Genomic DNA, 43,323 nt, shown 5'->3' with positions numbered 1-43,323 from the left:
GGCCGTCCTCGACGAGGTGGACGTCGAAGGGCTTGTCCGCGGTGCTGTAGGAGGCTCCGAGTTCCTTGAGCCGGTCCTCCAGGCTGTAGGGGACGGCGTCCGCCCGCTGGGCGAGTTCCTCCTCCCGCCATGAGAAGCCGGTGACGTTTCTGCCCTTCACCAGGGGCTCGCCGCTGCTCAGTGTGACGTCGAGCAGACCGCATGGCCCGTGGCAGACGGCCGAGACGATCCGGCCGGTCTCGTAGAACCGTGCGATGAGGGTCTCCAGCGCCTGGCTCTGGTGGAAGTCGAACATCACGCCGTGACCGCCGGTGAGGTAGATGGCGTCGTAGTCGTCGACGTCGACCTGGGTCACGGCCACGGTGTCCTTGAGCCTGTCCATGAACTGGCGGTCGGTGTACCGCTTGTCGGTGCCGAGGTCGCCGAGGACGGTGTGGGCGAGACTCTCCGGGTCGAGTGGCACGGGTCCGCCCTGGATGCTGGCGATGGTGACGTCGAATCCGGCCTGTTCGGCGACGTCGTTGAAGTGGGTGAGTTCACCCAGCCAGAGACCGGTGCGGTATCCGACCTTCTCGTACTCGCCGGTGCTGGTGACGATGACGAGGACGCGGTTCGTGCGGGGCATGGGGTTCCTTTCGGCGGGCGAAAATGCGCGGCTGGGCCGTGCCGTCAGGCAGAAGGCGCACCGGTCAGGACTTCCACCCGGCCGGTGTCGAGAGAGTAGTAGGCGCTAACGACGGCCAGGTCGCCCTTCTTCACGAGGGGGGCGAGGTCGGCGTTGGACCTCAGGGCGGCGGAGGTCTGCTTGGTGTGGATGCGGATCATGGCGTCGACCGGGTCGGCGTGCTTGGCCTTCGCCGTCTCCTCGTACGCGGGCCGCAGCGCCTCGGCGATGGCCTGCAGGTTGCCGGGCAGCGGCTTGTTGTCCTTCAGCGCCTTGTACGCGGCCTTGACGGCACCGCAGCGCTGGTGCCCGAGGACGACGATCAGCGGCGTCCCCGACGTCATGGGGCCGTACTCGACGGAGCCGATGACCACCGGTTCCACCACCTGCCCGCCGGTGCGCATCACGAACAGGTCGCCGAGCCCGGTGTCGAACAGCAGCTCCGGCGGCACCCGGGAGTCGATGCAGGACAGGATCACGCCGTAGGGATCCTGCTCCTCGGCGACGAACTGGCGCCGACCGGGGTCCCGGTCGGGGTGCGTCAGCTTGCCGTCCACCCAGCGCTCGTTGCCGTCCATCAGTCGGGCGAAGGCCGCCCACGGCGAGTCCGGCCGATCGTCCGAGGACCCTTCGTGGGCACTTGGGGACGGCGAGGAGGCCTTCGCCGCGTTCTCCGTTGTTGTGCTGTCCGTATCCGACGAGCAGCCGGAAAGCGCGGCCACGGTGGCCACGAGTCCTCCGGTGAGTATGGATCTGCGCAACGGCTGTACAACCCTGCCCATTGGTTTTTCCTTCGGAGTCAGTTCTGGGGTGAGCCCAAATGTAGGAGTGGTTTTCCCGGTGCCCCCGGTACCCGGGAAGTGAATCGGGGTGCGGCGATTGCTACTTGAGTACTGCCTACAAGGCGGTCTTCGCCGCGTCCGACGGCTTGGCCGACGCGTTCCGAGGGCGCAGCACAGCGCGGCGGCGCCGGCGCCGATGGCCAGGACGGTTTTGAAGCCGTTCTCCGACGGAAGGGCGTGGCCCGCGAAGTCGGTGGTCACCTGTGCCAGATGGCTGGACGCGAACCTCCAGCGCAGAATTCGCTACGGAGCCGGCACACGCAGGTGCCGGCTCCGTACACGAGCGTCCGCGTGACGACCCGCGCCCAGGGCTGCTTCCCCGCCGATGGTCCGGGTTGCTCATTCTGAAAGGATGCGGCCGGTGCCGGACAGAGCAGGGTGTGGAATCCATGACGGAGAGAGCGCCCCGGGCCGCAGAGGCCCGCTTCGAGGCGCTGGCGCACGTGGCGGTGGAGCCGCTGCACCGCTATCTGGTGCGGCGGGCGGATGCCGACGTGGTCGAGGACGTCCTCTCGGAGACGCTGCTTGTGCTCTGGCGTCGCATCGACGAGGTGCCGGGGCTCAAAGCAGGCCCCGCGGTCGGTCCCGATGAGGTTCTGCCCTGGTGCTACGGGGTGGCCCGCGGCTGTCTGGCCAACGCCCACCGGGCGGAAAGACGCCGGCTCCGGCTGGTGGAGCGGCTGGCCCGGACGCGCGGGACCCTCCCGGCCGCACCACCGGCCGACCACACCGACCTGCACGCCGCACTCGACAAGCTCGGCGCGCTGGACCGTGAGGTGGTGCTCCTGTGGGCGTGGGAGGAACTGGAGCCGCGCCAGATCGCGGAGGTGACCGGCATGACCTCCAACGCCGTGAGCATCCGGCTGCACCGGGCGAAGAAGAAACTCGCCGGACTCCTCGGTGAGCGAAAGAACAGCGCACCGGCCGGACATGAGACGAGTGAAGGAAGGAGCAGTCGGTGAACGACGACGAGCTGCGGGCCCACCTGAGGACCGTGGACCCGGCACTGACCTCGAACGCTCCGCTGCCGGACATCAGCTGTCTTGTGGAGGCCGCGATCACCCATGACAGTACGACCCAGTCGGCGCCCGGCGCCGCCACCGTCACACCTCTGTCGCCGAAGCGCACCCCGGGCGCAGGCCGCCGTAGCCTCCTCGGGCTGGCAGCGGCCGCCGCACTGCTCGTGGGAGGCGGCATCACCTGGGGAATCGCGATGAACCAAGGCCAGCCGCCCTCGGCAGGCCCGCTGGCACTGACCGTCGAGCGCGTCGACAGCGGGACACCCTCAGCCGCGTGTACGGAGCCCACCATCGACACCCTGCGCGGCAGTTCGACCGCTTTCGAGGGCACGGTGATCTCCGAAGAGGGCGACCGGGTCGAGTTCCGTATCGACCACTGGTACCGCGGTGGCGACACCACCACGGCCCGCCTCGGCAACGACGAGGACTGGCCGGAGGGACCGGCGTTCGAGGTCGGTCAGCACTACCTCGTGACCGCCGAGAACGGCGTCGTCCCGGTATGCGGCGGCACCATCCGGGCCACGGACCAGGACAGGAACCTGTTCCGCCAAGCCTTCGAGAAGTGAGCGAACCCCGGTAGGCGCGGCTCGGCTCGCGGGGCGCGGCGGCGGCCCTACCGCATCTCACCCTCGTACGTCGGCAATGCACATCCGACACAACCGACGCGCGGCAGAAACATCCGGCCGCCGTGCGGCGGCACCCACTCGTGGCCCGCACCACGAAGGCCGCATCTCTCGGCACGGGAAAGGTTCCCGGTCCGCCGAACATCCATCAAGGAGACATAACAATGACCACTGCGATCAACTCTGCCCCAAATGTGAAGAAGATCCTGCTGGTGGCGACTGCTTTCGCCGCTCTCGCAGTCGGATGCTCGCCGACTGCGTCGGACGACGCGAGCTCGAAGTCCCAGTCGGACAAGGCGGTCTCGAAGGCGAAGTCGCAGAACTCGGCACCTCTGGCCCCCGCCGCCTGCGCGGAGCCGCTCGACGTGGAGTTCGACGGCCGCGTCTACAGGGCCGTCGAGAACGTCGATTTCAGGATCGGGAACAAGGTGGGCAAGGCCGCCTCGGTCACGTGCGACGACACGGACCAGAAGAGCGACGCTCTGCTCCCTCAGCCGGAATCGCCCGCCCATGAGATCGACGGTGTCGACCCCCGCGCCGCCATTGCGGTCAACGACATGTTCTTCGTGGTCAACTCCGACAAGAAGCTGCCCGCGAAGGTCCAAAAGCTTATCGACGAGGCGGCCGCGGAGACCGGGACGGAAACGCCGGTGGTCGAAAGCGCATGAGCGGCGGAGGCGGAATACGCCGGCAAGGTCTACACGGGCATCACCGTCCACCCCGACGTCAAGGTCGGGCACAAGGTGGGCAAGGCCGTCCACGTCGCCTGCAACGACACACCCGACAACAACAACGACGGCCTCGTCCCACAGCCGGAATCGCCCGCGTACAAGATCCCCGGTGTCAACCCCGGCATCGCCATCGCGGTCGACGACGCCCTGGACACGATGCAGATCTACGTGGCCGACCTCGACAAGCCCCTGCCCGCCGAGCTCCAGAAGCTCACCAAGGCCTCGTAACTGCACCCCACATACTGCCGCCGCACCGCCCTCTCCCCCCTGCGCGCCGTCGACCTCGCCGTCGCCGTCACCCAGGGGGAGCTCCCAACGCGCCATCGCCCAGGCCTACGCGCGTACACCGAGCTCAGCGGTAATGCGGCCACACGACCGAAATCCCGCATGCGCACCCGCGACGGCACACCCAAGCCGACCCGCGATACGAAGGAGCCCAGGCACGAGCAGGGGCGGAGAGCGGTGTCCGCGAGTGTCACCCGGCCGTGCTCGTCGAGGAGACGGGAGGCAAAATGTTGGGCTCGGTCCCGTACCGGATCCAGAAGCTCCTCGGCGGGACATCATTGGACGTGGGAGCGTTGTCGGCCGATGTGCAGGCTTATGTGGTCCGAGAGTCGGGGGATCGTGAGGCGACGCCAGTGCCGGACGACACCCAGGTGATCAAGAAGGGCGACAAGTCCGTCGGGGGCGCCCGCCAGCACTGCGGAGTGACGCCGCGAGCCGGCGCTACGAGGCGGTCTTCGCCGGCTCCGACGGCTTGCCGGACGCGTGCGGCTCGACCGCCCCGGGCTCGAGGGCGCAGCACAGCGCGGCGGCGCCGGCGCCGATGGCCAGGACGGTTTTGAAGCCGTTCTCCGACGGAAGGGCGTGGCCCGCGAAGTCGGTGGTCATCTGTGCCAGGACCACGGCGATGACGGCGCTGGAGAAGGAGGTGCCGAGGGAGCGCATCAGGGTGTTGAGGCTGTTGGCGGCGGCGGTCTCGGATACCGGTACGGCGCCCATGATCAGCGCGGGCATGGCGCCGTACGCCAGCCCCATGCCCGCGCCGACGATGCAGCCGACCACGACCAGCTGCCAGATCTCGGCCATCAGCACGATGCCGGTCCCGTAGCCGACGGCCACGACCAGCGCGCCGATCATCAGGGTGACCTTGGGGCCGCGCGCCTTGGTGATGCGCGCGGAGAACGGGGCCGTGGCCATCATCACCAGGCCCATCGGCGCCATGGCCAGACCGACGGTCAGCAGGTCCCGGCCCATGCCGTAGCCGGTCTGCTCGGGCAGTTGCAGCAGCTGCGGCATGACCAGGGACAGTGCGAACATCGAGAAGCCGATGGCGACGGACGCGAGGTTGGTGAACAGCACCTGGCGACGGGCGGTGGTGCGCAGGTCGACCAGCGGCGCACTGGTGCGCAGTTCGAAGCGTCCCCACAGGAGCAGCACGATTGCCGCGGCGGCGAACAGGCCGAGGGTGGTCGTGCTGCCCCAGCCCCAGTCGGCTCCCTTGGACACGGCCAGCAGCAGACAGACCAGTGCGGCCGAGAGGCCGACCGCTCCCACCAGGTCGAAGCGGCCGCCTGTGCGCACCTCGGATTCGGGGACGATCGTCACGACAAGGACCACGGCCAGGACGCCGAGGACCGCGGAGGCCCAGAAGAGCACGTGCCAGTCGAAGTGATCGGCGATCAGGGCGGCCGCGGGCAGCCCCAGCGCACCGCCGATGCCGAGGGACGCGCTCATCAGGGCGGTCGCGCCGGGCAGCCGCTCGGCGGGCAGTTCGTCACGCATGATGCTGATGCCGAGTGAGATGGCGCCGGCGGACAGACCCTGCAACACCCGGCCGATGATCATCGGGGTGAGGGAGTCGCTGAGGCCGCAGACCACCGAGCCGGCCACGAGGAGGGCGAGGCTGAACAGCAGCATGCGCCGCTTGCCGTACATGTCACCGAGCCGTCCCATGACGGGGGTGGCGACGGCGCCGGCGAGCAGCGTGGCGGTGATGGCCCAGGCTGTGTCCGCCGGGGAGGCGCCGAGGAGTTCCGGAAGCTCGGGGATCAGGGGGATGACGAGGGACTGCATCAGCGAGACCACGATCCCGCCGAAGGCCAGGGCCGCCACGACGGCGTTCGCTCGCGGAGCGGCGGACGCCTCCTCGGCGGCCGGCCGGGATGATGCTGCGGACATGGAAGGGCCTCTCGGGTGGGGCGCGGGACAGGGGCGTGCGAACTCGGGGAAGTGGCATGGCGCATGGGGGTGGCGGCGCTCCCCGGGGAAGTGGGGGAGCGCCGCCCGGGGAGCGCCGCCGGCGGCCCGGCTGCGGGGTGCGGGGCGCCGATCGCGCGGCTACTCCTTCAGGCGGATGGCTGCCGCCGGACAGATCGCCGCGGCCTCCCGCACGCCCTCGTGCAGATCGGCGGCGGGGTTCTCGGTGAGCAGGATGGCGATCCCGTCCTCGTCACGCTGGTCGAAGACCTCGGGTGCGGCGACGACGCACTGTCCCGCGGCGACGCACTTGGGCTCGTCGAATTCGATGTGCATGGTTTTCTCCTCTGGTGTGGGGGTCTGTGCTGCGACGGGTGGGGTCTTGGGTCGGGGAGGGCAGGTCAGTCGTGGTCCCAGGCGAGCGGCAGGCGCTCCGGACCGCGGGTGAGCACCCCGGACTTCCAGACGACGTCCGCCTCGGACTCGTGGAACCGCAGGCCCGGGAAACGGGTCAGCAGGGTGCGCAGGGCCACCTGCAGTTCCACCCGGGCGAGCGGGGAGCCCAGGCAGTGGTGTGCGCCGTGCCCAAAGGCGAGGTGGGGGGCCTCACGGCGCTCCAGGTCGAGTTGGTGGGGGCAGGTGAACACGGACTCGTCCCGGTTGGCCGAGTGCAGGGCGACCACCACCGGCTCGCCGGCCCGTACTGTCACCCCGCCGACCTCGACGTCCTCAAGGGCGTAGCGGGCGAAGGCGGTGCCGGTCGTCAGCGGGACGAAGCGCAGGAGTTCCTCCACCGCCTGCGGGATCCGGTCCAGGTCGGCGCGCAGGGCCGCGTGCTGCTCGGGGTGGGTGAGCAGCAGGTACACGAAGTCGCTGATCTGGGTGGCGGTCGTCTCGAAGCCGCCGACGAGGAGGCCGGAGAGCATGGTCAGCAGCTCTTCCTCGGAGAGCCGGTCGTCCTCGTCCCGCGCGGCGACGAGGTCGCCGATCAGGTCGTCGCGGGGATGCTCTCGGTGCTCGGCGATCAAGCCGGTCATATGGGCGGTCAGGCTTGCCCGGTGCTCGGCCGCTTCCTCCGCCGTGTACTTGGTGGTGGAGATGAACGCCTCGGCCCAGACCTGGAACTTCTCCCGGTCCTCGAAGGGCACTCCGAGCAGGGCGCTGATCACGCTGATCGGCAACGGCAGCGCGAAGTCGGTGACCAGATCGGCGGGGGCACCCTTGGCGAGCATCCGGTCGGCCAGATCGGCGGCGATCCGCTCGATCCGGGGCCGCCAGTCCTCGACCCGCTTGACGGTGAACGCCTTGGCCGCGAGCCGGCGCAGGCGGCTGTGCTCCGGCGGGTCCATGATCATGAGGGCGTCCGGCGGGGTCGGGAAGGGCCGCATGCGCGGCTCGTCGCGCCGGAGGCTTTCGTTCCGGCTGAAGCGGGGGTCACTGAGGACGAACCGCGCGTCCGCGTAGCGGGTGGCCAGCCAGGCGGGCTCGCCGTAGGGGAGTTGGACCCGGCTCAGTGGCTGCTCCTTCCTCAGGGCGGAGTACAGAGGGCTGAGATCGAGCTTCTCGGCCGTGAACGGGTATGTGACGGGCTGGGTGACCGGCATGGACGACTCCTTGGTGGGGCAAGGGCTTCTAACTGAGATGACGCTATCGGTTCTATCCCTCGATTGAGAAACTCAAAGGGGTGTCTAATAGGTAGTTAACTATTGGTTGATAAGGTGGAGCGGTGACTGCCGAGACTCCGCGTCGACTGCGCGCCGACGCCGCCCGCAACTCCGAGAAGATCCTCCGGGCCGCGCGCGCGATCTACGCCGAGAGCGGCCCTGACGCCTCGCTGGAGGAGATCGCCCGTCGCGCCGGTGTCGGCATCGCGACGTTGTACCGGCGGTTCCCGAACAAGGAGGAACTCGTCCGGGCGGCGCTGGAACAAAAGATCACCGAGGAGATGTCGCCCGCGATCAGCGGAGCGCTCGCTGACAGCGACCCCCTGCGCGCGCTCGCGACCCTGTGGGAGGCCTCGGTCTCCTTCGCGGCGCGGGAACGAGGCCTCCTCGGTGCCGTGCGCGACTCGGGCTCCCTGGCCTCCGAACTCTCCGAACCGTTCTACGAGGCCCTGATGGTGGTCACCCGACGGGCACAGATCGCCGGACGGGTCCGCGCCGACCTCGTGCCCGACGACCTCCACCGGATCACGGTGATGCTGCTCAGCGTGCTGCACACGGTGCAGCCCGGCAGTGCCGGCTGGAAGCGCTACATCACCCTGCTGCTCGACGGCCTCGCGCCCGCGCAGCCCACCGTGCTTCCGTCGCCCGAGCCGCTCAGGCAGTGGCCGACGCGAGGTTCCCGGCCTGCCTGACAGAGGGCGGCAGCCGAGTTCGGCCGGCCTGTCCACTGGAGGGGCCGTGGGACCGGCGGCGGGGGGTGGCTGGGGCCGCCGGTCCCACGGTGCGCCGCCTGACCTGTCCCCGGTGTGGCGGCGCTGGGGGCGCCTCCGTAGTGGAGGCCGCCCGTCCGTGGGTTCCCTCCGTTACCAGGTGACCGGCAGTTCGTGGATGCCGAAGGCGGCCATCGTGCCCCGGAACGGGACCTCTTCCAGGGGCACGGCCAGGCGGAGACCGGGCAGCCTGCGCAGCAGCCGGGGCAGCGCCTCCGTCAGTTCCACCCGGGCCAGGTTCTGCCCGAGGCACTGGTGGATGCCGTAGCCGAAGGCGATGTGGCCGCGGGTGCTGCGCGTGATGTCGAGGGACCCGGCGTCGTCCATGAAGGACGGGTCGTGGTTGGCGGCCGGCAGGTTGACGGCGAGGATGTCGCCGGCCTTGACCTCCTGGCCGCCGATGACGAGGTCCTCGTGGGCGGCGCGCCAGATCATGTCCTGGGCGATGGAGAGGTAACGCAGCAGTTCCTCGATGGCGTTCGCGACCACCTTGGGGTCGTCGCTGTCCCGGACCAGGGCTGCCTGCTCCGGGTGCTCCAGCAGGGTCAGCGTGCCCAGGCCGATCATGTTGGCGGTGGTCTCGTGGCCGGCGATGAGTAGGACGAGGCCGTTCATGGCCACTTCCTCCGGCTTGAGCTCACCCGTCTCGACGCGCTCGGCGATCAGCCGGCTGATCAGGTCGTCGCCGGGCTCGCGCTGCTTGCGCTGCACGAGCTCCATCAGGAAACCGAACAGCTCGGCGCTCGCATGGCTCTTCTCCTGCGGGGTGACGTCCGGCTGGTTGATCGTGATGCTGTGCTTCTGGAAGAACTCGTGATCCTCGTAGGGCACCCCGAGCAGCAGGGAGATGACCAGGGACGGCATCGGAAGCGCGAAGGACGCGACGAGATCGGCCGAGTCGCCCTTGGCGGTCATCTCGTCGATGAACCGGTCGACCATCGCCCGCACCTGGGGGCGCATCGCCTCCATGCGCTTGACCGTGAAGTCCTTGGTCAGCATCAGGCGGATCCGGGCGTGCTCGGGGTCGTCCATGCGCGGGAACGCGGGCACCTGCTGCTGTTCCCCGCCCGGGTGCATCCGGGGGTAGCGGATGGTGTCGGCGCTGATCCGCTGGTCGGACAGGACGAGTTTGACGTCCTCGTGGCGGGTGACGACCCAGGCGGTCTCACCGTTCCACAGCCGCACCTTCTGCAGCCCGTCGCCCAGGCGCCACTGCTCGTACTCGGTGGGCAGATCGAGCGGACAGCGCGCGGAGCGGGCGGCGGGGTAGGCCGGCAGATCGAGGTTGCCGGTCGGATCGGTGGCCGTGCTCATGGGTCCTCCAGTGGGGGTTGTGGGGGTTGGTGGGTAGAGGGGAGCTGCGGATGTGGGGCTATGCGACGGCGGCGCCGATGACGGCTTCCGTCCAGGCGGTGCCGGCCGCGACGAGCGAGCGCCAGGCGCGTACGGCCTTGGGCGGCAGCCCCGCGGCGAGTACGCCGGTCAGCCGTTCGCCCCGGCGGTAGACGACGAGCAGCCGCCGCGCGTCCTCGGCCTGCAGGACGAGCGCCTCGTCGTGACCGCGCAGGTAGCCGTACGCGTGGATCTTGACGTCGTACTGGTCGGACCAGAAGTACGGCACCGGCGCGAACGGTCGTCGCTGGTCGGGGGTGAGGTGGTTGCGGGCGACGGCCATGGCCTGCTCGGCGGCGTTCGTGCGGTGCTCGATGCGCATCGGTGTGCCGAAGAGCGGGTTGTGCCAGCGGGCCACGTCGCCGACTCCGTACACGCCGGGCGCCGCGGCGCAGTACTCGTCGCACAGCAGCCCGTCCTGGACGACCAGGCCGCTGCCGTCCAGCCATTCGGTGTTGGGCAGGGAGCCGATGGCCACGAGGACGTCGTCGGCGGGCAGGACGCCGCCGTCGGACAGCAGGACACCGGTGACCCGGCCGGCCGAGCTCTGGATCTCGTGGACCGAGGTGTTGGTGCGCACGTCCACGCCATGGGCCAGCTGTAGCCGGGTCAGGAACCGTCCGGCTTCGTCGCCGACGGCCTGGCCCATGGGGACCGTGCCCGCCTCCAGGAGCGTCACCGCGACGCCCAGCGCGCGGGCCGTGGCCGCCACCTCCGCCCCGATGAAGCCGCCTCCGACGATCACCAGTCGGCGGTCCGGCCGCAGGCGTTCCTTGAGTGCCAGCGCGTCCCCGACGGTCCGCAGCACATGCACACCGGACACACCGTCGCAGCCCGGCAGGCGGCGCGGACGGACACCGGTGGCGACGACCAGCGCGTCGTACGGCACCCGGCTTCCGTCCGCCAGGTGCACCTGGCGGGAGCCGCGGTCCAGCCCGACGGCGGTCGCTCCCAGGCGCAGATCGAGGCCGAGGGCGTCGATGTCCGCCGCCGGGCGCAGCGCCAGACGGTCCGGCTGCCAGTCGCCCTTGAGTAGTTGCTTCGACAGGGGTGGGCGGTCGTAGGGGGCGTGGGGTTCGTCGCCGACGAGGGTGATCGCACCGTCGTAGCGCGCCCGGCGCAGTGCCTCCGCCGTGGCCAGTCCGCCCGCCGAGGCGCCGACCACCACGATCCGGTTCACGAGGCCGCCCCGCGGCCTGGTGCGCCGATGTCGGCTGTCAGTTGCATCAGATGTCTCCTTTGCTGAGCCGTTGCGAGGAACCGCTCGGCTCTCCGTACTGATAGCCACTCTCACCTGGTGGGGGTCGCGGAACAACCTACCTGAGAAGTAAGTGGCGTTGGATCCGTCATCCGCGGGTCGCATCCGTAAGAACGAACGAGAAAAAGCCACGTGGAGTGCGGTTTCTGCTCGTTGACGCCTCCTTCCAAAAAACGATAGCTTCCAATCGTTTTAGCGGCTTCAGGCCCTGGACGTCATGGCGTGCGCCCCCTGCGCCACATGGCGTTCCGCCCCGCCCCTCTCGTGGGCGGAGGCCAGTTCACTCCCGGAAAGAGGCGAAGCATGACTGAGGCGTATCGGAACCTGATCGGCGGCACGCTGCGACCACCGGAGTCGGGGCGATGGCTCGACGCGGAGAACCCGGCGACCGGTGAGGTCTGGGCCCGGATCCCCGCTGGCGGCCAGGCGGACGTGGACGCCGCGGTCGCCGCCGCGAAGGAGGCCTTCCCCGGCTGGTCGGCGCTGCCGGCGGCGGTCCGCGGCTTCTACCTGCAGCAGGTGGCGAAGGCCTTCGCCGAACACGGTGAGGAACTGGCCCGTCTGGAGACCCGCGACAACGGCCGTCTCCTCGGCGAGAACATCCAACGCGCCGGAATCGGCATGGCGTTCGTGTGGAACCAGGCCGCGGGCCGGACGCTGGAGGCGGTCACCGGCGACAGCGTCGTGCTCGACCCGACCAGCTTCGGCTTCACCCGGCGCGAGCCCTACGGAGTCGTCGCGGCGATCGTTCCGTGGAACGCGCCGCTGGCGATGCTGTGCAACAAGGCCGCCATGGCGCTCGCGGCGGGCAACACGGTGGTCGTCAAACCCCCGGAGCAGGCGAGCGTGTCATCGCTGCGCTTCGCCGAGCTCGTCGCCGAGGTGCTGCCGCCTGGGGTCCTGAACATTGTCTCCGGAACCGGCGAGGAGGTGGGCGATCCCCTCGTCCGGCACCGGGACGTTCGCAAGGTCACCATGACCGGGTCGACGCAGACCGGCCGGGCCATCCAGCGGGCGGCGGCCGACACCCTCACCCCGAGCATCTTCGAACTCGGGGGGAAGTCCCCCAACATCGTCTTCGCCGATGCCGACGTCGACGCGGCGGCGCAGGGCGTGACGGTCGAGTCCATCTTCACCGGCAACGCGGGACAGGTGTGCGTGGCCGGATCCCGGATCCTCGTCCAGCGGCCGGTCCTCGACGAGATGCTGAAGCGCATCCGCGCGATCGTCGAGGACATCGTCCTGGGCAACCCGGCCGACGACGCCACCACCATGGGCCCCCTCATCTCCCGGGAGCAGTACGACCGTGTCGTCGGCTACCTCAAGTCCGGTGCGCAGGAAGCCGAGTTGGTCTTCGGCGGTCGGCACGGCCCGGAACTGGTCCCCGAACTGCCGGGGGGCTACTGGGTCGAACCCACCCTCTTCACCACCACGGACAACTCGCTGAGCATCTGTCAGGAGGAGATCTTCGGCCCCGTCGCCGTGATCATCCCCTTTGACACCGACGACGAGGCCCTGGCTCTGGCCAACGACAGCCGTTACGGCCTGGCTTCCGGGGTGTGGACCCGTGACCTGGCCCGTGCCCACCGCTTCGTCCGCGACCTCGACGCGGGCAACGTGTGGGTCAACGCCTACCGCCAGACGCGGTACGAGCTGCCGTTCAGCGGCGTGAAGGACAGCGGCTACGGCCACGACGCCGTCCTGGAGTTCACCCGGGAGAAGGCCGCCGTCATCAAGGCCTGACACCCCGGCACACATCCGTACCAACGCCTGCCGACTAGCCCTCGGCAGATCTGCCCCACCACAACGCCCCCACCACAACGAAGGAGAAAACACATGGGTGACATGGACGGCAAGGTCGCAGTGATCACCGGAGCCGGCGCCGGCATGGCCAAAGCCTGCGCGGAGCTGTTCGTCCAGCACGGTGCCAAGGTCGTCGCCGCCGACATCAGCGGAAAGGAGAAGGACACCGCGGCCGAGCTCGGCGAGGCGGTCGTACCCGTCCACTGCGATGTCTCGCAGGAGGACCACGTCGTCGCGATGTTCGAGACAGCGGTACGCGAGTTCGGCCGCGTGGACGCCGTACTGAACGTGGCGGGCATCGCCGACGGAGCACCGCTCGCCGACTCGACCCTGGAGATGTACGACCGGATCATGGCCGTGGACCTCAAGGGCGTGTTCCTCGGCACCAAGCACGGTATCCGTACCATGCGCGCCACCGGCGGCGGCGCGATCGTCAACTGGGCCTCGCTGGCCGCCCTGGCCACCTCCGGCGCCTATGCCGGTGTCTACTCGGCCGCCAAGGCGGGCGTCATCGCACTGACCCGGGCAGCGGCGACCGAGTACGCCACCGACGGGATCCGCGCCAACTCGCTCTGCCCCGGCATCATCCTTACCGACATGGGCCAGAACGCGGTCCAGGCGGCCCCGGAGAAGCTCCAGAAGCCGGCGATGCAACGCGGCGGCACCCCTCAGGAGGTCGCCGAACTGGCTCTGTTCCTCGCCTCGGAGCGCTCGTCCTATCTCACCGGGCTGGCCGTTCCGATCGACGGCGGCTGGGGCTCGCTGCTCCGCTGAGTGCACCCGTCACCAGGCAGTGCGCGCGGTGACGCAGGGGAGCCGTAACACAAATCCTTGGAGTTTTCCGGGAGTCGGAGCGTTCGGCACGTGCGGCGGACGCTCCGGCCCTGGGCTGGTGCCGCGGATTCCCGGAGAACTCCCAGAACCTCTCCGAAACGTCTCATGCGCGGCGGACAGGCTGGTCGAGCCCAACGACACGCGGCCCTGCGCCGCGTGCGTCACCGAAACACAGCGGAGTACCACTGAGATGACTGCCATCACCGTCGAACCCAGGCAGGGAAGGTCGCCACAGGCCGCGCCCGCCCGCCCCGAAAGCCCGTTGGAGAACGCCCTGGAGGGGGCGGCGGCCGCCCTGTGCGCCCTCATCGCCATGGTGGCCGTCTCCGCACTGGCCCTGTGGCTGCTGGACGCGGAATCCCTCGGATCGCTGTGGTCCCTGGCGCTCACGGTGACGGCCATGGCCGTCGGGGGCTCGGTGAGCTCGGCGGCGTCCTCCGGGGCGGAGGGCTCCGGAGGGCTTTCGAACCTGCTGGGCGGCGGTGGGCTGAGCCCGACCATGAGCGGCACGGTCGACGCCGTGCCGTTCGGGGTGACCCTGCTCGGCGCCATGGTGCTGTGGCTGGCGTTCTCGTGGCGGATGCGGCGCCGGCTGCCCACCGCGGGTGAGCTGGCCGCGCGGACCGCCGGGGCCGCGGTGACGGCCCTGCTGGGCTTCCTGGTCGTGGCCAAACTCGCGGAAGGCTCCTTCCGCATGCCGGCGTCCGCGATGAGCGGAATGCGCGGCGAGGACTCCACGTCAGGAGGACTCGGCATCGGCAACAGCCCGCTGGGCGATCTGTTCGGCGGCGGACTCGGCCGGCGTCTGGGCGGTGGCTCCACCATGTCCCGGGACATGGTGATGAACTATCAGGTCCAGGCCGGTTCGGCCGTACTGGGCGGGCTTTTGTGGGTGGCCGTGGTGATCGCCCTCGGCTGCCTGATCACCCGGCGCGCCCACCTGCCGCTGCCATGGCAGACCGGCCGACTGCGTGCCGCGTGGGCGCCGAGCGTCTCGGCGGTCGCGCGCATGCTCCTGCTGATGACCGTCGTTCCGCTGATCGCCGTCGTGTTCGTCGGCATCGTCGTCGGCGGTAAGGGCGCGACCGCCGCCGGCGCCGCCCTCCTGCTGGCCCCCGACGCGGTGGTCGTCTTCGTGACGCTGGGCCTGGGCGTCTCCTGGACGGCCTTGACACACCAGGCGCAGAGCGAGGACGGCAACCCGCTCGCCTCGCTGCTGCGCAGGCTGGGCGGCGCGCAGGCGCAGGCGCGTCCCGACCGCGTCGAGCACCTCAGGGACCTGTCGGCAGGGGGCTGGCCGCTGTGGCTCCTGGCCCTGCTGGTGACTGGTCTCGCCCTGCTGGCCTGCGGTTACGCGGCGGCACGGGCCGCGGCGCGGACACCGGCCCACGCCCCGAGCGTCCACCGGACACGCCATGGGCAGCACCTCGCACCGGCAGCACGCCTCGGGGTCGTCCTGGGCGTGGCCCTGGGCCTGACGGCCTGGCTCACGCAGGCATCCGGCCGGATCTCGGCGACCATGTTCGGCAGCGAGATGGGCGGCACACAGGCCGGATTCAGCGGCAGCGTGCCGCTGGCCGCGCTGCTGGGACTGCTCGCCGGAGCGGCGGCCGGCTTCGTGGGCAGTGTGCTGCACGGTCTTCACGGCGGGCAGACACGCCCATTCCGTACGATCCCGCGCAACACCCCGGTTGCCCCGGTCGGCGAGCACCTCGCGGACGTCCCGGGCGCGACGGCACACGGTGTTGGATCCGGCCCCTTGGAGAACTCACTTGGCAACCGCTGACCGACCTCCCCCGTCCGCGACGGACTGTTGGCTCACCCCTGCCCAGGACGACACGGCCGACGTGGACCTGCTGGTCGTCGACGACGAACCGACCGTACGGGAACTGCTGTGCGCCGCTCTGCGCCACGCGGGCTTCACCGTGGCCGCGGCTGGCACCGGACAGGAGGCCCTGGAGCAGGCGCGTGCCGTGTCGCCCGATCTCGTCCTGCTGGACGTGATGCTCCCCGACATGGACGGCTTCGAGGTGATCCGGAGCCTGCGTGAGCGGCCCCGGTCCGGCAGGACGGCCGTGCGGGGACACATCCCGGTGGTGTTCCTGACCGCCCGGGACACGACGCGGGACAAGATCGAGGGCCTCGTCCTCGGCGGAGACGACTACGTGACCAAGCCGTTCGATCTGCAGGAGCTGATCGCACGCGTCCGCGCGGTGCTGCGCCGCACGAACGGCGACCCCGGCGCCGTACTGCGCGTGGCCGATCTGGAACTCGACCCGGAGGGAGTCCAGACCACGCGGGCCGGGCAGCCGATACGCCTGTCACCGACCGAGTTCCGGCTCCTGTACACCCTGATGGCCAACGCGGGACGCACCGTCCCCAGGGCACTGATCCTCGAACGGGTGTGGGACTACGACTTCGGCGGTGACACCGGCATCGTCGACACCTACATCAGTTACCTGCGCCGGAAGATCGACAACGGCGGCCCGAAGCTGATCCACACGGTGCACGGCGTCGGCTACGTGCTGCGGGGCCCGAAGACATGACCGGTCGACGCATCCTTACGGTATGGGCGCGGGCCTCGCTGCGCAGCAGGGTGCTCCTGCTGGCGACGGCTCTGCTCGCGGCGGGTTTCACCGCGTTCAGCCTGGTCACCGGCAACGCCTTGCGCACCTACCTGGAGGACCGGGCCGACACCCAACTCAGGGCCGCCGCACAGGTGTTCGCCCTGCTGCCACCGGGGCTCGCCGAGAGTGGTGCCGAGCGGACCCCTCCGGCGGGCCTCGGCGAGTTCAGCACCGAAGTCCTTGGCAACCCGGTCATCGCTTACGTCCGGGCTGACGGGACGAGCATGGGCAGCATCGACTCCCTCGCCGGAAAGCGCTCCGGCAGCTCACGCGGTCCGCGGCTGCCGAAGCTGGACTCTGAGGCGGTCGCCGCCGGAGGAGGCCGCCCCTTCACCGCCGACAGCAGCCAGGGCGAGGGGCGGTGGCGGGTGATCGCCGTGCCCCGGGCCGGCAACGGGGCCGCACGGAGCACGCTCGGGGCGGCGCTGCCGGGCGACGGCGGCAGTGTGGTCGTGGCCACGTCCATGGACCAGGTGGACGCCACCGTGGACCGCATGTGGCGTGTCTACGAAACCACCGGACTGGCCCTGCTCGGGCTGCTCGTGGCGGCCGGCTGGTTCGCCATGCGGTCGGGCCTGAAGCCCCTGTCCCGGATCGAACGGACCGCCGCCGAGATCGCACACGGGGACCTGACCCGCCGGGTACCGGCCCTGGCGGGGCCGAACACCGAGGTCGGCCGCCTCGCCACGGCACTCAACGGGATGCTCGGCCAGATAGAGGCCGCCTTCGCTGCCCGTGCCGAGTCCGAGGCGCGGATGGGCCGCTTCGTCGCCGACGCCGGCCACGAACTGCGTACCCCGCTGGCCGGCATCAAGGGCCTTACCGACCTCTACCACATGGGCGCTCTCCCCGAGCGCGAGGACATCGACGCCACCATGGCCCGCATCGCCCGCGAGTCCGAACGCCTCACCCGGCTCGTGGAAGACATGCTGCTCCTCGCCAGGCTCGACGAACCGTCCCTGAGAACTGTCGGCGGCGACCCGGGACAGGGAGCCGGTTCACCCGACCCGTTCCCGCTGGGCCTGGACTGCGCCCCGATGGACCTGCGCACCCTGGCGGCCGACGCCCTCCACGACATACGGGCGCTCGACGCCGCCCGGTCCGTGACCCTCACCGGGCCGAACGGCGACGGCCCGCCGGCCTCCGCTCCCGCTCTCGCTGACGAGTCCCGCCTCCGCCAGGTCGTCACCAACCTGATCGGCAACGCCATCAGGCACACGCCACCCGGTACGCCGATCCGCATCGGCGTGGGCACCGACGGCGGCCACGCGGTCCTGGAGGTCGCCGACGAAGGCCCCGGCCTCACCGAGGAACAGGCCCACCGCATCTTCGAACGCTTCTACCGCGCGGACACCTCACGGACCCGCGCCACCGGGGGAGCGGGACTCGGCCTGGCCATCGTCCAGTCGCTGGTCACCGCGCACGCGGGACATGTGGACGTGCGATCGGCACCGGGCCGGGGCGCCACCTTCCGCGTCCTGCTGCCCCCACCCCCAGACCCTCGCACCGAACCGCGCACCTCCGTGCGGCCCCAGGCGGCCGCCTCGGCCGCCGGCGCGGCTCTCCGCTGTACCCCCCCACTGATCCCCCACATTCAAGGAGATCCCGTGAAACGACGCACGCTACTGGCTCTCACCCTCACCTCGTCCCTCGCCTTCCCGGTGACGGTGACGGCGACGGCGGCGACACCCACCCCAGCCGACGAGGAACGCTCCTCGCGCGTCACCGGCGTCGAGGTGACGCGCAAGGAGTCGCTGGGCACGTTCGGCGGTGTGCCGTACGAGCGGCTGGCCGGCACCGTCTCAGGAACCGTGTCGGCCGAGGAACCCGTGGCGGGACTCGACTCGGCCGCCGGGACCGACGGGGTCCACACCTACACCTCGGGCTTCGAGCTGATCCGCCCGGTCGGGCAGGACCAGCGCAGCGAGGTCGTGGTGGAGGTGGAGAACCGGGGCATTCCCCTGCTGCTCCACGGCTACAACTCGATGCAGGACCCGCCGCCCGTAGGAGCCCCGCAGGACGTCTCGTACCCGGCGGGCATGGGCGACGGCTTCCTGTTCGCCGAAGGACGCTCCTACGCGCGGGTCCAGTGGCAGACCGGCATCTCACCGGGAGTGCCGGAATCGGCCCAGGGCGTCGGCCAGGTCATCGTCCGTGACTTCGGGCGGCTGCTGCGCAGCGGACGGCTCGAAGGCGAGCATTCGCCACTCGGTGCGTACGAGCACCGGTTGCTCGTGGGGTTGAGCCAGGCCAGCTGGTTCGTCACCAGCTTCGTCGCCGAGGGCTTCAACGACGCCGGCGGACGCGTCTTCCAGGGCGCCTACGCCCAGGACGGCACCGGCAACCAGCTCGCGATCAACGGCGTCGCCGCGGCGGACGGCCAGCCACAGGTGCCCTACATGAGGCCGGACGGTGTGCCGCTCGCTCCTGGGCAGGTGCTGCGCCGGCCGGCGACGGATCCCGTCTTCGTGGACGTGGCGGCCTACACGGACTACTACCGGCTCCGGGCCAGTGTCTCCCGGCAGGCCGACCCGGCCGACGGCTACCACCGCTACGACTGGCCGGCCGCCCACAACCCGGCAATCAGCGCCGACGCGGCGGACACCGCGTTCCAGCGCTTCGGCTGCAATGACGGAAAGCCGATCCCGCTCAGTTCTCTGCACAGCGAACCGTACGGCCGTGCCCTGCTCGTGGCGTTGGAACGCCGTCTCGGCATCGGCGGTCCGCGCGAGAAGATGCCGCCCGAGCAGGTGTTCACAGCCGGTGCGCGTCCCGCCGATCCGGCACTCCTCAACGGCCTGCCTGGCCGGGAGGTGACGGTGCCGCGGACGGACGCCGACGGTTTCCCGATCGGCGGAGTGCGCTTTTCCGCGGCCGATTTGCCGCTCGGCTCACCGGTTCCGCCCGCGGTGGCTCCGGTGTCCACGGCGAGCATCACCGCGGTGTGCGGCAACTACGGGGGGTGGCAGCCGTACACGGCGGACGAACTGCGCCGGCGTTACGGCTCGCTCGACGACTACGTCAGCACCTACGACGCCCGGGTCACACGCCTGATCGCGAGCGGACTCCTCCTTGAGAGGGACCGCGGGCTCCTGCTCGACCGCGCTTCGGAGGAATGGTCGAAGGCACCGACGGGGTCGTGACCCACGGGGTTCGCCCCGCCCGCCGGATGTCTCCGGATGCAGGGATCTGAGCCGTGTGAAGCCGGGGCTCGGCGGGTGTGGGCGGACCCTCGCTTCGGCGAGGCGTCGGTGAAGCCCGGTCAGACGGCCGACCAGCCGTTGTCCACCGGGAGGATGACACCGTTGATGTTGCTCGCGGCGGCGGAGGCCAGGAAGACGATGGCCGCGGCCTGTTCGTCCGTGGTCGCCTGGCGTCCGACGTTGACCATGTACTTGCCGAGCACGCCCAGTCCGTGCGACTCGATGTCCAGCCCGGCCGTGATACCCGTCGTCGTGCCGCCGGGAGCGATCGCGTTGGTCCGCACGCCCTGGTCGCGGTACGTCACCGCGAGGGACTTGGTGAGCCCGGCGATCCCGTGCTTGGAGGCGGTGTATGCGGCACCGGCCGCGCTGCCCCGCAGGGACGCCTCGGAGGCGGTGAACACGATCGCCCCGTCACCCGTGGCCAGCAGGTGAGGCAGCGCAGCGCGGGTCAGCAGGAACGGCGCGGTGAGGTTGACCCGCAGAACGCGCTCCCACTCCTCGTCGCTGACGTCGGCCACGGCGGACATCCGGTCCATGATTCCGGCGTTGTTCACCAGGACATCGATGCCTCCGCAGGCGTCCACGGCCGTGGTGACGACTCGGTCGACGACCTCCTGGTCGCTCAGGTCGCCGATCGCGGTGACAGCGGTGCCGCCCGCCACCGCTATGGCCTCCGCCGTCGCTTTGGTGCCTTCGGCGTTGATGTCCGCGAGGACGACGCGGGCGCCCTGCGCGGCGAAGAGCAGGGCGGCGGTTCGGCCGATGCCCGAGCCGGCTCCGGTGACGATCACGGACTTGCCGGACAGGCCTGTGGTGCTGTTCATGTGTGGATGCTCCCTGGTGGTGTCGGAGACCGGTGAGTCCGGGGAAAGGGCTCACGTGCCTGCATCGACACTAGGAAGAGCCAGGCCGCGCCCCGAGCCTCCACAGGACCCAAAACGGGCGGGGCGATGAGTACCGGGGTACTGCTCCGCCTCGTCCGAAAGGTGGCCGGACAGCCTGCCGCGCCGGTGGCGGCGTGGCTCTGACCACGGGCCGGCTGTCGACGTCGCGGTGCTTCGGGTGCTTCGGGAGGAGGACGACCAGTACCGGAGTAGGAGGCGGCAGCGGCGTATTCGCTTCCCCGGTGCCGTGGGCGGCCGGATTTCCCCGCCTAGCTTGATGGACGGGTCACGCAGACCCACCCAGTCCTCGTCATCCATCCCGTTGTTTTCCCAGGTGGGAGTACTCCTGTGGCCACGTTCCTCTACAGACTCGGCCGGTTCGCCTTCAGGCGACGCCGCCTCGTGGTGATGCTGTGGATCGCCATCCTGGCCGTCGTCGGCATCGGCTCTGCGAGCGTGTCGGGCACACCGTCGGACCAGTTCACCATTCCCGGCACCCAGTCCCAGAAGGCGCTGGACCTGCTGGACAAGGAGTTCCCGCAGGCCTCTGCGTCGGGTGCCACCGCCCGAGTCGTCTTCGAGGCCCCCGACGGGCAGAAGCTGACGTCCGGGGCCAACAAGACCGAGGTCGAGTCACTGATCGCCGACCTCGAGAAGGCTCCCCAGGTGGCGAGCGTCAGTAACCCCTACGCCAATCGTCTGATCAGCCAGGACGGCACCATCACCTACGCCCAGGTGACGTACAAGGTTGCCCAGGCCGACGTCACCACCGAGGCACGGGACGCCCTGCACGCCGTCGCCGACAAGGGCGAGAAGGCGGGCCTGGCGGTCAGCCTGGGCGGCAACGCCGTCAACGAGAAGGAGGGCGCCAACGCCGGCGAACTGATCGGTCTCGCGGTGGCCGCCGTGGCGCTGGTGATCACATTCGGCTCCCTGCTCGCCGCTGGCCTGCCGCTCCTGACCGCCCTCCTGGGCGTCATCATCGCGATCCTGTCGATCACCATCGCGACCGCGATATGGGACATGAGCTCCTCGGCGTCGACGCTGGCGCTGATGCTGGGCCTGGCGGTCGCCATCGACTACGCCCTGTTCATCGTCTCCCGCTACCGCAGCGAGATCAGGGCGGGCCACGAGCCGGAGGACGCCTGCGGGCGAGCCCTGGGGACGGCCGGATCAGCGGTCGTGTTCGCCGGTCTGACCGTGGTCATCGCGCTGGCCGGCCTCAGCGTCGTCGGCATCCGGCTGCTGACGGACCTGGGCCTGGCGGCGTCGTTCGCGGTCGTCGTGGCCGTGGTCGTCGCCCTGACCCTGCTGCCCGCGGTGCTGGGCTTCGCCGGGACGCGCATCATGAAGGGCAATCTCCAGACCAAGCGCATGCGGGCGCTGGAGCGCGGCGAGGGCGAGCCGATGGGCGTGCGCTGGGTGCAGCACGTCATCCGTCACCCGTGGCGGGCGCTTCTGGTCTCGGTCGCCGTCCTCGGCGTGCTGGCCATCCCCGCCCTGTCGATGCGCCTGGGCATGCCCGACGACAGCACGGCCCCCGCGGGCAGCACCCAGCGGGTCGCCTACGACACCCTCAGCAAGGGATTCGGCCCGGGCTACAACGGCCCGCTCACGGTCGTCGTCGACGCCCGGGACAGCAAGGACCCGAAGGCCGCCGCCGAGCAGACGGTCGCCGTGCTGGGCAAGCTGCCCGACGTCGCCTCCGTGAGCCCGGCCGTGTTCAACACCTCCGGTGACGTGGCCCTGATCCGGGCCGTCCCGAAGACTTCACCGAACAGCCAGAAGACGGTGGACCTGGTCGGCGAGATCCGTGACACCACCGCCCCGGCCGTGCAGCGAGCCACGGACGCCGAGGTCGTGATCACCGGCACGACAGCCCTGAACATCGACGTCTCCGACAAGCTCGGCGAAGCCCTCGTGCCCTACCTCCTGGTCGTCGTCGGCCTAGCGCTGATCCTGCTCCTGCTCGTCTTCCGCTCCATCCTGGTGCCCGTCAAGGCGACGCTGGGCTTCCTGCTCAGTGTGGTGGCGACCCTGGGTGTCCTGGTCGCGGTCTTCCAGTGGGGCTGGCTCAAGGACGTCTTCGGGGTCGACACCACTGCGCCGATCGTGAGCGTGATGCCGATCTTCATGATCGGAGTGGTCTTCGGCCTCGCCATGGACTACCAGGTCTTCCTCGTCACCCGGATGCGGGAGGAGTACGTCCACGGTGCCGAGCCCACCGAGGCGGTGGTCGCGGGCTTCCGGCACGGCGCCCGCGTGGTGACGGCCGCGGCGATCATCATGATCTCCGTCTTCGCCGGATTCCTGCTCGCCGACGCCGCACTGATCAAGTCGATCGGTCTGGGGCTCGCCTCGGCCGTCCTCTTCGACGCCTTCGTGGTCCGGATGACGATCGTGCCCGCGGTCATGGCCCTGCTGGGCCGCCGGGCCTGGGCGCTGCCCGAGCGGCTGGACCGGATCCTGCCCAACGTCGATGTCGAGGGCGAGAAGCTGCGGCACATCCTGGACGGGCCGGCCGACACGACAGGGCCGGACACCGGAACCGGGCCCGGAAACGCTCAGGACAGGCCGCTCGCGCCCGCCCACGGGGGCCAGGACTGACCACCGCGCCACTTACAGTGGCCCGGCGCACCTGATCCCACGGCAGTGGGAGCCCCCCTCAGTCGCCGTCCGTCGGCCCTCACTCCCCCCAAGGGCCGACGGACGGTCAGCCGGCACCTCGGAGACATACGCCGTGACCTCAGCATCCAAGAACTCCCCAGCCGAACCCGGCACCCTGCTGGGCAGCTCGGAGGACCGCACGGTGGTCCGGGTACTGACCCTGCTGGCCGCCCTGGGCCGGGCGGACCAGGCGCACCCCCATGTCAAGCGGTGGGCGATGCCGATCCTGTGCGCCGCGCTCGGCCTCCAGCCCCTGATGGAATACCCCGGCCCGGGACCCGCGCTCCCGGTCTCACTGGGCCTGCTGGCCGGAATCACCGTCCCGCTGCTGTGGCGCCAGAGCAGCCCTGTTCTGGTGTTCACGATCGTCACGGCCTTCTCCGTGGCGGAGGCCGCCTGCGGCGTGCTGACCAACGCGCACTTCCTCGCCCAGCTGATCATGCTGTACAACGTGGCCCGCTTCGCCACGCCCCGCGCACTGGCCGGGGCCGTGTCGGTCGCCGTACCTCAGACGGTGATCACCATCCTGGCCTTCTCCTCCGACGTCCAACTCAAGCGCATCACCACCGCCCTGGCACTGGCCGTCATGCTGACGCTGTGCATGCTCGCGATGGCGGGAGTGGGACTGGGCGGCCGGGTGGCACGCCTGTACATCACCGCTCTGCAGGACCGGGCCGTGCGGCTGGAGGTGGAGCGCGACCAGCGGGCCCGGCTCGCGGAAGCGGCGGAGCGGGCCCGTATCTCCCGGGAGATGCACGACATCCTCGGCCACACCCTCGCCGTCATGGTCGGTCTCGCCGACGGCGCGGCCGGACTGGCCGAGGCCAACCCCAAGCGGGGCGCCGAGACACTGCTGATCATCGCCGACAGCGGGCGCGGCGCCCTGGCGGATCTACGCCGGCTCCTCGGCACCCTCCGCGAGAACGGCAGCGCCTCCTGCGACTCTCCGCTGGCACCCCAGCCCGGCCTGACCGACCTCGACGCCCTCCTGGAAAGGGTCCGGGCCGCCGGCCCCACCGTGAACCTGCACACCGAGGGGGAACTCGCCGGCCTCCCCCCGGGACTCCAGCTCACCGTCTACCGCATCGTCCAGGAAGCACTGACCAACACCCTCAAGCACGCCGCCCTCGCCACGACGATCGACGTGACCGTCGTGGAGACCTCCCACGCGGTACGTGTCGCTGTCGAGGACAGCGGCCCTGCGCGTACGCCGCGCGAGCGCCCTCGCACCGACCGGGGACAGGGGCTCCTCGGCATGCGCGAGCGCGCCTTGCTCTACCAGGGGACCGTGACCGCCGGCCCGAACTCACGGGGCGGCTGGAGCGTCCGAGCGGAACTGCACCTCCTCCCACCCACCGACACCCCTACGCCTACGGAGAAGCACCCGGCATGACCACTGTCCTCATCGTCGACGACCAGGCCCTGCAACGCCTCGGCTTCAGCATGCTCATGGAACAACACCCCGACCTGACCGTCGTCGGCGAGGCCACGCACGGCGCCGAAGCGGTACGTATGACGGCCGAACTCCACCCGGACGTCGTCCTGATGGACGTACGCATGCCCGGCATGGACGGCATCGAGGCGACCCGCCGCATCGTCACTTCCGGGGGCCGCTCCCGCGTGCTGGTCATGACCACCTTCGACCTCGACGAGTACGCCTACGACGCCCTGCGCGCCGGAGCCAGCGGCTTCCTCCTCAAGGACGCCCTGCCCGAAGAACTCCTCGCCGGTGTCCGCGCGGTCGCTGCCGGGGACGCCGTCATCTCACCCGGGCTGACCCGCAAACTCATCGACGCCTTCACCACCCGCCTGCCCGGACACACCCCCGAGCAGACGCGACAGCTGGAAGCCCTCACCGAACGCGAGATCGAGGTACTCACCGCGGTCGCCACCGGCTGCAGCAACGCCGAGGTCGCCGAACAACTCCACCTGGCCGAGACCACCGTCAAGTCCCACGTCAGCCGCATCCTCGCCAAGATCGGTGCCCGGGACCGCGTCCAGGCGGTCATCTTCGCCTACGACGTGGGGCTCGTACGGCCGGCATGAGCAACCGGCGTGGTGTGGTTCACGAAGCCAGAAAAGGGCCGTGGTCGCCGGATCCGGCCCGTGTGAGCGGAGAAGAACAGAGTGAGGATGCACGTAGCAGAGCCCCGAAGGCTCTCTCCCGGAACAGCGCGGAGCCGGCGGCGCGGACCGGTACACCGAGCGCGTCCGGTGATCAGGAGCACGGGCGCGTCCATGACCAGACAGGCGTGGCCCGATCGACGCCGGACGAACCACCGGCACGACCCGCTCCACGGCATCGCCCGCCGCGTGGCCGTGGGGAGCGCACTGATCCTCCTCGTCAGCGGCGTCATCTCCGTGACGGTGTGGTTCTGTGTCGCGTTCGAGACCGTCGTGACGCCGGTGCTCCTCGCACTGCTCGGCACGGCCCTGCTCGGCCCGCTCTATCGCCGACTGATCGCGATGAAAATCAACAAGACGCTCGCGGCCGGGCTGACCTGCGCCGCCGTAGTCGTGGTCATGGGCGGGGCGGCGTACATCGTGGTGACCGCCCTCATCGACACCGGTGACCAGATCATCGCCTCCCTGCGCGACGCCGCGGCGTCGATCGAGGAGCGGTTCGGCCTGGCGGGGACATCCCTGGACGATCTCGCCGCGAACGCGAAGGATCTGCTGTCGAAGTTCGGCGGCACCGCCGTCAACGGCCTCTTGAGCGGCGTGAGTGTGGTCGTCGAGATGGCCGCGACGGGCACCCTCGCGATCCTGCTCATGTTCTTCTTCCTGCGTGACTCCGACCGGGCCGTCGCGGCCCTGCACTCGCTGGCACCCCGGGGCTCCGGTGAGACCCTCGAGGTGATGGCCCGTCGCGCCTTCCAGGCCATCGAGGGCTTCATGCGCGGCACCACGATCGTCGCCTTCATCGACGCCGTCTGCATCACCGTCGGTCTGCTCGTCCTGGACGTACCGGGCGCGGTCGGGCTCGGGGCCCTGGTCTTCATCGGCGCGTACATCCCCTACCTCGGGGCGCTCCTGTCCGGGGCGGTCGCGGTCCTGGTCGCCTTCGCCGACGGCGGCCTCGGGACCGCGCTGTGGGTGCTGGGCGTCGTCTTCGTGGTGCAGCTCCTCGAAGGCAACGTGCTGCAGCCGATGATCCAGAGCCGCACCCTGCAGATGCACCCCGCGGTGATCCTGGTGGCACTCACCGCAGGAGCCTCGGTCGCCGGAGTCCTCGGCATGCTCCTGTCCGTGCCCATGACCGCGGCGGCGTTCGGAGTTCTCTCGGAACTGCGGGGCCGGTACGCGCAGACACCGACCGCCGCCGAGGCGCCCGGGACCGAGGCCGTCGACGACTCCCGTTCAGGTGAGGACGAGCCGCCGCGCCGCCCGGGACGTCGGTCTCGACGGCTGGTGGGCCTCGCGACCACTGCAATGGCCTCGCGCCTGCCGCGCAGGCTCAAGGGCACGGTGTCCGGAGCCTGACCCGCGCACCCGAGTGGGGTACTGGCCAGAAGCAGTCGGCCGGTACCCCACTCGTCGATTCCGGTCGGGCGGTACGCGGTCAGTCGGGGTACACGGCCCGACGCATGTGCTGGGCCATCAGGCCGTAGACCTCTCTGGCCGTTTCGGCGTCGTTCTGGTCGTAGCCGTGGTCGGCACCCGGCACGTCGAAGTGGTCGTAGAGCGCCCGGAAGCCGCGCAGCCGCTCGGCGTAGCGAGAGCCCTCGGCACGCAGGAGGTCGTGTTCCGGCGTGATGACGAAGGCGGGGGCGATGCCGGTCAGGTCGGCGGTGTCGCAGGGATGGGCGGGGGAGACCAGGGGATCGCTGCGCAACGTCGGGTCCGGCACGTAGGAGGTGTCGAAGATGTCCGCCATCCATGGGCGCAGCAGCGGCTTGGCGATGACCGAGCGCTTGTCCCTGGCACCGGTGACGAGGTCCAGAGGGGGATAGTGCAGGATCTGGAGAGCGATGGAGGGACCTCCTTTTTCCAGTGCCTGACGGGCCACCGCCGCCGCGAGGGCCCCTCCGGCGCTCTGACCGCCCACCGTGAGCAGGCTGCCGTCCCAGCCGTGTTCGGCGCCGTGTCCGGCCACCCACTCGACGACCTCGTACGCCTGGTACGGCGGAGCGGGAAAGGGGTGCTGCGGCGCGACGACGTAGTCCACGTTCACCACCACCGCACCCGCCTCGGCCGCGAGGAAACGGCACAGCGGATCGTCCAGCTCGACGGGCGGCAGGACGAAGCCGCCACCGTGGAAGTTCACGTGGACCGGCGGCAAAGGCGCGCCCTCGGGACGGTCGGGGACGTACACCACGGCGCGGGCCGGGGCGACGGAGGTCGGGATGGTCAACTCGTGGGCGTTCCGGGGGTACTCCGGATAACGCTTGTGCAGGGAGGACGCGACGTGCCGGTCCGCCAGCAGGGCGTTCAGACGCTGCATCACTTTGGCGGCGGGGGAGGCCAGCGCCGGCCGGGCCAGGAGGGACATGACAGCTCCGTTCGGTGGGAGAGTACGCCGGGCTGCCGTGGTGCCCTGTGGCGTGCGTCCAGGCTAGGGATCACGTACGGGACGGGCAGGGCACCAGGGAAGCGAAAACGGCGCGGCCGACTGGTACTTGAGGAGGAGCCGCCCCCTCCGGAAGCAGTGGTGGGGGCCGCGGTGCCCGGGTGTGTGTCCCTTCGGAGGAAGGCGACCACTACCGTGGTAGCAGTCGCCGCCCTGGTTTTGGGTTCCGCGGTGCCGTCCGCCGTCGCGTCGACGCCTTTAACGTGAAATATGGGCCGTGAGACGGCCCCGCGCACTTCTTCCGCAACGAGAACGGATCAGAACGGATCGCGGGCGTGAGCCGCTTCCTGTCAGCCGCCGTCCGCCGGTCCTTCCCCCTCAGGGGTGGCGGACGGTCCGCATGCACCCTGGAGACGCATCCAGTGACCACCACCTCATCGAGGGCCCGCCCCGTGGAACCCGGCCGCCTGCTGGGCGGCCCGGAGCATCGCACGGTCCTGCGGCTGCTGGCCTGGATGGCAGCGATCCAGCGGGCCAGCCGGCAGCACCCCCGGATCAGGCAGTGGGCGGCGCCTCTGGTGTGCGCGGCTCTCGGTGTCCCCGGTCTTCTGGACAGCGTCGCCGGCGCCGATCCGGGCCTCCCGGTCGCCCTCATGGTGATGATCGGGTTTACGGTCCCGCTGCTCGCACGGGATCGTCATCCCTTCCTGGTCTTCGCCGTCGTCACGACCTTCTCCATGGCGGAGGCCGCTTCCGGGGTTCTCACCTACGCTCACTTCCTCGCGCAACTGATCATGCTGTACAACCTCGCCCGGTTCGCACCGCCGCTCCAGTTGGCCGTCGCCGTCGCGGTCGCCGTTCCCCAGACCATCGTGACGATCATGATGTTCGCGCCGGACCGGCGGATCGAACGGATCGACAGCCCTCTGGCGGTGACCACCGACCTGGTGCTCTGTATCCTCGCCACCGCCGGTCTGGGACTGGCGGGCCGAGTGGCACGCTCCTACATCGCGGCACTGGAGGACCAGGCGGTGCGGCTGGAGTTGGAGCGCGACCAGCGGGCCCGCCTCGCGGAGGCCACGGAGCGGGCGCGCATCTCCCGGGAGATGCACGACGTCCTCGGCCACACCCTGGCCGTCGTGGTCGGTCTGGCCGACGGTGCGGCGGGGCTGGCCGAGACCAGGCCGAAACAGAGCGCGGACACCCTGCGGATCATCGCGGACAGCGGGCGCGGCGCCCTGGCCGACCTGCGCCGGCTCATCACCGGCAGCCGCGAGGAGGGACCTCACAAGACGCCCTTCCGCCCCCAGCCGGGTGTCGGCGACCTCGGCGCTCTGCTGGAGCGGATCCGTGCGGCCGGTCCCGACGTCGGCCTCCACACGGCCGGTGACCTGACCGGCCTGCCCGCGGGACTGCAACTCGCCGTGTACCGCATCGTCCAGGAAGCCCTGACGAACACCCTTGAGCACGCCGCCTCCGACACCACGGTCCGTGTCTCCTTGATCGCGGAGCACGATGCCGTGCACATCACCGTCGAGGACACAGCACTCCGCCCACGGGATCATCTCCGGGAAGGCGGCGGGCAGGGGCTTCTCGGCATGCGTGAACGCGCCGTGCTCTACCAGGGGACGGTCACCGCCGGCCCCGACTCCGCGGGCGGCTGGAGCGTTCGTGCCGTTCTGCGTCCGACCCCGCTCACGAAGACGGGCCCGGACGCACAACCGGCGTGACCTCCGCCGACCCGGTCGGCCTGGTCCGCATCGCAGGCCGGGCCGACCGGGATGGCACTCCTAGGATTTGAGCTGCATGAGGCAGATGGCGAGGATGGCGGTCACCGACGACACGGTTGTCGCCAGGAAGTCAACCGTGCTGGGATCGTTGTCCCTGATCGAGACATCGATGGGCGTACGGTCGTTCAGGTTGCTGACCAACTGATTCGAGATGTCGCTCCAGCTGTTCATCAGCCTCGCGTCGTTGCCGGTGATCGTGTACTGGTTGTTGGTGGCGAAGCCCTGCGCGAAAGCCTGCTGCAGCGGGTCGAACCTCGCAGCCTCCGCGATGGTCATGATGAGGACCATCGCGGCGTCGGCCGTGGTGTCCGTGCGGGCCCTTTCGGCCGAGGCTCGGATATCTCTGAACGCCTGCTCCATCACCGGCCCGCTCAGCGTGAGGCCCGACCGGGGCCGGCCCGCGACCCGCTCCAGATCGGTGTAGTTTCCGGTGAAGTTGAGGTTCCGGACCGTGGGCGGGAACTTCTCCGCGTTCGAGCCGCGGTAGCCGGGGTCGTCGCCCTTGAACCAGATGAGCGTTCCACCGGCGTTGGAGGCCCCTGGATTGAGGTCTCCTGGAATCGGGGGGATGATGTGCCAGCCGAGGAGGAACAGGTTCTTCGCCTTGAATATCAGGCGGACACGCGGCGCTTCCGATGAACTCGCGGCTCCGCTGTGCCGCACCTCGACAGCGAAGATGTCAGAGGTCGAGTCCTGGGTGGGATCGGTCTGCAGTACTCCTTCCCGCAGCACCCTGCCACCGGTCGCCCGCTGGCGTACCTTATCGATCATTTTGTTGAACGCGGGCTGGCCGCCGTTGATGTCCCAGACGATGTCCTTGCCGTCGTCAATGGCGGCGGCCTTCTGCTCGAACTGCGGGGCGATCACGGCCCAACCGCCCAGCATCGTGGCGACGGAGAGGAAGAGCGCCAGGAACTTCCCGCTCAGCCAGCGGGAACGGCGTCTGTGGCCGCCACCGCCGGCTCGCCCGACGGTCGCTGTACTTTCCATGGTCATAAAGAGGCTCCTTTGCCTGGGCACTCGGGGACGAACCGGGCAAGTCCTCCGTGAGGAGGAGGGCCTGCGCGACTCCGAGTTCAGGCTAGGAACCGTCTTGCGGACCTCGGCGCCACCAAAGAAGTGAATACCAACGGGCAGAGCGGTACCCGGGTGCCATGCCCGCTCCTCCCGAAGTACGCAGAGGGCGTCGGCGCGGCCGTGGCGGGACCCATGCCTCCCGCGCCGTCAGAAGTGGCGCGCCCCGCAACCGACTTCAGTGCCGCTCGGCATCCCGCTGGCTCTTCTTCTCCCTCCCCGGCAGGAACTCCTGCATCTTCGCCTTGAACCCCTGCCTGACCATCGACCCGCGATCCGCGTCCCCCTTCAGGATCGACGAGGCCGTGGCCTCCATCTGCTCCCACGTGGCATGCGGCGGGATCGGCGGTACGGCCGGGTCGGTGAGGAACTCGATCACCACGGGACCGTCCGCCTCCAGGCCCGCGCGCCAGCCCGCCTCGACGTCCTCGGGCTTCTCGACGCGGACGCCGGTCAGACCGAGGGAGCGGGCGAACGCGGCGTACTGCACGTCCGGGATCTCCTGGGACGGCAGGAAGGACGGGACGCCCTCCATGGCCCGCATCTCCCAGGTGACCTGGTTGAGGTCGTGGTTGTTCCACACGGCCACGACCAGCCGCGGGTCCTCCCACAGGTCCTTGTACTTCGCCGCCGTGATCAGCTCCGCCAGGCCGTTCATCTGTATCGCGCCGTCGCCGACCAGCGCGATGGCCGGGCGGTCCGGGTGGGCGAACTTGGCGCCGATCGCGTACGGCACACCGCAGCCCATCGTCGCCAGCGTCCCAGACAGCGACGAGCGCATACCGGGCCGCATCGTCAGATGGCGGGCGTACCAGTTCGCAGCCGAACCCGAGTCGGAGGACACGATCGCGTTCTCGGGGAGCAGCGGGTCCAGACAGCGGGCGACGTACTCCGGGTTGATGGGGTCGGCCGACAGGTCCGCCCGCCGTTCCATGACCTCGCGCCAGCGCGTCACGTTGTCGCACACCGTGTCGTACCACTCGCGGCCCCGCTCCTCGGACCTGATCAGCGGGATCAGCCGCTCCGCCGACCCGGCCGGCCTGGTCCGCATCGCAGGCCGGGCCGGCCTGATGACGAAGGCGTCCCAGGCGTGGGCTGTGGCCGCCGCCAGGGTCTTGATACGGGTGTTCTCGTTCACGTGTGCTTGATCTCCTGAAACTGGAAAGGTGCGTTGATGTGGCGGCTGTCGACGGCGTCGACGCAGGCTTCGGGCGTGGCTGCGTGTCTGGGGGAGCCCTTGCTGCGCAACTGCGGTCGGGATGGTGGATGGGCGGGTCGTTGAGCCGAGCGGCACCGCGGGGGACACCTGGGAGGACGGGGGCTCTCATGGCCGCCTCCTTGGGGCGCAGGCCGGGCCATGGCGGTGCCGGGGCCGCATGGGAGTGCGGGCCTGGTGCAGGAGCCGGTACACCGTGGCCACGGAGTAGTTGCAGTCCTCAGCAAGCTCCGGCACGGAGGCGCCGGCCTCGTACCGTGCCCGCAGGGACACCGCCAGCTTCTGCCGCTCAGTGGCCCGCGCCGCGGCGCGCATCCGCAGTGTTTGTTGCGGGGTGCGCACAGCGCCGCCGGCCTCGATGAAGCAGGCGCCGGGCAGCACGCCTCGTGTCTCCCACGACTGCAGCAAGCTCGGTGAGGGTCGCGCCACGCTGCTCGTACAGGGTGCGCAGGTGGGCCGCGAGACGCTGGCGTGCCTGTGAATCCTGGCGCATCCGGCGGGTCTGCCACGCCCTTGTCCCTGCCGAGAATCTCGTCCGTGCAGGTCAGGCCGCATGTTGGTACTCGTGGAGGGTGCCGCCGAGGCGGTCGCGTCGTCGTATGTCGAGGTGGGCGATAGCCGTCCGGGTCGGTGATCGGCGGAGGCAGGGGGTGCAGCGGGCGGGCGTCTGCGATGCCTTGGTGGGGGCGGTGGGAGTTGTAGTGCTGTTCGAACTCGCGCAGGGCGTGGAGCAGGTGGCGCTGGTTCCAGACCAGGGTGCGGTCCAGCAGTTCGCGTCGGCAGGTCTGCACCCACCGTTGAATGAGCGCGTTCATCCGCGGCATCCGGATCCCGCTGAGTACGACCTCGATCCCCGCATCCTCAAGGACGGTGTCGAACAGGGCGGGGTACTTCCCGTCGCGGTCGCGGATCATGAACCGGGCCCGGCAGCCGGCATCCTCGAGATCCATGACAAGGTTTCTGGCGGCCTGCGCCACCCAGGAGGCGGTCGGATGCGCCGTCGCGCCCAGGGCGCGGATGCGCCGGCCGGCGTGCCCGATCACCGCGAACACGTACAGCCGCGCCCCGGACAGGGTGACCGCTTCAAAGAAGTCACATGCCAGCAGGGCATCGGCCTGGGAGCGCAGAAAGTCCGTCCAGGTGCTGGAACCCCGCTCGGGTACCGGGTCGATCCCCGCCTCCTTCAGGATCTCCCACACCGTGGAGGCGGCCACCTGCACGCCTGGAACCAGCAGCTCGCCCCGGTAGCCCCAGCCGGGATTCTCCCGCGCCAGACGCAGCACGAGAACGCGGATCGAGCGCACGGTACGCGGCCGACCCGCACGCTTGGGCCGGGAACGGGCCGCGTGGCGGCGCGAGACCAGGTCACGTGCCAGCGCAGCACAGTGTCCGGGCGCACCAGCAGCCGTGCCCGGCGCAGCACACCGCGCGGGAGCCGGTGCAGCAGCGCGGCCAGGAACACCCGGTCACTCGGGGCGAACCGCACCCGATCCCGGCCGAGCCGGCGTTCCAGCACCGTGATCTGATGACGCAGCGCGAGGATCTCCGCGTCCTTGTCCTGGTTGCTCACCGGCAGCAGCCGCAGCAGGGCGAACACGTTCGCCACACCCAGACAGGCAAGTCGAAGCAGCACGACAGATCATCCTGCCGGGGCACTCACCAGGTGCCCAGAGCACCCGCCCAAGCGCCCGCGCTCGACACCACCCGTACACCAGCCCCCACCAGGACGGATGAGTTTTTCGGCAGGCGCAGCGTCAGCGGATGCGGTCCTGCGGCGGATCATGCTGTACAAGGCTGCAGTCTTCCCGTTGGCTGCCGGCGGGGTCAGTGCCGCGGAGTGCAAGTCCCGGCGTACCGTCGCGTACCAGTGCGCCGCGTTCGACAGGGTTCGTCGACGGTCTGCCCGCAGTACACGGGGGCGGGCGGGGCGCTGGGTCCGTACTTCCCGGGTCGCTGAATCAGATGGATTGACGGTCTTGCCGGTGTAGCCGCGTTGGTCCGGGTGTGTCGATGACTTCCTAGTCCCCAAGGCCACGGACGGAACGCCCTCGCGTGGAGGTCGTGATCGAGTCCGTGGTGACCGAGGTCTGGGTGCTCTGCCTGTCGCTGCCGAGTTTCTGCGTCGGCTGGACGTCGCGGGGATCGTCGGCGGTCTGTGTCCACCGGATTCGCGGGCAGACCTGACGCACGGCCAGGTGACCGAGGTACTGGTGGCGAACCGGCTGACCGCTCCCGCGCCGCTGTTCCGCGTCGGGGACTGGGCGTACTCGTGTGAGGCCGTCAAGGGTCTTGGTGGAGGCTTATGCGTGTCCCGGCTGGTGCATTGACGGGTCTCATCGTTGTCTTGCTGGGGGCTTCGGCGATCAGCGTCGGGGTCGCGTCCGGCCGGTGGCAGCAAAGCGTCTCCTCAGGGACGCCACCGGAACTCGAAGATGGTCATGGCGAGACGCCGACGTGTCAATCGGGGAGGAGGGCCGGGTGACTGGCCCTCCTCCCCGATTGCTGCTCCGTCAGAAGAGGAGCTCAGGCTTACCTTCCAAGAAGCATCCTCCGTGGTTACCTACAGCGAGGACCCCGGGGACGACCGTCGGCCACTCCCAGTCGGCGAAGAGTGCGACGATACAGATGGCATGCGCTGACCTGAGGGCATGCTGCCTTGATCAAGTCGGCCTGGGTGGCTTTCTCCCACTCGATCAGTAGCCGCCCGTACTCCGCCGCGCGCCGGGGTGTGTTGGGCTCCGCCATGAGCCGACGGATCGCCGTGTTGATCCGCGCAGCAGCAGGGCGCAGCCGACCGTGAGGCCTGGAGAGGGAAGGCGTGGACAAAACGTACGGGCCCGCACCGACGACGGCCGCCGAGTTCCGCCCCGATGACGTAGCTCGGCCGGCTCCTCGGCAGGGTGGTCCCGGCGAGGGCGTGGACGAGCAGCCGAGGCACGAGGACGACCCGGTCGTCATCACGGGCTGGAGGGTCAGGGAGTCGGCGCCCTCTGTGATCCACCGGCGGACGTGGAGGAGCGTGTTCCGCTGGGCTCGGCCGGGTTCGAGCTGGAGGCCGCGACGGTGACCGGCCCGCGGGTCGGTCTGCATGAGCGTCTTGAACGGCCCGTACGGCAACGTGTGAAGGACGTGGAGGCGCGCCTCGGCCGGCTCACCCTCACGGCCGCCGCCGCGCAGGTCGACCTCACCGGCGATGCCTGGGACACGGTGGGCGAGCGGCTGCGTTTTCTCGTGGAGAGGGTCGCGGCCTGGGCCGGACATGAACCTCAGCTGACCCGCACCCTCTGTACGGAAGGGCCCGCACGGCTTGCTGTGCGGGCCCTCCCGTGTCATCCCCTACTTTGCGGACTTACTCGTCTAAAGCGTGTTGCACAAGGCTGTGTTCGCGCAGGCCAGGGCACGTGATCGCAGTCTTCTGGTCATGATGCGAGGGCGAGGTTGTGCATGTGGGCGACTGCCTGGACGGCGTGGTGGAGGCCCTCGCCTCGTTGCCGGCAGTCACGGAGGATCTTGTAGTTCTTCATCCGGCCGATGACATGTTCCACCCGTGCCCGGACCTTGCGGTGGGCTGCGTTGTCGGCTTCCTCTCCAGCCAGCAGGGCTCGTCGAGGGCGTTTGCGGTGCGGCACGACACTCCCGCAGTTGAGGTAGGCGCCGTCGCCCAGGATGGTCGCTCCCTGGCAGTGCTCGGCCAGGCCGGAGGCACGCCAGGCGTGGGCGTCCGCGGTGGTGCCCGGAACCGGCCGGGCAGTCGCGATCACGAGCCTGGTGTCGGCGTCCACGATGACCTGCACGTTCGCGGAGAATCGGTAGTTGCGGCTGGACGCGCCGACGTGCCGGTCGCGGACCGGGATCAAAGTGCCGTCCACGATCCACAACCGGTCCGCCGCATCCTGCCGCCGGGTGACGGGCTCGAGCGCGAGCAGCGGTCCCAGCTTCTGGATCACCCGGCACACTGTCGAGGACGAGACACCAAACAGCGGCCCGAGCTGCCGCATGGTCAGGTTCGTGCGGTAGTACACCGCAACGACCAGGACCCGCTCGGCCAGCGGCAGACTCCACGGCCGACCTTGCAGCGTGCCGTTGCCGCCTCGCTCCCGTACCGCTCTCAACAGCCGCCCGAACTGGTCCATCCGCAGACCCGTGAACGTCTCCACCCACACCGCTTCGGCCCTCAACACCCCAGCCATACAACGGAGATGCCCAGTTCAGAGCCCTGTGCAACACGCTTTAGTATCTCCCAGCGGAAATTTAGAATCGAGCGTTATGGTGCACCTATTCTCGAGCCTTCAGGGCTGTGAGTTCGGGATGGTGCGGGAAGTCGTCGGTTGCAGTGTGGAGCAGTGTGCGGAGACTGATCTGCTGACCACCTCCACCGAGTTTGAGGTTGCGTAGTGCGGCGAACCAGTTCGCGCGGCCGGTTCCCTGGAGTTTCAGGCGTGAGATGTCTCCGCCTGCGCGGGCCCAGATTTCCTGATCGGTCGGACCGGCGGGGTACAGGTCGGCCATGATCGTTTCGATCGTGCGCCAGTGGTCGGGTTGAACCGGTTGTGCGGGGGTCGGGGTTTTCAGGCCGCCGCGGTCGAGTGCGATGGGGAAGTTGTCTTCCAGGTCGGAGGCCTTGAAGATAGGGTGCTGTCGCCCGGGAAAGGCTGTGCGGACATTTTCGGCGACGTGGTTAAAGACATCGAAGATCCGAATGAGACCGTCTCCCGTTGTACGCGCTTTTCCTTCAAGTGCTTCGAGGAGGTACTGAGTGAACACGCTGTTACGTGCGCCGTTCAGTACCAGGGAGTATTCCTGCGCGCGCGATGATGCAATGACGACGCGGCCGGTGCCCTGGGCGAGTTGTTGAAGAGACTTTTCGCTGAACCCGGCGTGGATAGAGTCTTCGTCGGTGTGTGTCTTCAGCGCGGCCACTCCGCCGGCGTGGCAGGCGTCGATTAGTACCAGGAGCCGTTGTGCCTTGATTGCGGCGAGGGCTGCGGTGAGCTCAACTTCGGGGAGGGTGGCTCCCAGAAGATTATTGGTCTGGAAGTCCACAGGGAGGAGGGCGCTTGTATCGCCTACCCCTGTGGGGAATCGGCCGCCATGTCCCGAGAAGAAGATGACGACGGTGTCTTCCGCCGTGGACGTTGATGCCAGGTCGGCCAGGCCGGATCGAATGCCGTGCAAGGTCGCCTGGTCGTCCAGGAGGACCTGGACTTGGTCCGGCGGGAAGCCGCAGTACTCTGCTGCCCGGAGGACGGATGCGGTGTCCCGGGCGTCGTTCAGCACGGCTTCTGGGAGGCTGCTTATATTTTCGTAGTTGGCAATGCCGATTACTAGTGCTCGTCTTGTTCCGAGGGGCACCTTTTCGTAGCCTCATTTTCTTTGCGTACCGCTCGGCGGTCATCGCTCGTTCGTGAATTCTTGGTTATCGGCGAAGAAGCGGAGTGGCTGATTTGCTGGGTAGTCGTTACGCATTTCATTCAGCAGTTGCTTCAGGTGAGGATTTCCGATGCCGTGCTCGATGCGCTGGAGTGCTTGGTGCCACCGTGTGCGGCCACTGCCTCGTTGGTCGAGATCGGCCGTACGGCCCCCGGCTCGTTCCCACAGCTCCTGGTCGTTGGGCCCTGCCGGGTAGAGTTCGGCCGCCAGGTCTTCCAGTGCTTTCCACCTTTCGGCGGGGCTGATGGCAGACAACTTGAGTCGCCATCGGTCCAACAGACCGATCATGGGCAGGCACGCGCGCAGCGCGGGCCGGACGTCGTCGCGCCCTTGTCGCAGCATTCCTGTGAGCTCGTCGGCTGTGTGTCTCCAATGCCGGTCGAGTGCGAGACCGCCGATGGCCTCCCATGTAGAGGGAGGAATGCGCTGTCCATGCGAGAGCGCTGCGCGAAGCCATCTACGGAAGCGGTATTCGTCGTATGTCGGCAACGCCGTCACAATCCCGACTACCTCACCGGCTTCCATGCGGCTGAGTTGGCTGTCGAGTTCGGGACTTCGGAGAACAGCGGTTTGGAGGTGCGGTTCCAGGCGGAAGGGGGGCGGGCCCACACGGGCCTTCTCGAGCCATCCGTGTACGGTCGCCCGAGTGAGAGCGTCGAGATCTGGGCCGTTGAGTTTGGCCCATACTTCGGAACGGCGTGGGAAGGCGCCGAGGTCGGCCAGGGGGGTGTGGGACAGGCTGCGGATGAGGCCGTCCTGAACCGGTCGACCGTCGATGAGGCCGGTGAGAGCGGCGTGGAATGCGGCTTGTGGATTGGCGGGACCTTGCCAGGCGTTCAGGTTGCATTTCAGCGAAGCCGTCCACAAGGACTGAACTGTCTGAGTGGAGAAGTCGAGGTCCGCGAGGAGGACTGGCGTCCGGGCGGCGTGGTTGCCCGCCAGGTCAATCATCCGTGCGTCGCCGATGTCGACGGAGCAGCGCACAATCTCTTCTGACGTCGCGTTCCTCAACGCCAGTTCCAGGCCATCTGCAACGGAGTGGGGTTCGGCGGTGAGTTGGAGGCGGGCGGCCTCGCACGGCGGGAAGGCGGTCGACACCGCGGCGCCGTGCAGCCGGGGAAAGCGCTCTTCGCGAGCGATGTCGATCATGTGCTGCGCCGCGCGGAGGGGAAGCGTGCGCGGAGTTGCGTCGACCAATCGACCTACCAGTGCGTGGTCCGGCCTAGCCGCTGTCCACAGGGGTCGCGTGAGTTCTGGATCAGCGGTGACCCAGCGCCACACGGCGCGGGCGAACGCCGGACCTGGTGTGCCTGCTGCCTTCCGCAGGCCTCCAAGTACGGCCTCCCTCCACTGGCGCGTGCTCTTGGACGTGTGTATGGCGTCCTGGATCATCGTCGTGAACGAGGTGTCCTGGGCCGGCGGGAAGGTGTTGTCCCCCGTCCAGGTCTCCAGATGGGTCCATACAGCCTGCGCCTGCTCGAACCCTTGCATGTCGAGGTTGCGCAGTGTCAGAACGTCGCCAGCGGTCGCGGTTTCAAGCAGGTGCAGTAGGCGCTGCAGGAGCTTGGCCTTACCGCTTGTGCCGTGGGTGGGCTCGGGTGACAGCCGCTGCACAAGCCGAACGGCGGTGATGGTGTTGTCGATAGTGTCCGGCGCGTCGGTGGTCAGCCTGTATGCCTGTTCCAGCAGGGGGAGTTCGCTGAAGGCGGTGGCTTCGGCTCCGATTTCGTCAGCGAAGGAGCTTAGCAGCGTGCCTTGTTCGTGGCCGGTGAGGGCTGCGGCCGCCAGGGAACCTGGCGCCGGTGACACGGTGTCCAGCCGCTGGTGCCCGCGCCACCGCGCGACGAGGGCGTGAGGGGTGCAAACGAGTGCTGGCGTTGGAGTCTCGACAAGGTCGCTGGGGCCGAAGCTCAGGCGGAACGCGAAGTTGCGACGCAGGGCCGGCCACAGCCGAGCCCACAAAGACACGACCAAGTCGTCGAAGTCTTGGTGGCCCAGGCGGACCGCAGGGCCGGCCGAGCGCTGTGCGAGTGTTGCCGCGGCTGCTGGCAGATCGGTTGCGGCAGGCGGGATGTCGTTCCCGAGTTCGACCTCCAGGGGTGTGATGGCCAGAGGGGCGTGGGGTCGGGCCATCAACCAGGCGAGAAGGGGGCGCAAGTCGGAGACAGAGACGAGATCATTGAGCGGCACGATGAGCGCGTGGGACAGCACCATGCCAGCCCGCGTTGCCTGCGCGTCCAGAAAGGTGCGAGCGAGCACGTAGTGGTCATGGTGGGGAAACCCTGACAGGAAAGGTGACCACTCCACGCCGGGCGGTGCGGTGTCAGGCAGGTCAAGTCGGGGTGCCAGCTCCGCTGCAAGGCTCCGGGGGCCACTGGCTTCCCTGAGTCCGTGCCCTCCCCGGACCTCCCCGAACAGTGCCTGTTCTGCATGTATACGCAAGGCCCTAGTCCGCCTCTTGTTGGCTCTGTTTGTCAAGGAGGAGGTGGATTGGCCAGGTGAGGTCGGGTGAGCGCTCCCCCTCTGGCGTCACGACGAACCCGAACTGCTCCGGGCCCCGGCTGGAGTAGTCGCTGTCAGATGTGTGCGGGGTGAGGGGGCGGCCCAGGGCTGACAGCCCCATGACAGTGGGTGCGGGCCACGTGGCACTGAGGAACGCCCAGAACATGGGCAGACGTACCTGGAGCGCCTCGGACGGAGTGCCTTCGAATCTGAGTTCATCCCAGCAAGTGAGGAGTACGGCCAGCTGTGGGCTTCCCGGTCGAACTCCTGTGGGCGACATGCCCCTGACGTAAATGAGCATTTGCAGAAGCTCAATGAGGCGCGCCTGGTCCGAGATCTGGTGAGCCGGATTCTCGCGGGCTGCTCTACGCATGTCGGAAAGAGGTCGTGAGAGCACGTCGTCTCCCAACTGCGTCTGTTGGAGGCGGATCATCAGCATCCAGCGGTCCGCCTGCTGGACACGCCTGCACCAGGCGTCCGCCACGCGGCGAGTTTCGATCATGGATTTGATCTGCTCGCCGCCGTACTCGGGCCAGATGAGTTGTCCGGATGTGCCGTCTTCCTGCGATACGGGCCACACGCTGTCCACGTAGATGGAGGTGGCCGTGTGATCGGCTGCTTTTCCTTCACTGAGGCTTTCTAGTGCCGCTTCGAACGGCTCAAGGTTTGTAGCCTGGCCGTTCATACGCAGTCGGCAGTCCTTCTTGATGAGCCGCCTGAGCAGTTGCGCCCCATAATGCGTTTTACCTACGCCACTCTCGCCGAGCAGAAGGATGGAATCGCCGGAACCGCTCATGCCGGTTTCACCCCGTACATGAAGAGCGGGTCGCCGCTGCCTGACGGGACTGACGGTAGGGCGGCGTGCGGCCGTCGTGAGGTGAGTGCCCAGTCGAGGAGTGGAGTCAGAACGTCATCTGCCTGTCGTTCGCCGGCATCGCCCGGGGTGACACTGACCGAGAATTCCTCAGCCTCGGGCATCGGGCCGAATACCGATTGGCGGACGGACTCCTCCATTGCGGGAGCGATAGAGACATCTGATTTGGTCCACACCAACGCAACGGGGCGAGATTGTCGCTCGTCGGCCACACGGGCGGCGAGTAGCTGCAGGGCGCTACGGGCGGACCCCATGCTTGCGCCCGACAGAGCTTCGCGGTCGGCGACGAGAAGAAAAACGTCCGCGTGTTCGGCGATCCAGCGGGCTCCTGCAGCTTCGGATCCGTCCTTGTTGATGGCCCACTTCTGGAACCACTCGCCAGGTGCGTCGGTAAACAGGTAGTCCACAGGCCGCTTCTGCCCGGCACGAAAGCTCAGATGCAGCAGCCCCGGAGCCCGCCCGCTGCGGCTCGCGGTGTGCGGGGGAAACCCGGGCGCCTGCCCGGGGGCCCAGCGCAGGGATTCCGCCACTGCCTCCCAGCCGGCCAGCGAGAAGGAGCCTGCAAATTGGCCTGCGCGCAGTTCGGCGGCGCCTCGGCCCAACAGCAGGTACCAGGCGCCCAACATTGTCGTCTTCCCTGCGTTCTGTGGGCCGATAGTCGCGATGATCCGGGGACGGGCTCGGCCGGCTACGAAGGCGAGATCGGCAAGTCCCAGTGCACTGCCGGACCAGGGCAGCAGTACATCACCGGTCGGCTCGGGCACGGAAGTGTCCTGGCCCGAGCCGTGATACACGGGGCATGCAGAGAGGTCGACGTGGCCGAGAGCGCAGCCGGTGTCGGGAACGAAGCAGCTCTGCTGAGGGCAGTCCTCCATACCGTTCACCCTCGGCTTCGCCGCTTGCTGCTGCGGCTGGCCTTGCTGGCGGCTGTGGCGCTGGTGGCCTGGAGTTCGCGGAACACCCAGCATGCCCACTGCGCCAACGTCAGGCGTGCACCGTCCGGCACTCCGGTCAAGCGGCGGAATGCGCTCCGGTCGCGTGAGGCAGGCGCATCGCAGTGGGCGATCAGCGCGATCACCGGACCGCGGCCTTCGGGTACCGCCGTGAGTAGCTCCCCCGCACCGCGAGCCATATCCAGCGACTTCTCGGTCTGCGCAAGCTCGACGAGGTCATTGACCGCGTAGGTCTGTTCCGTGTCAACCAAGGGAAGGGACATTACCGTCTCAGCCAGGAAGGCCACCACGCTGGCAGGGGATGACACTGGCACCTGCTGGTGCAGGTCGAAGGCCATCAGCGTTGCCGCCGCGGTCGGTGGCAAGTCCCGGTAGCTGACCCGGCGGGTCGGAGAGAAGAGCGACTCTTTCCACCACACCAGGGCCACCCTGCGCTGGAGGCCTGTGGTGGCGGCCGCCACGGCGGTCAGCGCCTCGGCAACGTACTCGGAGACGCCTGTTGCGAGCGACCGGATCGGCTCCGACAAGTCGGCGTTGCCAACGGTCAGTCCGTTTACAGCCGTATCCAGGGCCTCGGCCACAGAAACAGCCATACGGTTACCGAACTCACCTGCCCAGTGCACAGGGTTATTGTGCGGCGAGTGTGGATTTCCGTTCGAGGCCAACTGTTGCCCCTGCTGCGGGTCAACGTAATGAGGGCCTGCCGCCGCATAGAACCCGGCCTTGAGATGGTCGACATCCGTAGGGTCGGCGGTCACCGTGAGTGGCGTGAGCTCCGGCACCTTAAGGTCCGCGACCGGGGCCGAGATGGAGGAGGGCACCGCCCACTCCGCTTCGGCCCGCGCATCGACGTCCTTCTCGATCTCCATGATCACGTCGGCCCACGCCGCCGTGTCGGCACTCGGCACCGAAACCGAGAAAGCATTGCGGGCCAGAGCAACGAAAGCCGCTCCGACGGAGGGGGTGTCCGTAGCCGCCTGGACCAAACCCTCAAGAACAATGGCGCGAGCCACGGCCACCGGTGTGCCGGAGAACGTGTTCACATACGTTACCCAGTGCTTGCTGAGGGCATCGAGCGCTTCGACGATCACGGGGTCGTCCGCGTCCACCTCGGGGTCGACAGCCACGAGGACGTATGCCACTGCTTTGGAAGGAGACTTCCTCAGCCCACTGGCCAGCTCACCGGCAGCAGCGCCGATCTTGTCGAGCTTGGCGTCATCTCCATTGACATCGATGAGCCCGCCTTTCAGAAAACGCAGAAGGATACTCTCAGCCACTTACGCCCCACCCTTGCCGTGCTGATGATTCCCCTCCGGGGGAAGATCACATTCCGCTGTCACGCTGCGGTCAGATGCCAGTCAGCTCAGCATGCCGCCACAGGTCGTTCACGCCCTGCAGCCGCTTGGGCCCTGGACTGCAAGTCAGACAACAGAGCATAAGCGACAACAGGAGAACCACGAGGCCGGTCGAGTCTGAAGTGGGCGTGTTCGGCGGGGTGTTACGTCACCTTGCACTCCGGGGACCAAAGTATGCCGTCGCGTGGCCCGGCGAAAGCGAGTTGGGCGCCGGTCTGCCGCACGACGGCCTGTTATCAATCGAGGCTCATCGCGGAGGGCTCGGGACCGGCTGGGCGAGCATGGCACGGGTGGATCTCATCTGATGCCGACAAGCGTGTGGCGCCCGCGATCCCCGCTAAGGGTTGTCCCGTAACTGCTGGTCACGGGTGAGATGATCTTGGTGTGGCTGGTGTGATCACGGCGTCGGAGCCGTCCTGGATAGCCCCGTTCACCG

The 43,323-nt window shown here is 69.0% G+C and carries 32 protein-coding genes and 3 pseudogenes; 16 read left to right on the top strand and 19 right to left on the bottom strand.

Annotated features, from left to right (window positions below; translation table 11 throughout):
* Both ADK36_RS42125 and ADK36_RS42120 read right to left on the bottom strand, forming a co-directional pair.
* Positions 1–625, bottom strand: a 625-nt coding sequence (locus ADK36_RS42125) for a type 1 glutamine amidotransferase domain-containing protein (protein WP_048581036.1), incomplete at its 3' end; no start/stop codon positions are given.
* Between the two features lie 44 nt (positions 626–669).
* Positions 670–1,242 (bottom strand): carbonic anhydrase, encoded by a 573-nt coding sequence (locus ADK36_RS42120; RefSeq protein WP_048580974.1) that lies wholly within the window; start codon positions 1,240–1,242, stop codon positions 670–672.
* 653 nt (positions 1,243–1,895) lie between these two features.
* On the opposite strand from ADK36_RS42120, the gene ADK36_RS42115 reads away from it, so the two are divergent.
* The 4 genes and pseudogenes from ADK36_RS42115 to ADK36_RS42100 form a co-directional block, all read left to right on the top strand.
* On the top strand, positions 1,896–2,468 hold the full coding sequence (locus ADK36_RS42115; protein WP_234330078.1) for an RNA polymerase sigma factor: 573 nt from the start codon (positions 1,896–1,898) through the stop codon (positions 2,466–2,468).
* Complete coding sequence (locus ADK36_RS42110; protein ID WP_048580972.1) at positions 2,465–3,091, top strand: hypothetical protein; 627 nt, start codon at positions 2,465–2,467, stop codon at positions 3,089–3,091. Before ADK36_RS42115 ends, ADK36_RS42110 begins: the two co-directional genes overlap by 4 nt.
* Before the next feature lie 221 nt (positions 3,092–3,312).
* On the top strand, positions 3,313–3,816 hold the full coding sequence (locus tag ADK36_RS42105; RefSeq protein WP_159029132.1) for a DUF6281 family protein: 504 nt from the start codon (positions 3,313–3,315) through the stop codon (positions 3,814–3,816).
* Positions 3,817–3,831: 15 nt separating this feature from the next.
* A pseudogene (locus ADK36_RS42100) lies at positions 3,832–4,107 on the top strand (DUF6281 family protein); the annotation flags it as partial.
* A 498-nt stretch (positions 4,108–4,605) separates the two neighbouring features.
* Here the strand turns inward: ADK36_RS42100 and ADK36_RS42095 are convergent.
* The 3 genes from ADK36_RS42095 to ADK36_RS42085 form a co-directional block, all read right to left on the bottom strand.
* Entirely contained in the window at positions 4,606–6,060 is a 1,455-nt protein-coding gene (locus ADK36_RS42095) for an MFS transporter (protein ID WP_053201383.1), read from the bottom strand.
* 159 nt (positions 6,061–6,219) lie between these two features.
* Positions 6,220–6,414 (bottom strand): ferredoxin, encoded by a 195-nt coding sequence (locus ADK36_RS42090; RefSeq protein WP_048580969.1) that lies wholly within the window; start codon positions 6,412–6,414, stop codon positions 6,220–6,222.
* Positions 6,415–6,479: 65 nt separating this feature from the next.
* Positions 6,480–7,682 (bottom strand): cytochrome P450, encoded by a 1,203-nt coding sequence (locus ADK36_RS42085; RefSeq protein ID WP_048580968.1) that lies wholly within the window; start codon positions 7,680–7,682, stop codon positions 6,480–6,482.
* A gap of 122 nt (positions 7,683–7,804) precedes the next feature.
* Between ADK36_RS42085 and ADK36_RS42080 the strand changes: the two genes are divergently transcribed.
* Positions 7,805–8,434: a TetR/AcrR family transcriptional regulator gene (locus tag ADK36_RS42080; RefSeq protein WP_048580967.1), complete on the top strand. Its 630-nt coding sequence runs from the start codon at positions 7,805–7,807 to the stop codon at positions 8,432–8,434.
* A 171-nt stretch (positions 8,435–8,605) separates the two neighbouring features.
* On the opposite strand, the gene ADK36_RS42075 is transcribed toward ADK36_RS42080, so the two are convergent.
* Positions 8,606–9,826, bottom strand: a complete 1,221-nt coding sequence (locus ADK36_RS42075) for a cytochrome P450 (protein WP_048580966.1) — start codon at positions 9,824–9,826, stop codon at positions 8,606–8,608.
* A 58-nt stretch (positions 9,827–9,884) separates the two neighbouring features.
* Entirely contained in the window at positions 9,885–11,084 is a 1,200-nt protein-coding gene (locus ADK36_RS42070; RefSeq protein ID WP_199830367.1) for an NAD(P)/FAD-dependent oxidoreductase, read from the bottom strand.
* A 381-nt stretch (positions 11,085–11,465) separates the two neighbouring features.
* On the opposite strand from ADK36_RS42070, the gene ADK36_RS42065 reads away from it, so the two are divergent.
* From ADK36_RS42065 to ADK36_RS50830, 5 genes are all read left to right on the top strand, one after another.
* Positions 11,466–12,905, top strand: a complete 1,440-nt coding sequence (locus ADK36_RS42065) for an aldehyde dehydrogenase family protein (RefSeq protein WP_048580965.1) — start codon at positions 11,466–11,468, stop codon at positions 12,903–12,905.
* 93 nt (positions 12,906–12,998) lie between these two features.
* Positions 12,999–13,739: an SDR family NAD(P)-dependent oxidoreductase gene (locus ADK36_RS42060; protein ID WP_048580964.1), complete on the top strand. Its 741-nt coding sequence runs from the start codon at positions 12,999–13,001 to the stop codon at positions 13,737–13,739.
* A 250-nt stretch (positions 13,740–13,989) separates the two neighbouring features.
* Entirely contained in the window at positions 13,990–15,585 is a 1,596-nt protein-coding gene (locus ADK36_RS42055) for a streptophobe family protein (RefSeq protein WP_199830366.1), read from the top strand.
* A gap of 61 nt (positions 15,586–15,646) precedes the next feature.
* Complete coding sequence (locus ADK36_RS42050) at positions 15,647–16,345, top strand: response regulator transcription factor (protein ID WP_048580963.1); 699 nt, start codon at positions 15,647–15,649, stop codon at positions 16,343–16,345.
* Complete coding sequence (locus tag ADK36_RS50830; RefSeq protein ID WP_078942825.1) at positions 16,342–19,569, top strand: ATP-binding protein; 3,228 nt, start codon at positions 16,342–16,344, stop codon at positions 19,567–19,569. The genes ADK36_RS42050 and ADK36_RS50830 overlap by 4 nt, the downstream gene beginning before the upstream one ends.
* A gap of 119 nt (positions 19,570–19,688) precedes the next feature.
* On the opposite strand, the gene ADK36_RS42040 is transcribed toward ADK36_RS50830, so the two are convergent.
* Entirely contained in the window at positions 19,689–20,456 is a 768-nt protein-coding gene (locus tag ADK36_RS42040; protein ID WP_048580962.1) for an SDR family NAD(P)-dependent oxidoreductase, read from the bottom strand.
* A gap of 408 nt (positions 20,457–20,864) precedes the next feature.
* Between ADK36_RS42040 and ADK36_RS42035 the strand changes: the two genes are divergently transcribed.
* From ADK36_RS42035 to ADK36_RS42020, 4 genes are all read left to right on the top strand, one after another.
* Positions 20,865–23,123 carry an MMPL family transporter gene (locus tag ADK36_RS42035; protein WP_053201382.1) on the top strand — a complete coding sequence of 753 codons (2,259 nt, stop codon included), beginning with the start codon at positions 20,865–20,867 and terminating at the stop codon, positions 23,121–23,123.
* A 133-nt stretch (positions 23,124–23,256) separates the two neighbouring features.
* The gene (locus tag ADK36_RS42030; RefSeq protein ID WP_048580960.1) at positions 23,257–24,576 is read left to right on the top strand and encodes a sensor histidine kinase; all 1,320 of its coding nucleotides are present in this window, start codon (positions 23,257–23,259) and stop codon (positions 24,574–24,576) included.
* On the top strand, positions 24,573–25,229 hold the full coding sequence (locus ADK36_RS42025) for a response regulator (protein WP_048580959.1): 657 nt from the start codon (positions 24,573–24,575) through the stop codon (positions 25,227–25,229). Before ADK36_RS42030 ends, ADK36_RS42025 begins: the two co-directional genes overlap by 4 nt.
* Before the next feature lie 192 nt (positions 25,230–25,421).
* Positions 25,422–26,666 carry an AI-2E family transporter gene (locus tag ADK36_RS42020; protein ID WP_199830364.1) on the top strand — a complete coding sequence of 415 codons (1,245 nt, stop codon included), beginning with the start codon at positions 25,422–25,424 and terminating at the stop codon, positions 26,664–26,666.
* Positions 26,667–26,745: 79 nt separating this feature from the next.
* On the opposite strand, the gene ADK36_RS42015 is transcribed toward ADK36_RS42020, so the two are convergent.
* Complete coding sequence (locus tag ADK36_RS42015) at positions 26,746–27,675, bottom strand: alpha/beta hydrolase fold domain-containing protein (RefSeq protein WP_053201380.1); 930 nt, start codon at positions 27,673–27,675, stop codon at positions 26,746–26,748.
* Positions 27,676–28,115: 440 nt separating this feature from the next.
* Between ADK36_RS42015 and ADK36_RS42010 the strand changes: the two genes are divergently transcribed.
* Positions 28,116–29,423 carry a sensor histidine kinase gene (locus tag ADK36_RS42010; RefSeq protein ID WP_053201379.1) on the top strand — a complete coding sequence of 436 codons (1,308 nt, stop codon included), beginning with the start codon at positions 28,116–28,118 and terminating at the stop codon, positions 29,421–29,423.
* A 60-nt stretch (positions 29,424–29,483) separates the two neighbouring features.
* Here the strand turns inward: ADK36_RS42010 and ADK36_RS42005 are convergent, their stop codons facing one another.
* The 4 genes and pseudogenes from ADK36_RS42005 to ADK36_RS49760 all read right to left on the bottom strand — a co-directional run bounded on the left by ADK36_RS42005 (position 29,484) and on the right by ADK36_RS49760 (position 33,406).
* Complete coding sequence (locus ADK36_RS42005) at positions 29,484–30,350, bottom strand: ribosome-inactivating family protein (protein WP_159029131.1); 867 nt, start codon at positions 30,348–30,350, stop codon at positions 29,484–29,486.
* A gap of 385 nt (positions 30,351–30,735) precedes the next feature.
* A pseudogene (locus ADK36_RS42000) lies at positions 30,736–31,581 on the bottom strand (thiamine pyrophosphate-dependent enzyme); the annotation flags it as partial.
* A 300-nt stretch (positions 31,582–31,881) separates the two neighbouring features.
* A complete protein-coding gene (locus ADK36_RS48555; protein WP_234330077.1) occupies positions 31,882–32,181 on the bottom strand; it encodes a helix-turn-helix domain-containing protein in 300 nt (99 codons plus the stop codon).
* Between the two features lie 136 nt (positions 32,182–32,317).
* Positions 32,318–33,406 (bottom strand): annotated as a pseudogene (locus ADK36_RS49760) (integrase core domain-containing protein).
* 419 nt (positions 33,407–33,825) lie between these two features.
* Here ADK36_RS49760 and ADK36_RS51125 point away from each other — a divergent pair.
* The gene (locus tag ADK36_RS51125) at positions 33,826–33,957 is read left to right on the top strand and encodes a hypothetical protein (RefSeq protein WP_267887447.1); all 132 of its coding nucleotides are present in this window, start codon (positions 33,826–33,828) and stop codon (positions 33,955–33,957) included.
* A 1,235-nt stretch (positions 33,958–35,192) separates the two neighbouring features.
* Here the strand turns inward: ADK36_RS51125 and ADK36_RS41985 are convergent.
* The 6 genes from ADK36_RS41985 to ADK36_RS41960 all read right to left on the bottom strand — a co-directional run bounded on the left by ADK36_RS41985 (position 35,193) and on the right by ADK36_RS41960 (position 42,809).
* Positions 35,193–35,963, bottom strand: a complete 771-nt coding sequence (locus ADK36_RS41985; RefSeq protein ID WP_048580953.1) for an IS5/IS1182 family transposase — start codon at positions 35,961–35,963, stop codon at positions 35,193–35,195.
* Between the two features lie 85 nt (positions 35,964–36,048).
* Positions 36,049–37,125 (bottom strand): caspase family protein, encoded by a 1,077-nt coding sequence (locus tag ADK36_RS41980; RefSeq protein WP_048580952.1) that lies wholly within the window; start codon positions 37,123–37,125, stop codon positions 36,049–36,051.
* A gap of 39 nt (positions 37,126–37,164) precedes the next feature.
* Complete coding sequence (locus tag ADK36_RS48550; protein WP_234330075.1) at positions 37,165–39,645, bottom strand: effector-associated domain EAD1-containing protein; 2,481 nt, start codon at positions 39,643–39,645, stop codon at positions 37,165–37,167.
* Positions 39,646–39,649: 4 nt separating this feature from the next.
* Positions 39,650–40,501: an ATP-binding protein gene (locus ADK36_RS41970; protein ID WP_048580950.1), complete on the bottom strand. Its 852-nt coding sequence runs from the start codon at positions 40,499–40,501 to the stop codon at positions 39,650–39,652.
* Positions 40,498–41,343, bottom strand: coding sequence for a TRAFAC clade GTPase domain-containing protein (locus ADK36_RS41965; protein WP_234330074.1), 846 nt, complete (start codon positions 41,341–41,343; stop codon positions 40,498–40,500). Before ADK36_RS41965 ends, ADK36_RS41970 begins: the two co-directional genes overlap by 4 nt.
* A 116-nt stretch (positions 41,344–41,459) precedes the next feature.
* A complete protein-coding gene (locus ADK36_RS41960; protein WP_063776821.1) occupies positions 41,460–42,809 on the bottom strand; it encodes a GTPase-associated system all-helical protein GASH in 1,350 nt (449 codons plus the stop codon).
* Between the last annotated feature and the right edge of the window lie 514 nt (positions 42,810–43,323).

Origin of the sequence: Streptomyces viridochromogenes, from assembly GCF_001270495.1 — a bacterium.
Classification (GTDB): domain Bacteria; phylum Actinomycetota; class Actinomycetes; order Streptomycetales; family Streptomycetaceae; genus Streptomyces; species Streptomyces viridochromogenes_A.
The sequence above is the reverse complement of the archived record's forward strand: the minus strand, read 5'-3'. Positions and strand labels throughout refer to the sequence as shown.

Coding starts and splice junctions, on each gene's coding strand:
- ADK36_RS42120 (WP_048580974.1), bottom strand. CDS start 1,242: ATGGACGGCAACGAGCGCTGGGTGGACGGCAAGCTGACGCACCCCGAC.
- ADK36_RS42115 (WP_234330078.1), top strand. CDS start 1,896: ATGACGGAGAGAGCGCCCCGGGCCGCAGAGGCCCGCTTCGAGGCGCTG.
- ADK36_RS42105 (WP_159029132.1), top strand. CDS start 3,313: ATGACCACTGCGATCAACTCTGCCCCAAATGTGAAGAAGATCCTGCTG.
- ADK36_RS42095 (WP_053201383.1), bottom strand. CDS start 6,060: ATGTCCGCAGCATCATCCCGGCCGGCCGCCGAGGAGGCGTCCGCCGCT.
- ADK36_RS42090 (WP_048580969.1), bottom strand. CDS start 6,414: ATGCACATCGAATTCGACGAGCCCAAGTGCGTCGCCGCGGGACAGTGC.
- ADK36_RS42085 (WP_048580968.1), bottom strand. CDS start 7,682: ATGCCGGTCACCCAGCCCGTCACATACCCGTTCACGGCCGAGAAGCTC.
- ADK36_RS42075 (WP_048580966.1), bottom strand. CDS start 9,826: ATGAGCACGGCCACCGATCCGACCGGCAACCTCGATCTGCCGGCCTAC.
- ADK36_RS42065 (WP_048580965.1), top strand. CDS start 11,466: ATGACTGAGGCGTATCGGAACCTGATCGGCGGCACGCTGCGACCACCG.
- ADK36_RS42060 (WP_048580964.1), top strand. CDS start 12,999: ATGGGTGACATGGACGGCAAGGTCGCAGTGATCACCGGAGCCGGCGCC.
- ADK36_RS42055 (WP_199830366.1), top strand. CDS start 13,990: ATGACTGCCATCACCGTCGAACCCAGGCAGGGAAGGTCGCCACAGGCC.
- ADK36_RS50830 (WP_078942825.1), top strand. CDS start 16,342: ATGACCGGTCGACGCATCCTTACGGTATGGGCGCGGGCCTCGCTGCGC.
- ADK36_RS42040 (WP_048580962.1), bottom strand. CDS start 20,456: ATGAACAGCACCACAGGCCTGTCCGGCAAGTCCGTGATCGTCACCGGA.
- ADK36_RS42025 (WP_048580959.1), top strand. CDS start 24,573: ATGACCACTGTCCTCATCGTCGACGACCAGGCCCTGCAACGCCTCGGC.
- ADK36_RS42020 (WP_199830364.1), top strand. CDS start 25,422: ATGACCAGACAGGCGTGGCCCGATCGACGCCGGACGAACCACCGGCAC.
- ADK36_RS42015 (WP_053201380.1), bottom strand. CDS start 27,675: ATGTCCCTCCTGGCCCGGCCGGCGCTGGCCTCCCCCGCCGCCAAAGTG.
- ADK36_RS41985 (WP_048580953.1), bottom strand. CDS start 35,963: ATGGCTGGGGTGTTGAGGGCCGAAGCGGTGTGGGTGGAGACGTTCACG.
- ADK36_RS41970 (WP_048580950.1), bottom strand. CDS start 40,501: ATGAGCGGTTCCGGCGATTCCATCCTTCTGCTCGGCGAGAGTGGCGTA.